46 protein-coding genes are annotated in these 42522 nt (G+C 24.7%); 24 read left to right on the top strand and 22 right to left on the bottom strand.

Annotation, left to right across the window (positions count from 1 at the left end):
- The first annotated feature begins 95 nt into the window (after window positions 1–95).
- From BT993_RS02525 to BT993_RS02450, 16 genes are all read left to right on the top strand, one after another.
- Window positions 96–470, top strand: coding sequence for a hypothetical protein (locus BT993_RS02525; protein WP_072593081.1), 375 nt, complete (start codon window positions 96–98; stop codon window positions 468–470).
- Between the two features lie 41 nt (window positions 471–511).
- Complete coding sequence (locus BT993_RS02520) at window positions 512–1204, top strand: pseudouridine synthase (RefSeq protein ID WP_072593080.1); 693 nt, start codon at window positions 512–514, stop codon at window positions 1202–1204.
- Window positions 1201–2028 (top strand): Rossmann-fold NAD(P)-binding domain-containing protein, encoded by an 828-nt coding sequence (locus tag BT993_RS02515; RefSeq protein WP_072593079.1) that lies wholly within the window; start codon window positions 1201–1203, stop codon window positions 2026–2028. The genes BT993_RS02520 and BT993_RS02515 overlap by 4 nt, the downstream gene beginning before the upstream one ends.
- On the top strand, window positions 2028–2744 hold the full coding sequence (locus tag BT993_RS02510; RefSeq protein ID WP_072593078.1) for a hypothetical protein: 717 nt from the start codon (window positions 2028–2030) through the stop codon (window positions 2742–2744). Before BT993_RS02515 ends, BT993_RS02510 begins: the two co-directional genes overlap by 1 nt.
- Before the next feature lie 43 nt (window positions 2745–2787).
- Window positions 2788–4158, top strand: a complete 1371-nt coding sequence (gene dnaX / locus BT993_RS02505; RefSeq protein ID WP_072593077.1) for a DNA polymerase III subunit gamma/tau — start codon at window positions 2788–2790, stop codon at window positions 4156–4158.
- Window positions 4159–4169: 11 nt separating this feature from the next.
- Window positions 4170–4622: a 50S ribosomal protein L9 gene (gene rplI / locus BT993_RS02500; RefSeq protein ID WP_072593076.1), complete on the top strand. Its 453-nt coding sequence runs from the start codon at window positions 4170–4172 to the stop codon at window positions 4620–4622.
- Between the two features lie 8 nt (window positions 4623–4630).
- Window positions 4631–6022 carry a replicative DNA helicase gene (gene dnaB, locus BT993_RS02495; RefSeq protein ID WP_072593075.1) on the top strand — a complete coding sequence of 464 codons (1392 nt, stop codon included), beginning with the start codon at window positions 4631–4633 and terminating at the stop codon, window positions 6020–6022.
- 9 nt (window positions 6023–6031) lie between these two features.
- Window positions 6032–7351 carry a peptidase U32 family protein gene (locus tag BT993_RS02490; protein WP_072593074.1) on the top strand — a complete coding sequence of 440 codons (1320 nt, stop codon included), beginning with the start codon at window positions 6032–6034 and terminating at the stop codon, window positions 7349–7351.
- 18 nt (window positions 7352–7369) lie between these two features.
- Complete coding sequence (locus BT993_RS02485; protein WP_072593073.1) at window positions 7370–8044, top strand: response regulator transcription factor; 675 nt, start codon at window positions 7370–7372, stop codon at window positions 8042–8044.
- Window positions 8031–9560 (top strand): sensor histidine kinase, encoded by a 1530-nt coding sequence (locus tag BT993_RS02480; protein WP_072593072.1) that lies wholly within the window; start codon window positions 8031–8033, stop codon window positions 9558–9560. Before BT993_RS02485 ends, BT993_RS02480 begins: the two co-directional genes overlap by 14 nt.
- Window positions 9561–9598: 38 nt before the next feature.
- Window positions 9599–10456, top strand: a complete 858-nt coding sequence (truB, locus tag BT993_RS02475) for a tRNA pseudouridine(55) synthase TruB (RefSeq protein WP_072593071.1) — start codon at window positions 9599–9601, stop codon at window positions 10454–10456.
- Window position 10457: 1 nt separating this feature from the next.
- Window positions 10458–11351 carry a UTP--glucose-1-phosphate uridylyltransferase GalU gene (gene galU, locus BT993_RS02470; RefSeq protein WP_072593070.1) on the top strand — a complete coding sequence of 298 codons (894 nt, stop codon included), beginning with the start codon at window positions 10458–10460 and terminating at the stop codon, window positions 11349–11351.
- Window positions 11348–12802: an NAD(P)H-hydrate dehydratase gene (locus tag BT993_RS02465; RefSeq protein ID WP_072593069.1), complete on the top strand. Its 1455-nt coding sequence runs from the start codon at window positions 11348–11350 to the stop codon at window positions 12800–12802. Before galU ends, BT993_RS02465 begins: the two co-directional genes overlap by 4 nt.
- Window positions 12803–13189: 387 nt before the next feature.
- The gene (gene coaBC, locus BT993_RS02460) at window positions 13190–14374 is read left to right on the top strand and encodes a bifunctional phosphopantothenoylcysteine decarboxylase/phosphopantothenate--cysteine ligase CoaBC (protein WP_083557362.1); all 1185 of its coding nucleotides are present in this window, start codon (window positions 13190–13192) and stop codon (window positions 14372–14374) included.
- A gap of 50 nt (window positions 14375–14424) precedes the next feature.
- Window positions 14425–15291 (top strand): tRNA 2-thiocytidine biosynthesis TtcA family protein, encoded by an 867-nt coding sequence (locus BT993_RS02455; protein WP_072593067.1) that lies wholly within the window; start codon window positions 14425–14427, stop codon window positions 15289–15291.
- A gap of 120 nt (window positions 15292–15411) precedes the next feature.
- Window positions 15412–16038: a deoxynucleoside kinase gene (locus BT993_RS02450; protein WP_143604234.1), complete on the top strand. Its 627-nt coding sequence runs from the start codon at window positions 15412–15414 to the stop codon at window positions 16036–16038.
- Window positions 16039–16110: 72 nt separating this feature from the next.
- On the opposite strand, the gene BT993_RS02445 is transcribed toward BT993_RS02450, so the two are convergent.
- The 5 genes from BT993_RS02445 to BT993_RS02425 all read right to left on the bottom strand — a co-directional run bounded on the left by BT993_RS02445 (window position 16111) and on the right by BT993_RS02425 (window position 19944).
- On the bottom strand, window positions 16111–16614 hold the full coding sequence (locus tag BT993_RS02445; RefSeq protein ID WP_072593065.1) for a peptidylprolyl isomerase: 504 nt from the start codon (window positions 16612–16614) through the stop codon (window positions 16111–16113).
- A 233-nt stretch (window positions 16615–16847) separates the two neighbouring features.
- On the bottom strand, window positions 16848–17519 hold the full coding sequence (locus tag BT993_RS02440) for a M48 family metallopeptidase (protein ID WP_158007924.1): 672 nt from the start codon (window positions 17517–17519) through the stop codon (window positions 16848–16850).
- Window positions 17512–17943: a hypothetical protein gene (locus BT993_RS02435; RefSeq protein ID WP_072593064.1), complete on the bottom strand. Its 432-nt coding sequence runs from the start codon at window positions 17941–17943 to the stop codon at window positions 17512–17514. Before BT993_RS02435 ends, BT993_RS02440 begins: the two co-directional genes overlap by 8 nt.
- Window positions 17944–17963: 20 nt before the next feature.
- Window positions 17964–19418 carry a magnesium transporter gene (gene mgtE, locus BT993_RS02430; protein WP_083557360.1) on the bottom strand — a complete coding sequence of 485 codons (1455 nt, stop codon included), beginning with the start codon at window positions 19416–19418 and terminating at the stop codon, window positions 17964–17966.
- Entirely contained in the window at window positions 19411–19944 is a 534-nt protein-coding gene (locus BT993_RS02425; protein WP_083557359.1) for an NUDIX hydrolase, read from the bottom strand. The genes mgtE and BT993_RS02425 overlap by 8 nt, the downstream gene beginning before the upstream one ends.
- Before the next feature lie 163 nt (window positions 19945–20107).
- On the opposite strand from BT993_RS02425, the gene BT993_RS02420 reads away from it, so the two are divergent.
- Window positions 20108–21727 (top strand): ABC-F family ATP-binding cassette domain-containing protein, encoded by a 1620-nt coding sequence (locus BT993_RS02420; protein ID WP_072593063.1) that lies wholly within the window; start codon window positions 20108–20110, stop codon window positions 21725–21727.
- A 10-nt stretch (window positions 21728–21737) separates the two neighbouring features.
- The gene (locus tag BT993_RS02415; protein ID WP_072593062.1) at window positions 21738–22622 is read left to right on the top strand and encodes a LysR family transcriptional regulator; all 885 of its coding nucleotides are present in this window, start codon (window positions 21738–21740) and stop codon (window positions 22620–22622) included.
- A 34-nt stretch (window positions 22623–22656) separates the two neighbouring features.
- Here the strand turns inward: BT993_RS02415 and BT993_RS02410 are convergent, their stop codons facing one another.
- The 6 genes from BT993_RS02410 to BT993_RS02385 form a co-directional block, all read right to left on the bottom strand.
- On the bottom strand, window positions 22657–22869 hold the full coding sequence (locus tag BT993_RS02410; RefSeq protein WP_072593061.1) for a sulfurtransferase TusA family protein: 213 nt from the start codon (window positions 22867–22869) through the stop codon (window positions 22657–22659).
- A 76-nt stretch (window positions 22870–22945) separates the two neighbouring features.
- Window positions 22946–24130 carry an FAD-dependent oxidoreductase gene (locus tag BT993_RS02405; RefSeq protein WP_072593060.1) on the bottom strand — a complete coding sequence of 395 codons (1185 nt, stop codon included), beginning with the start codon at window positions 24128–24130 and terminating at the stop codon, window positions 22946–22948.
- Between the two features lie 8 nt (window positions 24131–24138).
- Window positions 24139–24690 (bottom strand): YeeE/YedE thiosulfate transporter family protein, encoded by a 552-nt coding sequence (locus BT993_RS02400; RefSeq protein WP_072593083.1) that lies wholly within the window; start codon window positions 24688–24690, stop codon window positions 24139–24141.
- 8 nt (window positions 24691–24698) lie between these two features.
- Window positions 24699–24929, bottom strand: coding sequence for a sulfurtransferase TusA family protein (locus BT993_RS02395; RefSeq protein WP_067322338.1), 231 nt, complete (start codon window positions 24927–24929; stop codon window positions 24699–24701).
- Between the two features lie 26 nt (window positions 24930–24955).
- Window positions 24956–25603: a YeeE/YedE thiosulfate transporter family protein gene (locus BT993_RS02390; protein ID WP_072593059.1), complete on the bottom strand. Its 648-nt coding sequence runs from the start codon at window positions 25601–25603 to the stop codon at window positions 24956–24958.
- Window positions 25604–25760: 157 nt separating this feature from the next.
- On the bottom strand, window positions 25761–26402 hold the full coding sequence (locus BT993_RS02385; protein WP_072593082.1) for an N-glycosylase/DNA lyase: 642 nt from the start codon (window positions 26400–26402) through the stop codon (window positions 25761–25763).
- A 136-nt stretch (window positions 26403–26538) separates the two neighbouring features.
- On the opposite strand from BT993_RS02385, the gene yajC reads away from it, so the two are divergent.
- The 6 genes from yajC to smpB are packed head-to-tail and all read left to right on the top strand — an operon-like array spanning window position 26539 to window position 31210.
- A complete protein-coding gene (gene yajC / locus BT993_RS02380; RefSeq protein ID WP_072593058.1) occupies window positions 26539–26799 on the top strand; it encodes a preprotein translocase subunit YajC in 261 nt (86 codons plus the stop codon).
- Between the two features lie 9 nt (window positions 26800–26808).
- Window positions 26809–27876, top strand: coding sequence for an N-acetylmuramoyl-L-alanine amidase family protein (locus tag BT993_RS02375; RefSeq protein WP_072593057.1), 1068 nt, complete (start codon window positions 26809–26811; stop codon window positions 27874–27876).
- 3 nt (window positions 27877–27879) lie between these two features.
- Window positions 27880–28338 carry a hypothetical protein gene (locus BT993_RS02370; RefSeq protein ID WP_072593056.1) on the top strand — a complete coding sequence of 153 codons (459 nt, stop codon included), beginning with the start codon at window positions 27880–27882 and terminating at the stop codon, window positions 28336–28338.
- A 9-nt stretch (window positions 28339–28347) separates the two neighbouring features.
- A complete protein-coding gene (gene yqeK / locus BT993_RS02365; protein ID WP_072593055.1) occupies window positions 28348–28920 on the top strand; it encodes a bis(5'-nucleosyl)-tetraphosphatase (symmetrical) YqeK in 573 nt (190 codons plus the stop codon).
- Window positions 28917–30776, top strand: coding sequence for a ribonuclease R family protein (locus BT993_RS02360; RefSeq protein WP_072593054.1), 1860 nt, complete (start codon window positions 28917–28919; stop codon window positions 30774–30776). The genes yqeK and BT993_RS02360 overlap by 4 nt, the downstream gene beginning before the upstream one ends.
- The gene (smpB, locus tag BT993_RS02355; protein ID WP_072593053.1) at window positions 30776–31210 is read left to right on the top strand and encodes an SsrA-binding protein SmpB; all 435 of its coding nucleotides are present in this window, start codon (window positions 30776–30778) and stop codon (window positions 31208–31210) included. The genes BT993_RS02360 and smpB overlap by 1 nt, the downstream gene beginning before the upstream one ends.
- 16 nt (window positions 31211–31226) lie before the next feature.
- On the opposite strand, the gene BT993_RS02350 is transcribed toward smpB, so the two are convergent.
- The 11 genes from BT993_RS02350 to BT993_RS07615 all read right to left on the bottom strand — a co-directional run.
- Window positions 31227–32174, bottom strand: coding sequence for an FAD-dependent oxidoreductase (locus BT993_RS02350; RefSeq protein WP_072593052.1), 948 nt, complete (start codon window positions 32172–32174; stop codon window positions 31227–31229).
- 10 nt (window positions 32175–32184) lie between these two features.
- On the bottom strand, window positions 32185–33393 hold the full coding sequence (gene tyrS / locus BT993_RS02345) for a tyrosine--tRNA ligase (RefSeq protein ID WP_072593051.1): 1209 nt from the start codon (window positions 33391–33393) through the stop codon (window positions 32185–32187).
- Between the two features lie 8 nt (window positions 33394–33401).
- Window positions 33402–36056, bottom strand: a complete 2655-nt coding sequence (ppc, locus tag BT993_RS02340) for a phosphoenolpyruvate carboxylase (RefSeq protein ID WP_072593050.1) — start codon at window positions 36054–36056, stop codon at window positions 33402–33404.
- Between the two features lie 12 nt (window positions 36057–36068).
- Window positions 36069–37700: a DEAD/DEAH box helicase gene (locus BT993_RS02335; protein WP_072593049.1), complete on the bottom strand. Its 1632-nt coding sequence runs from the start codon at window positions 37698–37700 to the stop codon at window positions 36069–36071.
- On the bottom strand, window positions 37690–38553 hold the full coding sequence (ylqF, locus tag BT993_RS02330) for a ribosome biogenesis GTPase YlqF (protein ID WP_425274392.1): 864 nt from the start codon (window positions 38551–38553) through the stop codon (window positions 37690–37692). Before ylqF ends, BT993_RS02335 begins: the two co-directional genes overlap by 11 nt.
- A 16-nt stretch (window positions 38554–38569) precedes the next feature.
- Entirely contained in the window at window positions 38570–39250 is a 681-nt protein-coding gene (gene rsmI / locus BT993_RS02325) for a 16S rRNA (cytidine(1402)-2'-O)-methyltransferase (protein ID WP_072593047.1), read from the bottom strand.
- Between the two features lie 8 nt (window positions 39251–39258).
- On the bottom strand, window positions 39259–40650 hold the full coding sequence (locus BT993_RS02320; protein ID WP_072593046.1) for a S41 family peptidase: 1392 nt from the start codon (window positions 40648–40650) through the stop codon (window positions 39259–39261).
- Window positions 40647–41378 carry a TlyA family RNA methyltransferase gene (locus BT993_RS02315; protein ID WP_072593045.1) on the bottom strand — a complete coding sequence of 244 codons (732 nt, stop codon included), beginning with the start codon at window positions 41376–41378 and terminating at the stop codon, window positions 40647–40649. Before BT993_RS02315 ends, BT993_RS02320 begins: the two co-directional genes overlap by 4 nt.
- Before the next feature lies 1 nt (window position 41379).
- Window positions 41380–41835, bottom strand: coding sequence for a divergent PAP2 family protein (locus BT993_RS02310; protein ID WP_072593044.1), 456 nt, complete (start codon window positions 41833–41835; stop codon window positions 41380–41382).
- A complete protein-coding gene (locus BT993_RS02305; RefSeq protein ID WP_072593043.1) occupies window positions 41828–42166 on the bottom strand; it encodes a YhbY family RNA-binding protein in 339 nt (112 codons plus the stop codon). The genes BT993_RS02310 and BT993_RS02305 overlap by 8 nt, the downstream gene beginning before the upstream one ends.
- Before the next feature lie 182 nt (window positions 42167–42348).
- Window positions 42349–42522: IS3 family transposase (locus tag BT993_RS07615; protein WP_143604233.1), on the bottom strand; the 174-nt coding region annotated here is incomplete at its 5' end.

The raw sequence follows: 42522 nt of genomic DNA, 5'->3' as shown, positions 1-42522 counted from the left end.
ACTTTTGGAATTTAGGTATGCCACATTTGTGGCATTTTTATTTGAAAAAATGATAAAAATATGATAAAATATAATCGAATAGGAGGATGATATCCATGAAAAGATTTTGGTTAATGATTTTAACAATTATAGGTATAACAACTTTTTCAAATTATAATGATGGTAAGTATGAAGCGGCTTATAAAAAAGATGGTTACATATTAACAATGAGAGTAATTATAAAAAATTCAAGAATTCTTTCTGTTGATTTTGATAAAATTGATCAAAAGGGAGTAAAATTATCAACTAAAGATAGTAAGTTTAGAGAGAAAAAAGATGTAGTAAAAAAATATATAGTAGAAAATCAAAGTTTTGAGAATTTACCAGATATTTACGATGAGAATTCTAACAAGGAATTTCAAGCTTTAATAGAATATTTAACTGAAAAATGTAAGTCATCAAAGCCGGGGTATTTTGAAATTAAAAACTAGGGGATGCGTTTATTGCATCCCTTTTATATAAAGGGAAATATATGAGATTAGATAAATTTTTAGCCAATAGTGGAATAGGGACTAGAAAAGAAGTAAAAGAAATTATTAAAACTAGAAAAATATTTGTCAATGATAAAATTGTAGTATCTCCTGATGTACAAATTAATGAAATAAAAGATGTTATTAAATATGAAAATAATATAATTAGATACACTAAATTTAGATATATCATGTTAAATAAACCAAAGGGATATATAAGTGCAACTGATGATAGTAAACAAAAAACAGTTTTAGATTTAATTACAGATTTTAAAACATATAAATTATTTCCTGTTGGTAGATTGGATATTGATACAGAGGGATTATTACTATTAACAAATGATGGTGATTTAGCACATAATTTACTTTCACCTAGAAAGCATGTTGAAAAAAAGTATTATGTCGAATTAAATTCACCTATTTCTTTTGATGATATACAAAATATTGAAAGTGGAATAGATATAGGAGAAGGAATAGTTACTAAAGCTTCTAAAATAATTAAAATTGATGATTACAAATTATATATAATTATAACTGAGGGTAAATTTCATCAGGTAAAACGTATGTTTAAAGCAGTCCATAATGAAGTGAAATATCTTAAAAGAATTTCTATGGGTTCTTTAACATTAGATGAAAATTTAAATTTAGGAGAATATAGGGAATTAACAGATGAAGAATTGAGGAACTTATTATGAAAAAAATAGCTTATGTTGGTAATAAAAATAATTTTGAGATTTATAGAATATTACATAACAGAATTAAGGAAGTTAAAAATTTAAATTCTGAGTTATATCATATTGAATATAAATTAGAAAATTGGGATGAATATTTAACAGAATATGATGCTATATTTTTTGAGGATAACTTAAAAAATAAATATGATTTTATTTTTAAAAAAGATGATTTAGTTGAAAAAGTATTTTTGAAAAAAATAGCATTTAAAGAATTGCTTAAATATTCAAATTTTAAAGTTGAAAATTCAAATATATTGATACTTGAAACTAATGAATATTTTAATGCAATATATGATGCACTTAAAGAAAGTCAAATTAATAAAATACATCTGGCATCTATAAAACCAAATAATGCAATAAAACTTGAAAAAGGTGAGTATTTTAAAAGCTTTCTTGATATAGAAAGATTAAATAATATAGATTTAATAATAAATTTAACAGATATAGGAACAGTATTTAATATTGATGATAGTCCTTTGAAGAGAAATACTAATTTAAATTCTAAGTTTGTTTTAGATTTAATTAAGATACCTTTAGAAACTACATTATTAAAACAATTTAAGCAAAAAGGCTCTGTTTTAATTAATGGTATTGATTTAACTATAATTGAAATAATAATGTTACTCTTATTATTATTTGATAGAAAAGATATATATTATTTTGAATTTATAAAGCAATTACATGTTTTTATTAATAAAAAAATTAATCCGAGAATTAAAGATAATATAGAAGAAATAACAACTTCAAAAGAATTTTTAAAATTGTTGAAAGGAAATATTAAATAATGGAAGATTTAAATATAGAATATAATAAACTACATAATTTTGCTAGATTATTTAACATAGAATATGAATTATATAAAAATGCAGTTGATGCGTATAATAAAGACCTAAAAAATGCTGTCTTAGAATATATTGGATTTGAAGATACTGATGGAGAAATAGAAAATTATGAAACTTTTTTCTATTACTTAACTGCTGAACTAACTAATGGATATTTTCATAACTATAAATCTAAAAACTATACAAAAGGTATGAAAAGATTAGTTAATGATTATTTGGATAAATTAACTGATGTTGATTTTGATGATTTTGAAAAAAAAGAAGATGAATATGAAGATGTATTAATAAATATTTTAATTTCTGAAATTAACTATAACTTAAGAAAAGAAAAAAAATCAATAATTGGATTCTCAATAGGTCTTGATAATATTTTTTATTTATTAATGGACAATGATACCATAAAAGAAATGAAAGAAATAGAATCTAAATTATTAACCATAATGGATTTAGAATATTTAGAAAAACAATTAGGTATAATTTATAGATTAAAAGATAATATACCAGCTTTAGAAGAATATATACAAAAGGGCGATTATATAATGGAACCAGAAGAAAATCAAGGTAGTTATATTACTCTTTTTGATAGAGCTGTTAGAAAAAATATTGCTATTAATTATTTAACTGATGATCAGAAGAAATTACTAAAAGTTGTTCTATAATATTAATCAAATTATGTATTTTGATTATATAGGGGAGTAAAAAATGGAAAACATAACATTATATAGAAAATATAGACCTCAAAATTTTTCTCAATTATATGGACAAGAGCATATAGTAAGAGCAATAAAAAATAGTTTAGATAATGATAAATTATCTCATGCTTATCTATTTAATGGTCCACGTGGAGTTGGTAAAACTACCATTGCTAGATTAATTGCAAAAGGAGTAAATTGTAATTCTGGAATCACATCTAATCCTTGTGATACTTGTGAAAATTGTAATGAAATTACTAAAGGTATAGCTGTAGATATAATTGAGATAGATGCTGCATCAAATAGAGGTATAGATGAAATTAGAGATTTAAAAGAAAGTACGGGTTATCTACCAGTTAAATGTAGAAAAAAAGTGTATATTATAGATGAAGTACATATGTTGACTAAAGAGGCATTTAATGCTTTGTTAAAAATATTAGAAGAACCACCTAAACATATTATATTTATTTTAGCTACAACAGAAATTGAAAAAATACCTGATACAGTTATCTCTCGTTGTCAAAGATATGATTTTAAAACTATTAGTGAAAATGATATAATTAATATGTTAAAAAAAGTCGCTGAAAATGAAAATATTAATATTGATACTGAAAGTTTGGAATTAATATATTCTAAGTCTGAGGGATCTGCAAGAGATTCTTTTTCTATTTTTGAACAGGTAACTTCAAATTATTATAATGAAGATGAAATAACTATAGATAAAACAGAAAAAGCATTAGGAGTTGTACCTAAAATATTTTATAATAATTTTACTAATCTTATAACTAAAAATAATAAAAATGAGCTAATATCATTTATAGATAAATTATGGATTGAAGGGATTCAGATTGATCAATTTTTAAGAGATTTTTGTAAATATATTAAACAGCAAGATATTGATTTAGAATTGAAAATACATATTATTTCAAATATTTTAGAAATATTAGTTAAATATAAAAATGAGGAAGATAAAAGGTTATTAGCATATATAATAATAAATAAAATTTTAAAAGTGAATAATGTTGTAAATGTTACTACAACTCAAATAAAAAATAATGTGGAAGTAGATTTTAGTTTAGAAAAATGGGAGATTTTTATTAAACATTTATATGAACTTGGAAGACAGAGATACTATAACTTAATAAAGGATACTAAAATTTCTGTTCAAAATAATAACATTACAATAATAAATGATAAATCTAATTATTATTTTAGATATTTAAATTCAGAAAATACTATAGATTTTCTTGAAAAAGAACTTGAGAAAAAATTTGGTTTTAAATATAACCTATTAATTGAGGGTACAAATGAGGAAAAAGAAGAATTTGATGAAGAAATAAAAAATAAAATAATTTCTATATTTAATGCTATAGAAAAATAAGGAGATTAGAAATGAAAGTAAAAGTAATTTTAAAAGAAAATATAAAAAGTGTAGGTAAAAAAGATGAAATAATTGAAGTAAAAGATGGATATGCAAATAATTTTTTATTTGCTCAAAATAAAGCTGTTCCTGCAACACCTGAAAATATAAATAAATTAGAAAGTAAGAAAAATAAAATTTCTAAAAATATAGAAAGAGAAGTAAAACATGCAAATGAAATAAAAGAAATTTTAGAAAAAAATACTATAGTATTAAAAGTTAAACTTGGAAAAGATGGTAAAATTTTTGGTTCTTTAGGAGCTAAAGAAATAGAAGAAGCTGTTAGAGAGCAACTTAAAGTAGAAATAGATAAAAAGAAAATGGGAAATGATGCTAGATTAAAATCACTTGGATTACATAATGTTGAAATTAAGCTTTATGCAGATATAAAAACAATTTTAAAAGTTAATGTAACAGGTCTATAGGAGTTTTCATGGAAAAAGTAGAAAATACATTACATAATACACATTTTGAACAATCGATTTTAGGTTCTATTTTAATTGACCCTAATTTATTAAGTGAAATTACACCTTTATTAAAGCCTGATGATTTTTATTCAATAACTAATAAATTAGTTTATGAAGCAATGTTAAAATATGTTGATGAAAAAGATAATTTAGATTTAGATGTTTATGTTTTAAGTGAAATACTTAAAACACAAAATAAACTTGAAAAAGTTGGTGGGTTAGATTATTTACTTAGTTTAGTTGAATCTGCATATTCTTCTGCTAATGCTTTGATTTATTTAGAAACTATACTTGAATACTCTAAAAAAAGAAAATTGTCAAATTTGGCTAAAAATATTAATGAACAATTATATAAAAATCATGAATCAAAAATTATACTTGAAAATTCTCAACTTGAAATAAGTAAACTATATAATGATACAACTAATACTGGAGTTATTAGAATAGATACACTAGCTTATAAAGAATTTGATAGAATAAAAACTTTAAAAGAAAATCCATTGCTAGAAACAACAGTTAAAACAAAGTATAAAAGATATGATGAAATAACAAAAGGGTTACACCCAAGTAATTTAATTATTCTTGCAGCAAGACCATCAGTTGGTAAAACAACTTTATCTTTAAATATTGGTTTAAATGTTGCTGAAAGTGGTAAGAAAGTATTAATTTTCAGTTTAGAAATGGGTGAAGATGAACTATTAAAGAAATTAATTTCTATTGTAGGAAATATAGAATTAGAAAAAATTAAAGATGTTAATTTTATAAACAATACTGAAATTATGCAAAATTATAGTCAAGCATTGGATAAATTAGCAAAAATGAAGATATTAATTGATGCGGGTGCTACTCCAACTATTTCTAATATTAAAAATACTTGTAGAAATATACAAAGAGAAGGCGAAGATATTGGACTTATAATCATTGATTATCTTCAATTAATACAAGGAAATTCAAGAGCTGGTAGTAGGGAACAAGAAATATCTGAGATATCAAGAGGTTTAAAATTACTTGCTAAGGAATTAAACGTTCCTATACTTGCTTTATCTCAATTATCAAGAAAAGTTGATTCACGTGAAGATAAAAGACCTATTTTATCTGATTTAAGAGAATCTGGATCTATTGAACAAGATGCAGACCAAGTGTTATTTATTTTTAATCCAGAATATCATCAAGCAAGAAAAAATAATATAGCTGATATGCAGAAAAATGTATTTCCTATTGAATTATTGCTTGCAAAACATAGAAATGGACAGACTGGAAGTATGGTTTTATTATTTGAGAAAGCTAAACAAAAATTCTTAAATCCTACTGCTGAGTTTGAACATGAATACTACACAAGACAAACTGAAGAAGAATAAGGAGGAATAATGATAAAAAAAGCAGAGCTACTTGCACCTGCTGGTAACATGGAGAAATTAAAAGCTGCTTTTCATTTTGGAGCAGATGCTGTATATATAGGTGGGAGAGGATTTAATTTAAGAGGAATGAGTGCTAATTTTACTGATAAGCAATTAATAGAAGCTGTTAAATATGCTCATTCTTTAGGAAAGAAAGTTTATGTAACATTAAATATTTTTGCACATAATCAAGAAGTAAATTATATTCCTAAATTTATTAAATTTTTAGAAAAAGCAAATGTAGATGCTGTAATAGTTGGAGATTTAGGAATAATACAGCAAGTTAGAGAACATGCCCCTAATTTAGAAGTACATGTAAGTACACAAGCTAATGCAACAAACTGGATGACAGTTAAGGCTTATAGAGATATGGGAGCAACTAGAGTAATTCTAGCAAGAGAGATGTCTTTACATGAAATTAAACAAATAAAAGAAAAAGTACCAGATATTGAACTTGAAGTGTTCATTCATGGTGCTATGTGTATGGCTGTATCTGGAAGATGTTTATTAAGTAATTATTTTACATCAAGAGATGCAAATAGAGGTATTTGTGCACAAGATTGTAGATGGAATTATAAGGTAATTGCAGAGGGACATGAAGAAACAGGAGCCCATGATATAATAGAAGATGAGGGTGGTACTTTTATATTCAATGCAAAAGATTTATGTACCATAGAATTTATAGATAAAATTTTAGAAGCTGGTGTAGATTCTTTAAAAATAGAGGGAAGAATGAAGTCTATTTACTATAATTCAACAGTTACTAAACAATATAGAGAAGCAATTGATTTATATTACTCAGGAAACTATAAATACAATCCAAAATGGTTATATGAATTACAAACAATAAGTCATAGATTATATTCATCTGGATTTTTCTTTGGTTCTACAAATGAATTTGATCAAAACTATAATACTAGTTCGTCTTATTCACAGACTTATCAATTAGTTGCAAATGTATTAGAAAAGGTTGATACAAATAAATATAAAATACAAATTAGAAATAGAATTATAGCATCTGAGGTTGAACTTGAATTAATAAGACCTAATCAAGACCCTGTTAAATTTAGACTAGATGGTTTTTTAAATGTAAAAACAGAAGAATTTGAAGAAATAGTACATCCAAATACTATTGCAATTATTGAAACTGACATTGAAATGGGAGAACTTGATTTAATTAGAGTTAAATTACCAGAGGGTATATCAGACTCAGATATGGATATTTCACATACTGAACAGACAAATGATGGATTTGTTCCTAAACAATGTTCTTGTGGTAAGAATAAATAATAGAAAGGACGTTCTAATATGAAGGAAAAGATTTTAATTATAGAAGATGATGTTAAAATTGCTAGGATTATAGAAGTAGAATTGAAATTTGAGGGATTTGATGTACAAATTGAAAATGATGGTAAAGAGGGATTATTAGCTGCTAAATATAATCATTTTGATTTAATATTATTAGATGTAATGTTACCTAAAATGAATGGTTTTGAGATTTGTAAAAGAATTAGAGAAGATTCTGATATACCGATAATATTTTTAACAGCTAAAGATCAAATAACAGATAAAGTTATATCATTTGATTATGGAGCAGATGATTATATAACAAAACCTTTTTCAAATGAAGAATTAATAGCTAGAGTAAAAGCTTTATTAAGACGTTCAAGTATGAAAAATAAAAAGAAAGAAGATTTCATATTTGAAGACTTAAAGATATCATATACAGCTCATGAAGTATATAGAGGTGGAGAATTAATACAATTATCTAAAAAGGAATTTGACCTATTAGACTACCTAGTCTTAAACAAAGGAATAGTTTTAGATAGAGATAATATATTAGAAGAAGTATGGGGATTTGATCAAATTGGAAATAATAATATCTTAGATTTATATATTAAATATCTAAGAGATAAAATTGATAAACCTTATTCAAGAAAATTCATTCAAACAAAAAGAGGTATAGGATTTGTATTCAAATAATGATTTAAAAAAACTATTTGGAATAAAGAATAGAATTACAGTTACCTTTAGTTTTGTATTTGTTTTTATTACAATATTTTCAACCGTAATCCTATTTTTTATATTAAACAGACAACATAATAATGTTTTAATTTCTCAATACACTGCTAAGGTAAATGAAATAAATTCATATTTTTCAAGAATTGAGGATTATACTAATAAATATAATGAAAAAAAATTAAAATTAAGGTTTGAGCCTATTATTAAAGATCAAAGTATAGTATATCCAAAACCTTTTAATCCGGGTGATGAAGATTTTAAATATATTGTACATATTGTAGCTAAAAATAATTTAGATATGATAGCATTAAATACTTTTGATTTTACTATTAATAGTAATAATGTAAAAAAAGTGTTTAATAATATTAATTCTAATATGCTTATTCCAAAAACTATTGCATTAAATGGTGATTCTAAAATAGCATCAAAATTTTCTGTTGTTAAACTAACTAAGAATATTAAAGGAGCTATATTTGAAGTATATATATTAAAGAATGTTGACCAACACATTAAAACGATCAATACTTTAAAAATATTATTTTTATTAAGTTCTTTATTAGGTTTAATTTTAATATTTTTAACTTCAAGGGAAATTAGTAATAGAATTTTAAGACCAATAATAAATATTATTAATACTTCTAAAGAAATTTCACGTGGAGATTTATCACGTAGAATACCATTTCCTGAAGTTAGAGATGAATTATTTGATTTAACTAATATAATAAATGAAATGTTGGATAAAATAAATCTTACATTTGATAAACAATCGAGATTTATTTCTGATGTCTCACATGAACTTAGGACACCTATTTCAATAATAAAAGGTTATGCTGAGCTTATTAATAGAAGATACATTAAATCATTCACAGATGAGGAAAAAGAAAGTCCTAAAAATGAATTATTGATTGAATCTACAGATTCTATAGTAAAAGAAAGTGAAAACATGACTAAATTAATTACATCTTTACTATTTTTATCACGTGGTGATGAAAAGAATATTAAGATGTTAAATAAAGTGTCTATTAATTCAAGTAAGATTTTAAATCAAATAGAAACAGATTATAGACTAGTTAGTCAAAATAAAAAAGTTGTTATTGATAAAAGTGAAACATTTAAATTTATTTCTGATGAAAATCTATTATTACAATCACTTAGAATAATAATAGAAAATGGATTAAAATATTCTCCGGAAAATTCTAATGTATATATTTCAAGTATATATGATAAAAAAAATAATTGTGGAATGTTTGTAGTTAGAGATGAAGGATATGGAATTAAAGAAGATGAAGTTGAGAAAATATTTGATAGATTTTATAGAGTAGATGAATCACGTAATAAAGAAACTGGAGGTTATGGATTAGGATTATCTATTTTTAAAAGAATATTAGAAATTCAAAATCATCATTATAGAATTGAATCAAAAGTTAATGTTGGTACAAAAATTACAATAATTATAAATAATGTTTCAAATAATTAGGCAATGTATATATTGCCTATTTTTTGAAAGGAGGAAAAATGGACGACTTTATATTAATTTTAAATAAACCTAGAAATATAACATCTTTTTCATATATACAAAAAATTAGAAGAGAAATGAATATAAAAAAGATTGGACATGCTGGTACACTTGATCCTATGGCAGAGGGATTAATGATAGTTATGGCAAATGATGCTACAAAATTTTCAAATTATTTAATGAAACATTCTAAAACTTATTATGTAGAAATGGAACTTGGTTATGAAACTAATACATTTGATTTAGAGGGAGAGATAACTAATAAGATTAATCATGTAATTGATATTAAATTAAATGATATTCAAGATGTTATGAAAAAATATATTTGTAAATTTAGTCAAATTCCACCTATGTTTTCTGCAATTAAAAAAAATGGAGTAAAATTATATGATTTAGCTAGGAAAGGTATTGAAATTAAATTAGAGGGAAGAGAAGTAGAAATAACCAATATTTACGATATTTCCTTTTTTGATAATGTAATTTCCTTTAGAGCTGATGTAAGTAGTGGTACATATATTAGATCGCTTGTTAGAGATATAGGAAGAGATTTAAATACATATGCAACTATGACTAAATTAGTTAGAGAAAAAATAAATAATTTTTCTTTTGATGATGTGAATAAAAAAATTACAATAGATGAAATATTTGACTATAAGAAACTTGAAGTAGATAAAGCTTTATATAAAGAGTTATATAATGGTATGACTAAGATTATTGAATTAAAAAATATAAATGAAAATGATAAATATTTAAAGATATATTTTAATGATGTTTTTGTAGGGATAGTAGAAATTAGACAAAAAATGGGATATACTTATTATATAAAAAGAAGTAAATATTTTAAGGAGTTGAAATAATATGAAAATTCGTAAAGCAATCATACCTGCAGCAGGTCTTGGTACTAGAGTTTTACCTGCTACTAAAGCACAACCTAAAGAAATGTTAAGCATAGTAGATAAGCCAGCACTACAATATCTAGTAGAAGAACTTATAGAAAGTGGAATACAAGAAATTTTAATAATTACTGGAAGAAATAAGCAGTCTATAGAAAATCATTTTGATTATTCTTATGAGTTAGAAGCTATATTAAAAGAAAAAGGAAAAGAAAAATTATTTAATGAAGTACAAAATATTTCTAAAATGATTAATATGTATTATGTTAGACAAAAATTACCACTAGGTCTTGGACATGCAATATCATGTGCAGAATCTTTTGTTGCCAATGAACCTTTTTTAATTTTATTAGGTGATGATATAATTTACACTGATAAAGAAAAAGGAGAAATCCCAGTTTCTAAACAATTAATAGAAGCATATGAAAAAAATGGTGGTGGAAGTTTCATAGGAGTACAAAAAGTACCTAAAAAAGATTTGAATAAATATGGAATAATTAAACAAGGTAAAAAAATAGATAATAATATATATGAAATTGAAAATTTTGTTGAAAAACCAAATGTTGAAGATGCACCTAGTGATTTTGCAGCTTTAGGTAGATACATTTTAGAACCACAAATATTTAAATATTTAAAGGAAGAAACACCAATTGATTTTGAAATACAATTAACACCGGCTATATTAAAAATGGCTCAAAAAGGTGAATCTAAACTTTATTCTTATGAATTTGATGGGTTAAGATATGATACAGGAGATAAATTTGGTATGTTTAAAGCTAATGTAGAATTTGGATTAAGACATCCTGAATTAAAAGAAAAAATAAAAGAGTATCTAAAAGAATTAAAGGTAGAATTATGAAAATAGTTGGAGATTATTTAACTACTCAAAAAATAGATGATTATATAGAAAATCAATGTGAAGTTAATAAAGATTTATTAATGGAAAATGTAGTATATAAGTTATATGATAGCTTAGATAAAAATTATGAAACATATTTGATTATTGCAGGTTTTGGTAATAATGGTGGAGATGGTTATGCGTTAGCAAGAATGTTACATGCTAATAATAAAGAAGTAATAATTTTTAAATTAAAAAGTGATTATTATAGTCAAGAATGTAAAAAGAATATAAGAAGATGTGAGTTATTAGGGCTAAGAATAATTGAAAATATTGATAAACTAGATTTTTATTTACAAAAAACAGATGTAGTTATTGATGCTATTTTTGGTACGGGATTAAATAAAGAGCTTCCTAGGTATATAAAGGAAATAATATATAAAGTGAATAAATATAAAATATTATCTCAATTTAAAGTTTATAGTATAGATATACCATCTGGACTAGATTCAAAATATGGTAATACTTACGGAGCTTGTATAGAAGCAGATAAAACATTAAGTATTATGACTTATAAACAAGGATTTTTGAACTATAATAGCAAAATTAATACTGGTGAAATAGAAGTTATAACCAACATTATTATACCTAATAATGAATTAAAGAAATTTTCAAATGTATATTTAATAGAGAAATCTGATATAAAAAATATAGAAATAAAAAGAAAAGAAGAAGATAATAAAACAACATATGGTAAAACATATATAGTTGCAGGTTCAAAAGATTATTATGGTGCTGCAGAATTGGCTGTTAAATCATGTGTGAAATGTGGAAGTGGATACACTTATTTATTATCGGACTATAATAAAATAGAAGATGTAACTAGAAATGTTCCTGAAGTAATATTTGAAAGAGATATTAATAAATTAGATAAAGCAACTACAATAGCTATAGGTCCAGGAATGACTTTTAATGAATATATATACAATATAATTGAAGAGTATAAAGATGATAAAGATATGGTTATAGATGCAGGAGGATTAAATAATAATATAAGTTTTAATAATGCAGAAAAAACTCTTTTAACACCTCATACTGGCGAATTTTCAAGAATTAGCAATATAGAACTAGATTATATATTAAAAAGTCCTATTGAAGCTGTATTAGATTATACAAGAAGAAATAAGGCAACATTATTACTTAAAGGAAAAAATACATATATTTGTGATGGTAAAGAAGTATATATTATTGATACAGGAAATCCATATATGGCTAATGCAGGTATGGGAGATGTATTAACAGGAATGATTGCTTCAATAAATTCACAAGGCTATAGTTTAAAAAAATCAGCTATAATTGCAACATATCTACATGGGTATATAGCTGATGAGTTAAGAAAAAAACAATATATAATTAATCCAAATGATATTGTAGAAAATATTGGTAAATATATGAAAGAAATATTTGAATAACACCTCAATAGTAGGTGTTTTTTTATTTAGAATAAAATAAAAATGTCTTGTTTCAAAATTAAAACACACTCAAAACGCCATAAATCCACGACAAATGATACAGTGTAACAAAAACGCAACAACAAATAAGTTGAGTTGCAAAATTATAACAATACATAATTAAACAGAAATGTGTAATGTGAATAACTTTACATTGAGTGAATATTTTAATGTTTGTGTTTTATTTGAAAACATGATTATTACTTGTTTATTTTGAAGAGAAAGCATCTTAATTCATAATTATAATGTGAATTGTGAATTTATTTTAAAAATAAAATATTTAAAAAGTAAACTTATGTTGAATTTAAAAAATTAATATTGTATAATTATGTGATGAGAGGTGATAATATGAAAAATATTGTAATAGGAGTTACATCAGGAATAGCGTGTTATAAAGCATTAGATGTTTGTTCTAAATTAAAGAAAAATAATTATAATGTAAGTGTTATAATGTCAGATAATGCTTCAAAGTTTATTTCACCATTATTATTTCAAACATTAACAGGAAATAAGGTTTATATAAATACATTTGATAAAGATGAAACTTCTGTTTCTCATATTGAAATAGCTAAGAGTGCTGATTTAGTATGTATTATTCCAGCTACATATAATATTATTGGAAAAATTGCAAATGGTATAGCTGATGATTTTTTATCTACATTTTTAGCAGTATGTGATTCTAAAAAAGTTATGATTTTTCCAGCTATGAATACAAATATGTATTTAAATCCAATTTTGCAAACAAATTTAAATAGTCTTTTAAAGCATGGATATAATATAATTCAACCAACAACTGGATTACTTGCATGTGGAGATTTTGGAATAGGTAAATTACCTGATGTTGATGTTATTGTTGATAATATAATATTCAATGTTGAAAAAACAGATGTTTTTAAGGGTAAAAAAATCCTTATTACTGCTGGTGGAACTATAGAAAATATAGATCCCGTTAGACATATTACAAATAAGTCAAGTGGAAAAATGGGATATTCATTAGCTAGACAAGCTACATTACAAGGTGCAGATGTTACATTAATAAGTACAAAATTAGATTTAAAAGTTCCAAATGGTATTTCAAAACTAATTTATGTGGAAAATGCAGATCAAATGCACAAATCTGTATTAGATAATATTGATGATATTGATTACATTTTCATGGTTGCAGCCGTATCTGATTTCAAAGTCAAAAATTATTCAAATAATAAAATTAAAAAGAATCAATTAAAAGATTTGAAATTGGAATTAGAATTAAATGTGGATATTCTAAAGGAATTATCAGAAATTAAACCAAGAAAATTTAAATTAATTGGTTTTTCAGCTGAAAGTGAAAATATAAAAGAAAATGCAAAAATAAAATTGATAAATAAAAATTTAGATTATATTATTTTAAATGACATATCAGATAATTCAATAGGATTTAATTCTGATGACAATAAAGTTTTCATTTATGATAGAAATAATAATGAAATTGAAATTAATAAAAATACAAAAGATTTTGTAGCTAAACAAATTTTATTTAATATTATAAGTTAAGTCCGATAATATATCTTATGTATAATTAGAAAATTAAGAAAGGAGATAATATGTCTTTAGGTCAAACTGACTGCCCTTTAATACTTACAGATGTTCCACTACAACCTCTTGAAGTTATTGAAAAAAGTATACAAAAAAAATATAGAGACTTATTATGGTCTCCTTTTATAAAGGCTTTAAAAGATTTTGACTTAGTTAAAGAAAATGATAAGATTGCTGTTGCAATATCTGGTGGTAAAGATTCATTATTACTTGCTAAACTATTTCAAGAATTAAAAAGAGCTTCTAAAACAAAATTTGAACTGGTATTTATTGCAATGAATCCTGGATTTAATCAACATAATCTTGATAATTTAAAATTAAATCTAAATCATTTGAATATACCCTGTTATATATATAATGATAATATTTTTGATATTGCAGGTAAAATAGCCAAAGATTATCCCTGCTATATGTGTGCTAAAATGCGTCGTGGTTCGCTTTATTCAAAAGCTACAGAGCTTGGTTGTAATAAGTTAGCGTTAGGTCATCATTTAGATGATGTTATTGAAACTACTCTAATGTCAATGTTTTATATGGGTAAATTTGAAACTATGTTGCCAAAATTAAAGTCCGATAATTTTGATATTGAACTTATACGACCTCTATTCTATGTTGAAGAAAAAAATATTATTAAATTTGTAAAAAATAACGGTATTCAAGCAATGAATTGTGGATGTACTGTTGCAGCTGAAAAAACTTCAAGTAAAAGACGTGAAACTAAAGAATTTATTAAACAATTATCTATTTTAAATCCAAATATTAAGAAAAAGATACTCTCTTCTACATTCAATGTAAATATTGAAAAAATAATTGGCTTTAAATTTAAAAAAAACTATTTTTCTTATTTAGATGAATATAATTTAAATAAAAAATAAGTTTGTTTTATGATACATTATTGTGGTATAATTTATTTAAATATATGTGTAGGAGTAAAAATAATGCATAGAAATTATTATAAAAATTATTTTAAAAAATTAAAAATTAAGGAGTGTACAATGAAAGGAATAATTTGTGTCGATGGTGTTGTAGGTGTAGGTAAATCATCTCTAGGAAAGATTTTAGCTGAGAAATATGATTCTGTATTATATGAAGAGCCTGTTATTGATAATCCTATTCTTGATAAATATTACTATGATAGAAAAAGATGGTCTTTCCCTTTACAGATTTTTTTCTTAAATAAAAGATTTCAAGCAATAAAGAATGCTTCAAGACTTGGAAAATGTGTTATGGATAGATCTATTTATGGAGATGTAATATTCTCTAAAATGTTAGTTGAAGATGGAGATATGACTCAAGAAGAATTTGATTTATATGAAGAATTACTTTTTAATATGTTAGAACATGTTGAAAAACCAGCTTTAATGATATATTTAGAAACTTCTGTTGATTCTGCCCTTGCAAAAATTAAAAAAAGAGGTAGAGATTATGAACAAATAGTGCCTAGATACTACTGGGAAAGTTTAGATAGACATTATAGAGAATATTTTAAAAATTATAACATATCTGAAATAATTACTATTAATGTAGATGAAATTGATTTTGTTAATAATGAAAAAGATAAAGAATATATATTAAATTTAATTGATGAAAAATTATCACAACTTGAAAATAATGTAAAATAAAAAAGCTATTCAAATGAATAGCTTTTTCTATACATATCAGAATTTAGACCAAACAGTTTATTTATAATATTTTTATTTTGTTTTATCTAATTTCTTATTAAATTCTGCAATTATATCTACAACTTTTTCTAAATAATCTTCATTAGTTTCTATAACTTCTACTTTTTCCATTATATCTCCAGTAACTAATGACTTAACAATATTTAAATCCTCTTCTGTATTAACTTCTCCAAATATTGTATGATTATTATTTAACCATTCTGTAACTACAGTAGTTATAAAAAACTGTGATCCATTGGTATTAGGACCTGCATTTGCCATTGCTAAATATCCAGGTTTATCAAAGACATATCCATTATATACTTCATCGCCAAACATATATCCTGGACCACCCATACCTGTTCCAGTAGGATCTCCACCTTGTGCCATAAAGTCCTCTATTACTCTATGAAACTTTAAACCATTATAAAAACCTCTATTAACTAGGTTTATAAAATTTGCAACTGTAATTGGAGCTGATTCCTCAAACAAATTCAATATTATATCCCCTTTATTTGTTGTCATTCTTATTTTCATATATTCTCCTTTATTTTAAAATATCATTAATTAATATTAGTCATTTTTTGTAATAATTACTTACTTAATGAATTACTTTCAACCTGATATATTCTGCTAATTTAACTCTATTTTCTGTTTCTACAGATAAATTTTTCTTGTTCAGATTTTGCTTTTTCGACTGCTTGTTCTGCACTTTTCTGTTCTATAGCTTTTTCATACTCGTTTGAAACATTTAATCCATAAATATCTCCTTACTTATATTTTAATTTTTTCTCAGCTTCTTTGTAATTTTTCATATATTTTTCTACATGTCTATAGAAATTAATACTATGATTCGGGTGTTTTAAATGAGATAATTCATGTATTATTACATAATCAATTTCAAATAAAGAACGCTTTATTAATTTAGTATTTAATGCCACTATTTTTTCATTAGGCTTACAATATCCCCACTTACCTTTAATTTTCTTTATTATTAATCTTTCTATATTTTCATTCATTATTGACAAATACATAGAAATTCTTTCTTTAAATACTTTTTCAGCTTCTTTATAGTAAAATTGTTCTATTAATTTCATTTTATAATTAAAATCATCATTTTTAGTATTTATTATAACTTTATCATTTAAAATAGTTACATTATCATATGTATTTTTAATTATTTCAACTTCAAAATAATTACCTAAAAATTTAATTTTTGTTCCATTTTCTAAAGTTTCATCTTGAATATTTTTACTATATTCTTTGATTTTTGCTATATTTTTATCTATCCAATCTTTTTTAGACAAAATAAATTGTTCTATATAATATTTATCAATATTAATAGGTGCAGAAATGAATATAGTTAAATCACTTCTTATTCTTAAATTGATATTTTTTACTCTTTTTCTTTCAACTTCATAACCTAAAATCTTTTCAACCAATATTAATTTCCTCCATCTCTTTTTCAAGAGTTAATCTAATAGGGTCAAAAGCAAAAACAGTTTTATCAAGAACCTTATAATATAGACTTTCATCTAAAAATTTTATAGCCTTAATTAGCTTTAAAACATTGTTTTTCTTATTAATAAATATCATTTTATTTTCAACGCTTAATATTATTTTAAACTTATTAATTTTAGGTCCTTCAATAGTAGAATTAAAAGAAAGAGAATTAACTAAAATATCATTGACTTGAAATAAATCAACATATATATTTTTTATTGTAAAAAAATCTTTTTTAGTTATTATTAATTCATTATTAATACCCACTAATTTCTCAAATCTATCGTTATAATTTTGAACTATTTTTTTAGTAAAATTAATAACTAAACTTGTTAAAAAAAATATTATTATAAATCTAATCATTTACTCACCTACATATTCATTTATACTAATTTATCTAAAAATAATGTTGCAAGTCCTAAAAATAAAAAGAACCCACATATATCTGTAATTGTTGTTAAAACTACTGCTGAAGCCATCGCAGGGTCAATCTTAGCTAGTTTTAGACCAACCGGTATAAGGTATCCTACCAAACATGCTATAACACAATTACCTATCATAGCTAAAAATATTACAAAACTTAAATAAAAGTTTCTATAAAAGAAAAAGATTGCTATTCCACATACAATACCTAAAATAATACCATTTATAAATCCAAGTAAAATATATTTAAGTGAAATTCTCCAACTTTCTTCACTATCACTTTCATCTAAAGCTATAGATCTTATTGTAACTGCCAAACTTTGAGTTCCTGCATTTCCTCCCATACCAGAAACTATAGGCATTGAAACAGCAAGTGCTACTACAGCATCTATTGTTTCAGAAAATAATCCAACAGTAAATGATGCTAAAAATGCCGTTATTAGATTTATAGAAAGCCATGGTAATCTTTTTAAAACACTATCCTTTAAAGTTGTTTCAAGTGTTTCATCATCTCCTGCTCCGTGCATTTTTAAGATATCTTCAGTATTTTCTTCGTTAATTACATCAATAACGTCATCTATAGTAATTATTCCAAGCATATTACCTTTTCTATTTACAACTGGAACTACTTTAAGACCATATCTTGAAACTATTTGTGCAACTTTTTCTTGGTCATAATACGGATCAACATAAATAATATTTTCATTTGTTATTTCTTCAAGCATTGTATCATCAGATGATATTAATATATCTCTTAAATCGGCTTCTCCAAATAATCTTGATTCTTCATCTAATACAAAAATAGTTTCTATATATTCTGTTTTAGGTCCGATAACTTTTATCTTCTCCATAATATCTTTAATTTTTAAATTCTTTTTAAAAGCTATATATTGTGTGGTCATTATACCACCGGCTGTATCATCTGCATACCCTAAAAGTAATCTTATCTTGTTTGCATCAGAACGTTTCATATTATCTAAAATTTCTTTACTTTTTCTTAATTCTAATACCCCTAATATATCTGCAACATCATCCGGAGGTAAATATGTTAAAATATCTATCGCTTTATCTAATTCAAGTAAGTTTAAAATACGAACTTGTAATTCCTCATCAGATTGCTCAAATATTTCTATTTTTACATCATCACTAAATAAGTTAAATACTCTTAATAATTCTGTATCATCATCAATTTCATAGAATGAATCTGCTATATCTACAGTATGATGTTCTTCAACAAATTCTTCTATTTCTTCTTCAGATTCTAAATTTTGTAAATCCTCTGCTATTTCTTCTGTATCTATATCTTCTTCAAAATATTCTTTTTCATCTTCATGATCTAATCTACTCTTTATTTCTTGTTTTAGTAAATCTATTTCTTCCTGTGTTAATTTTTCTATATCTAAATTATTATTCATTTTTCACACTCATTTTCTTTAAAATTGGTAAAAAATATTTTATTGATAATAATGTTTTCATATCAATTAAATAATTCTCTATTTCATCAATTTTTATCCAATGTGATTTAATATCCTCTGCTTCATCAAAATCTGTTTCACCTGGAATAATATCATTAGATTTTAATCTACCTGCATAAAAATGTATATATTGTGTCATATATGGATCAACTAACATAGGATTTTTCATTGATATTACATCTACTATATCTTTTAGATTATATCCTGTTTCTTCTTTTAACTCTCTATTTATCGCAAAATAAGGCGATTCTCCTGGATCAATAATACCTGCAACATTTTCAAATGTGGTTTTATCAACACCGGGACGATATTGTTCAACGAATAATACTTTTTCTAAATTTTCATCAAATATCGTTATACAAACCGCATCATCTTTAATAATATATTCAAGTGGCACTTTGGTTGTAGGATGATACTTTATCGCTCCCTTTAAAAATTTAAAACCATCTTTTATTGGTATTTCCATTTTAATCACCTCTTTTTTTTCTATATTTTTTCTTTAATGTTCATTAACATTATACTATAATTAAATAAATAAAAGCAACCTTTTTAGAGATATTTAAGATTTGAAAAAAAGCCTTTTTTTTGATATAATATATTGAGAAAAAATATATTTGAAAGGATATAATATGATAACTACAAGTAATTTAACAGTCCAATTTGGAGGAAGAAAATTATTCGAAGATGTAAATATAAAATTTACTGAGGGTAATTGTTATGGAATAATTGGAGCTAATGGTGCAGGAAAATCAACATTTTTAAAAGTTTTAACTGGTGAAGTTGACTCTACAAATGGAGAAATAATTATAGATAAAAATAAAAGAATTTCATTTTTAAAACAAGATCACTTTGCTTTTGAAGAAAGTATGGTATTAGATGTTGTTATTATGGGACATGAAAAACTTTATAAAATAATGCAAGAAAGAAATGAAATATATTCAAAAACAGAATTTACTGATGAAGATGGAATTAAAATTTCTGAACTTGAAGGTGAATTCGCAGATTTAGATGGTTGGGATGCTGAAACTAATGCTGAAAAACTTTTAAATGGATTAGGAGTTACTCCTGATTTACATTATAAGCTTATGAAAGAACTTACAGAACCAGAAAAAGTTAAAGTTTTACTTGCTCAAAGTTTATTTGGTAATCCAGATATATTATTACTTGATGAGCCTACAAACGGACTTGACTTAAAAGCTGTAAATTGGCTTGAAAATTTTATTATGGATCTTGAAACTACTACTGTATTAATAGTTTCGCATGATAGACACTTTTTAAATAAAGTATGTACTCATATTGCTGATATAGATTATGGTAAAATTAAATTATTTGTTGGAAACTATAACTTCTGGTATGAATCTTCTCAATTAATGCAAGAACTATTAAGAAATCAGAATAAAAAGATAGAACAAAAAAGAAAAGAATTACAAGAATTTATAGCAAGATTCTCTGCAAATGCCTCTAAATCAAAACAAGCAACAAGTAGAAAAAAACAATTAGATAAACTACAGTTAGAAGATATGCAAGTTTCAAATAGAAAATATCCATATGTAGACTTTAAACCTGAAAGAGAAGCTGGTAATAATATGTTGAAAGTTGAAAACTTATCTAAAACTATTGATGGTGAATTAGTTTTAGATAACATTAGTTTTACTATTAATACTAATGATAAAGTTGCTATTCTTTCAAGAAATGATATTGCAAAGACTACTCTATTTCAAATATTATCTGGCGAATTAGAAGCTGATAGTGGTAGTTTTGAATGGGGAATGACTACAACACAAAGCTATTTCCCTAAAGATAATTCAGAATATTTTGAAAATGTAAATCTTTCACTTATTGATTGGTTAAGACAATATTCTAAAGATCAACACGAAGAATATGTTAGAGGATTTTTAGGACGTATGCTATTTTCTGGTGATGATGCTAGAAAAGAAGCTAAAGTATTATCTGGTGGTGAAAAGGTTAGATGTATGTTAGCAAAAATGATGTTATCTGGTGCAAATGTTTTATTATTAGATAATCCTACCGATCACTTAGATCTTGAATCTATAACATCATTAAATAAAGGGCTAACAAGATTCAATGGAACTATTTTATTTACAACACATGATCATGAATTTATTCAAACAGTTGCAAATAAAATAATAGAAATTACTCCTAAAGGTTTAATTTACAAAGAAATGAGTTTTGATGAATATATTGAAGATGAAGAATTACAGGAACAAATCAATAATTTATACAGATAGGATATAAAATATGGATATAAACAATATAAAGGCATTTACTAAATTAATTGAATATGGGACTATTTCTAAAACAGCTACCAAGCTTTTTATTACTCAATCAGCTCTTTCAAAAATAATAAATAAATTAGAATTAGATCTTGGTGCAACATTATTAAATAGAACAAATAAAGGTGTAAGTTTAACAAAAGAGGGACAAATTGCTTATAATTATTTTAAGAAATTAATTGATATTGATAATGAAATTAGAAAAGAAATTAAAGACTTTAAAGATAATGTAAAAAAATTAAAAATAGTTGCCGTACCGTCTGTAGCTAACTACTCTCTTCCGTGTGTTCTCTATAATTTGAGTGATAAATTTAAAAATATGAAGTTTCCACTATTATTAAAAAATAGTTCTTCCAAAATTGTTTCTGATATTGCAGATGGTATTGTAGATATAGGTTTTGTTTCAAATTGTCAAAATTGTGAATTTTGGAAAATTAAATATACTAAGGCTTATGATGAGAATATCATATTAGTAGCTTCTAATAAAAATAAGCTATCTAAAGTTGAATTATCAGATTTATTCAAATTTAAATACATTGAATATATAGGTGATGATACTATTAATGAAGCTATAGAGGAAGTAATATCAAATTATTCAAGTTTTAATATTATAACCCAACTTGAGTCTATAGAAGCTATAAAAAAATCTGTTAGTCAATCAAATTTTTTAGCTTTTCTACCTTATTCTTCTGTTAAAACAGAAATTTATAGAAAAGAATTAAAAGCTATTGAAATAAAAGGAATAAATATAACAAAAGAGATATTTATTGCACGTAGATTTGAAAATAGTAAGAAACATAAAGAAGTCATAGATTATATAGAGAAATTTATTCTTGATACAATATGCTAAAAAAGATAGTCATTTTTATAATGTGACTATCTTTTTATTTCCATACTGTTATTTCCCATATACCATTTATTGGTTCAATAGTTTTAAATCTAATATTTTTATACTTACAATGATTTTCAATTTTAACCTTAGCACAACTTTGATCAACAATTATAGTGAAATTTTCACCAATTTCTATTTCATTAAAAATTCTTTCAAATTTTAAAAATGGAATAGGACAAATTTCTCCAAAACATTCTTCTATCATTTTAGCCTCCTAGATATATTATATCAAAAATTTCTTTATATTCAAATAAAAAACTGAGGTTTCCCTCAGTTTCAAACTATATTTCATGTTTTATATCTGTAATTTTTTTATCTTTTAAATATACTAATGCAGGAAATTCTTTTATTTCTAATTTATTAGCTATGAATTTACTTTTATATATATCTACTTTAACTAATTCATAATTTATAGAATTTGAATGTTCTTCTGCTTTTGGTAAAAATTCTAACATCTTACTATCACTTGAATCATATAAATATACAAGAGTTTCTTTTCCATCATTTAAAATTTGATTATTAAATGTATGACTTTCACTAATAAATTTTTCAGCATTATATCCAGCTATTGCTCCATCTCCTACAGCAGTTGATACTTGCTTTAAAAACTTCTCTCTTATATCTCCAGCTGCAAATACACCCTCAATATTAGTTTCCATTTTTTCATTAGTAATTACATATCCTTTAGCAGATAAATCTATTACATCTTTATATAAAGAAGTATTTGGTAAATATCCGATAAATAAGAAACATGTATCAACATCTACTGGAATATCTTCGCCAGTTTTTGTGTTTTTTAAAACAACAGTTTCTAATTTTTCATTACCTTTGTATTCTTTAACCATACTGTTCCATATAAATTCCATTTTTGGATTAGCTAAAGCTTCAGCTTTTGCAATTTCATTACAATCCATTATTCCCTCATCATGAACTACTGAAACTATTACTTTTTTAGCAAATTTAGTTAAAAATATACCCTCTTCTATAGCAGAATCTCCTGAACCAACTACCATTACAGTTTTATCTGTATTTGCTGCTGCATCACATGTTGCACAAAATGAAATTCCTTTATCATATAAGAATAAATCTTCATTAACTGCTCCTGTTAATCTAGGATAACCTCCACCAGCAATAACAACTACAGGTGCTTCATAAATAACTCTAAATGTTTCAACTTCTTTAATTTCACTATCTAATTTAACTGACTTAACATCAGTTAATTTAAACTTAACATCGAAGTTTTTAGCTTGTTTATGAAATAAATTCATTAATTCAGTTCCACCTATTCCCTCAGGAAATCCAGGATAATTAGCAATATCACTTGTATATGTTGCTAATCCTCCAACTAATGTTTTTTCAAATACTAATGTTTTTAATTTAGCTCTTCCACAATAAATAGCTGCTGTTAAACCAGCACTTCCCCCACCTATTATTAACACATCATATCTTTCTCTTTTTTTATCCATAACTATACCTACATAAATACTTTCACTAATAATTTACTTCCTATAATAGCACCAACTAATAAGAATATTGCAAATACCCATCCTGAAAGTGATAATGCAGCTGTAGCTGAAAATAATGCCCCTATATTACATCCTAATGCTAATCTTGAACCAAATCCCATTAAGAATCCACCTAATATTCCTGCTACAATTTGTTTTTTATTTTTGATTTTTTTAATTCTAAATTCTGAAGCAAATAAAGTTGCAAGAGTTGCTCCAAGTATTATTCCTATATTACGTATTGATCCACCATCTTGTAATAATGGAGTTAAAATTGATTTACCTTGTGAAGCATGTGTTTGAAAATATCCCCAGTTTTCTGGAGTTGCTCCAATTAATTTAACTATTTTTGCTCCCCATACTGCAAATGTTGATGTAACTCCCCATGTACTATTAAAAAATATAAAATGAGCTATAGCAAATACTGCAAGTAAAGTTGCCCCTGTATTATATGATAAAGGATCTTTCATTATTCTTTTATATATAGGATTTTTTTGTAATTTTTTAAAGTATGTCTGCATATTTCCTCCTATACTAATTTTTCTATAATTAATTCCCATTCTCCATCATCAATTTCTTCTATTTCAACATTGTGTCCTACTTTTCTTGCCCATTCTGGAATATTTTTCATTGCACAAGAATGATCTATGCTAACTATTAAAGTATCTCCAATTTCTAATTCTTCCATTTTACCTTGAGTTCTAATTAAAGGTACAGGACAAGCCTCACCTAAACAATCTAATGTAAATTCTTTTGCCATATTAAATTCCTTCTTTCTTTTATTTTTTATTCATAACTTCCAATTTTTTTAAGTTGCCATTTTAAAGCAATTACATAAATACTTAATATTATTATAAACTGAATTACTAAAGCTCCTACCCAACCAAATAAATCTGGCAAGAATAATTTAATTGATGTAGATGCAGCTGCTGGTTCTAAATAATTCATAGCCCATGCTCCTACTACTGAACCAATTATAAAAAACACTAAAGATAGCCATTGCATTTGGAATCCTTCTCCACATCTCATTAATGTTCCTGAAGCACACCCACCTGCTATTACCATTCCAATTCCAAATAAAATTGCACCAACAATAGTTAAAATGGAAACTGAATTAACATTTGCCATTAATATTTTAGCATTTTCTTGATTTACATATTTAAATGCAGTAAATCCAACTGTAGCTAATGAAATTGCCCATAATACTGATCTAGTTATAGATGTTCCACCAGTTAATACAGGATCTCTAAATGCTGCTGTAAAGCAAAATCTTGATCTTTGAAGTATTATTCCAAAAGATATACCAAATATCCAATATGCAACTAATTTAGGCTCTTTTAAATAGAAACCAAATCCTACTATACATGCAACTAAAATTAATGCAAATGGAATTTGTGATGGTTTTTCTTTTCTTCTTGCTTTTCTATCTTCCATCTTATCCTCCTCTCACTTTCTTATGTTTATGTTACAAAAATAATATACTATCAAAATAAATATTTAACAAGCATAATTTTAGAATAGCTATTCCTAAATGGACTAAGCATATAATATAAAAAGAGGTCAAAATAAACTTTAACCTCTTTCAAATCTATTATTTAAATACATCACCAGCTTGTTGATACCAAAATACTAAATCTAAAGCATCCATAGGAATACTAACTTCTTTTGAATACTGTTCCATAAGTTCTTCAATTTCAAAATATTTCTTTTTTGTTAAACTTTTAGGTACTTCTTCTATTACACCAAGCTCTTTTAAATTTTTTAAAACATGTCTATCTAATATTGCAAGATATCTACCGTATCCTAAATTTCTTAAAACATGTGCAGCCTCTTTTAATCCCATACCTTTTACATTGTTTAAAATCCAATCTCTTTTTTCTTTTACTCCATTAATTTCAGCTAATATATTTTTACTGTCTAATTTTCCATTTCTTGTCATAAGATTTCTAAGTTCGATTAAATATCTAGCCTTGTTATTTTTAAATCTTACTACATTTAAATACTCTACTATATCATTTTCAGAACCAACATACAATAGATTGTTTTCTTTTAATTTTTCTATTGCAGACCAAGCATTTTTTGCTTTACTTTGTGGAGTTAAAATACAAAATGCAATTTCTGCAAAATAATCTTTTTCATCATAATTTATAGTATTTGCATATCCTCTAATAGCATTTTCTATTTTATTTGATATAGAACTGTAAATTGATTCTATTTCTTTTTGTTTTTCCATATTTATTTTCATAAAACACCATCCTTTATCCTTTAATATATAATAAAGGAAATTCAAATATTTGTCTAGTCATTTATTATAGATTTTTAAATTTTTATGTGATATAATTAAACTATGAATTTGAAGGGAGAAAATAATGTATTCTATAACTACAATGTTACTAATTTATGCTGTAGTATTTATACCTTTATTTGGAATAATATATTACAATAATAATAAAAAAAGAAAAAAAATAGATGAAATGATGAATAGTTTAAGTATAGGTCAAAAAATTATGACAATTGGAGGTATTATTGGTAATATAACTAAAATTGATGATGAAACTGTTGAAATAAAAGTAGATCAAAATGCTAAACTTAACATTACAAAAAGAGCAATTTCACGTATAATAAAATAAGGAGTTTTTATGTTTAGGAAATTTAAAAAAACGTTACTTCTTTTAGGTATATGTGTTTCTGTTTTAACATTTTCTGCAATATTAGAAGATGTAAAATATCAAAATGGTGAATTTGTTCTTAGATTTGATTCTAAAATTACTAAACCAATTATTAATAAAACTAAAATTACGTCTAATAATATTCATTATAATGTTTCAGAAATTAATTTAAAAAATACAAAAATATCAGAAGAAGTTTTAAATCAAATTAATATTAACGATGAATTTTATAAGTACATTATAATAGATGAAATTACTAAAGATTTAGCAGGTATTTATACATATTCACAATATGGTTATAATTCAAATATTACATATTCTGATAATGAAATAAGAATAAAAAAAATTAAAGTAGATGTTCCTAAAAAAATTAGTCCTCTAACAAAAAAGCAATTGGTTATAGTTTTAGATGCTGGACATGGTGGGCATGATTCTGGAGCTAGGGGTCATGGTAAATTAGAAAAAGAAATTGCTTTAGAAATTACACATAAACTTGCTCAAAACTTAAAAAGAGATCACAAAGTTATTCTTACAAGAAGCGATGATACTTTTGTAAGTCTTAGTGAAAGACCTAGAATAGGAAATATCAACTCTGCTGACTTGTTTGTAAGTATACATTTAAATGCTGCTTCTAATGAAAATGCTAATGGTGCTGAAATTTTTTATTTTTCAAAAGAAACTAATCCATATACTTCAAAGTTAATTGAATTAGAAGAAAAATATGATGAAGTTCAAGCTAAAAAAGTAAGCATAATAAATCAAATTTTGGGAGATTTTTTTATTAATAGAACCAAAGAAAAAAGTGCTAATCTAGCTAGAGTTATACTTGATAACTATTCTGAGCAAATGAATTTTAGGAAAAGAGGAATATTTGGAGCTAACTTTGCAGTTTTACGTGGAAGTGAATCAGCATCTATCTTAATAGAATTAGGATTTATTTCTAATGAATCAGATAATGCAAAATTAGCTAGTGAAACTGGACAAATGATAGCTGTTAATGCTATAGCAGATGCTATAAGAGAAAATTTTGAGGAGTAATATATGAAAAAAAATAAATTATTAATTATATTATCATGTCTATCAATATTTAGCATTATTTCATATTTATATGTAAATCATAAAATTAATAATCCTATTATTTCAAGTGAAAATAATATAAATGGTGAAATAAAATATTTAGATATCTACATATATGATAAAAACACTAAGGAATATAACCATTTAGAAGTTGAAACTGATTCAAATATTATTGATGAGGGTGATTATGTTAATGCTTTAATTAAGAGCTCTAGTTTCTATAAATTAAATGATAACTATAAATTTTTAGCTGCATATTCACTTAAATATGAAGGTAAAAGCATATTAATAATAAAATTAAATAACTATTTTAGTAAGCTAAATAATGAATCAATAAAGAATTTCGTTAATTCAGTTAAATATACTCTAAAAGAAAATTTTAAAGAATATCATGAAATTAATGTTGAAATAGATGCAAATTAAGGAGAACTTATGTATAACCTAAATGAGATTCATGAAGAATTAAAAAGATTGGTAACTGAAAAAAGATACAATCACATTATTAGAGTTAGAAATAAGGCTATAGAACTTGCAAAGATATATAATGCACCAACTGATATTGTAGAAGTTGGTGCTTTATTGCATGATATAGCTAAATATTTTGATGATGAAAAAGCCTACTCTATTATTGAAGATAAGTATAAAAATATTTTTGAAAATGGATTTAAAATTAATCAAATATTACATGGTTTCGCTGCTGCCTCATATGCAAAAAAAAGATTTAATATTACAAATGAACTTATACTCGATTCTTTGAGATACCATACTATAGGTCGTGAAAATATGACAATAATAGATAAAATAGTATATCTTGCGGATGCAATTGAGGATGGTAGAGATTATCCTAATGTTGACCTTATTAGAAAAGAAGCACTTAAAGATTTAGATTCTGCTATACTAATGGAAATTAATATCAAATTACATTATTTAATTAATAAAAATTTAATTATACATCCTAATACTATTTTATTAAGAAATAAATTAATAAAAAAGGTGAATAAATGAATAAAATTTTTGAAAGTAAATTTATATGTAAAAATAAAAGAATTGCTTTTGCCTACACTGAAAACAATGAAAAAGTATTAATTAGAGATATAAACTTTAATAATGCTTTTGACGGGGATACTGTAATAGTTGAAATAATCGATGATGAAAAACTTATAGGTAAAGTTAAAGAAATAGTTAAAAGACAAGAAAATCCATATTTTGGTACTGTTATATTATGTAAAAGAAATAAATATATAATTAGATTAAATCGAAGTGATTTAATAGTTACGACTACTACCAAAAAAATAAATATTAAACATGGAGATATATTAAGCTTTAATATTGATTATACAACTTTAAATAAGGAAGATATTAAAGTTAATGTTATTAATAATTTTGGTAATATTAATAATTCAAATAATATATTAAACTCTTTATTATACTCTTCTAATATTTCTATTGGTTTTTCTCGTGATATAAAAAAGGAAATTGTAGAAATTAAAAGACCTAATATAAATGAAGAATTAAAATATAGGGTTGATTTAAGACATCAAAAAACAATTACAATAGATGATATAAGTGCAAAAGATTTAGATGATGCTATTTACCTTGAAAAAGAAGAAAATCACTACACATTATATGTAAGTATAGCCGATGTTTCATATTTTGTTAAAGAATATTCAAAATTAGATTTAGAAGCTGCAAAAAGAGGTAATAGTATATATTTAGTAGAACAAGTTATACCAATGTTACCTAAAAAATTATCAAATAATCTATGCTCATTAAATCCAGATGAAGATAAATTAACTTTTACTGTAAAACTTAAATATGATTTAAGTGGTAAATTAATTGAAAGTGATTTCTTTAAATCTGTTATTAAATCTCATCATAGATTAAATTATAATGATGTAAATAATATGTTTGAAAATAATGATAAAAGCTTCCTGATGCTATGGGATATGTTAGAACTTTCTAAAATATTAAGAAAACAAAAAAATAAAAAAGGAATGATTAATTTTAATATTCCTGAAATAAAATTAATACTTGATGAAAATGGAGAAATAAAAGAAATAAAAAAAAGAACAACTGGTCTATCTCAAGAATTAATAGAGGATTTTATGGTCGCAGCAAATGAAGCTGTTGCCGAATATCTACACTGGCAAAATATTCCGGCTATTTATAGGATACATGAAGCACCTGAAATTGATGTATTAAGAAATTTAAATCAAAAACTTAATATATTAGGATATAATATTAATAATATAATGGATATACATCCTGGTAAAATAGCTAAAATAATAGATAAAAGTTCCAATGATGAAAATTCATACCTAATTCATAAAACTATACTTCAATCTATGAAAAGAGCTAAATATATGAGTGAAAATAAAGGTCATTTTGGTTTAGCATTAGATAATTATTTACATTTTACATCACCAATAAGAAGATATTCTGATTTAATAGTTCATAGAATGCTACAATTTACATTAACTAATAAAAAATTATCTACTAAATATATTGATATGAAAAAAGATGAATATAAAATGGTAGCTGAACACATATCTAAAACAGAAAGAATTGCTGAAAGATTAGAAAAAGATTCTATAAAATTAAAATTATTAGATTATATGAAAAAACATTTAAATGAAATATTTGATGCAAGAATATCAGGTATAATTAGAGGTAAATTATTTCTTCAATTAGATAATTTAATAGAAACTGTATTTTATGATAATTATAGTGATAGATACACTATCGATAATACTCTATTAATTGATAATAAGGGTAATAAGTTTAATATTGGTGATAAAGTAAAAATTAAAATTATTAAATTAGATTACGAAAGAATAGAAATTATTTCGGAGGTACTGTAATGAAGATTTTAGCTAATAATAAAAAAGCATATTTTGACTACTTTATTGAAGATGAATATGTTGCAGGAATTGAATTAAAAGGAACTGAAGTTAAATCAATTAAACTTGGTAAAGTTAGTATAAAAGAAAGTTTTGTTAGAATAATAAAAAATGAAGTATGGATATTAGGAATGTTTGTTTCACAGTATACTTTTGGTAATATATATAATGTAAATGAAACTAGAGTAAGAAAATTATTATTAAATAAAAGAGAAATAAAAAAATTATCAGAAAAAGTTAAAGAACAAGGATATACTATAGTTCCATTAGTTGTATTTAATCAAGATGGACTAATTAAAGTTAGAATATCTACTGCTCGTGGTAAGAAAAATTATGATAAGCGTGAATCTATCAAACAACGTGATATCTCAAGAGATATAAGAAAAAATTATTAATAAAAAGNNCTTTTTATTAATAATTTTTAATTACATATTCAAATGCACTTAAAGCTGCTTTTGCTCCTTCTCCCATAGCAATTATAATTTGTTTATGTTTTGTGTTAGTACAATCTCCAGCAGCAAAAATACCTGAAATTGAAGTCATATTCATTTCATCAATTAATATTTCACTAGCTTTATTAGTTTCAACAATCCCCTTTACTAAATCTGAATTAGCACTTAATCCTATTTCTACAAATAAACCATCCATTTTTAATTCAAATTCTTCTGAATTATGTCTATTTTTTAATTTAGCAATTTCAGCATATTCATTACCAATAATTTCTGTTACTGCTGTTGATAAATATATTTTTACATTTTCTAAAGTAGATAATCTATCTTGTAATACTTTATCTGCTTTTAATTCATCCATATACTCTACTAATACAACACTTTTAGCTATATTAGAAATTTCTATAGCAGCTTCTACTCCAGAATTTCCTCCACCAACAATAATTACATCTTTATTTCTATAAAATGGTCCATCACAAGTTGAACAGTAATGTACACCTTTACCTGTATATTCCTTTTCTCCAGGAATACCAAGTTGTCTCCATTTAGCTCCTGTTGCAATTATAATAGTCTTAGTTAATACTTCCTTATTATCATCTGTAATTATTTTTTTTAAGTTACCATCATTAATAATTTCTTTTACTCTATGACCTTTATAGAAATAAATTTCATATTCAGACATGTGCTTTTCTAATTCTGTTGCATAATCAAAACCATTTGTTAAAGGAACACCAATAATATTTTCTATTTCATTTGTATCTAAAATTTGTCCTCCTATATCTTCACCTATCATAGCAGTTTTTAATCCTTTTCTAACTGCATATATAGCTGATGAAACCGCAGCTGGACCTGCACCAACTATAATAGTATCGTAAATAATTGTTTCGTCAAATTTTAAAATTTTACTCATTTTTCCTCCATTATTTTATAATTTTAACTATTTTTTTCTTACCACAACGAACTATAGTTTCTTCTGTTAAATTAACCATTTCATTAATATTTTTAATTGTAACATCATTAACTTTCATTGCACCTTGTTCTATAAGTCTTCTACCCTCACTATTTGATGATATAAAACTTATTTTAGATAATAATTGTAATGCAGTTAATTCATTTTCTATTAATTTAATTTCAGGTAATTCAACATCTAAGTTTTTATTACTAAATACATTTTCAAACCAAGATTTAGATTCACTTGCTATTTTTTCACCATAGTATTCTTTTACTAATTCATATCCTAATCTTTTTTTACATTCCATAGGATGTTGTGTTTTAAGCATTTCTTTTACATAATCTAATGGTAAATCTGTAATCATTTCATAATAATTTAACATTAATTCATCAGAAATCGACATGATTTTACCAAACATATCATTAGGACTGTCTTGTATAGATATATAGTTACCTAATGATTTAGACATTTTTTCTACACCATCAAGTCCTACAAGTATTGGCATAATCATACATATTTGTTGTTCTTGATTGAAATTTTTCTGTAAATCTCTACCTCTTAATAAATTAAATTTTTGTTCTGTAGCTCCCAATTCAACATCTGCTTCTAAGGCAACTGAATCATACCCTTGTAATATTGGATAAGTAAATTCAATTAAAGATACTGGTTGGTTATTTGATAATCTTTTAGAAAAATCTTCTCTTTGTATCATTTGAGAAACTGTAAACATTGATAAAAGTTTTAATACTTCTTCTAATGTCAATTTCTCTAGCCAATCATGATTATACACCACTTTTATTTTATCAAGATCTAATATTATCTTTACTTGTTCTAAATATGTTCTAATATTTTCTTGTATAGTTTCAAAATTTAACATTTTTCTAGTTTCAGATTTACCTGTTGGATCTCCAATTCTAGCTGTAAATGTACCAATTAAAAAATTTACTTCATGTCCTAAATCTTGAAATTGTCTTAACTTTCTAATAGGTATAGCATGTCCTATATGTAATTCTGAACCAGTTGGATCTATTCCAAGTTTAACTTTTAAAGGTCTATTATTTCTAATTGAATTTTCTAATTTTTTTTTAAATTCTTCTTCGCTTATTATTTCTTCACAACCTCTTTTAAGTATTTCAAATTGTCTTTCTACTTCTTTTTTTATTTCTAATTCCGACATAAATCCTCCTATCCACTATTTCTAAGTCCAGTTGCAATTCCATTAATACTAGTATGTATTGCTTTATTTATCTCTTCTGTATTATTTCCAGATCTTCCTTGTTTTATTAATTCAATTTGTAAATAATTTAAAGCATTAAAATAAGGTAATCTATTTTTTAAACTTAAAGTAAGCATTTCATTATCTTCTAATAAATAATTGATTCCTGTAATTTCTTTTAATAAATTGAAAGTTAAAATCCATTCATCATTAATCATATTAAATATTTTATTCGATACTTCCTTATCTTTAACAAGATTTGCATACTCTTTTGCTATATTCATATCTGCTTTAGAAAGTACCATTTCTAAATTAGAAAGTAAGGCTTTAAAAAATGGCCAATTCTTATACATCAATCTTAAAGTTTCTAATCCATTATTTTCTTTAATCCATTTATTAAACGATGTACCTACACCGTACCAACCAGGAAGCATAACTCTTGTTTGCGACCAAGAAAATACCCATGGAATAGCTCTTAATCCCTCTATATCTAAGATTTTTTTTCTTGATGAGGGTCTTGACCCTATATTTAATGAAGAAACTTCATTTATTGGTGTAGATTCAAAGAAATATTCAGAAAAACCTTTAGTTTCATAAACTAAATTTCTATATTTTTTATAGCTAATATCTGATATCTCTTCCATTATATTTTCATATTCTCTAATATCTTTTGACTCATCTTTTAATGATTTTTCTAAAGTTGCAGATAATAAGGCTTCCAGATTAAATTTACCTAAGTCAAGATTACCATATTTTGCCCCTATTACCTCACCTTGTTCAGTAAGTCTGATTTTTCCAAGAATAGATCCACTCGGTTGAGAAAGTATAGCTTCATAGCTAGGTCCTCCTCCACGACCGACCGTTCCACCACGACCATGAAAGAAATTAAGCTTAATATTATATTCCTTAGCTAAACTCACTAATTCTTTTTGAGCTTTATATAAATACCAACTAGATGTAATATATCCACCGTCTTTATTACTGTCTGAATAACCCAACATTATTTCTTGAATGCCACCATTATTTGATAACCATTTTTTTAATATATCAAGTTCAAACCAAGTTCTCATAATTTTTTCAGAATTTTTTAAATCTTCTATACTTTCAAATAAAGGAGATATATTAACCTTGCCATCTAAATCAAACTCTTTTAATAATAAGGCAAGTTCTAACATATCTGAAATTTCAACAGTATGAGATATAATATTTTGTTCAATTATATTTTTTCCAAAAATATTTATTAATTTTTTCATAGTGTTGAATATACTTAATTCTTTTTCTAAAATTTCAGATTTTTTACAATTTACAGAACTTAATTTTCTAGGTTCATTCTCTATTTGATTTATCAATATATTGCATTTTTCTTTTTCTGTTAAAGATGAATAATTATCTGTAATTTTTGCAATATTTAATAATTCATTAACACAAAATTCATATACACTTGAGTCCTGTCTTAAATCTATTGCTGATAAATGATATCCAAATATCTTTACTGATTCAATTAATTCATCAAGTCTACCATATGCAATTATTTTATCACTATACAATTCTATAGATTTTCTGATAATCAATAAATCATTTAATAATTTTTTTGAATTATAATATGAATCATATGGTATTCCAAGTTTTTCTTTTAATAATTTAATCTTTACTTCTTGTAAATTATCCATAATATATGAAATTGCTAATCTATACGGCTCATATGTTCTATGTTCTGAATTATCTTTTGAAAGCTTTTCAAGTTGTTTTAATTCATCACTATATTCATTTTTTAAGCTTGAAATTGAAAATTCTCTATATAACTTTTTTAATTCAGAAATATAGTAGTCTATTGCAGTTTCAACCTGTGAATAAGCTGCATTTAATAAAGTCCCTTCAGTAACAAATGGATTTCCATCTCTATCTCCACCTATCCATGTTCCCATTAATATAGGGGTATATGAATTAGAAAATATTCCCAATTTTTTAGCTAACTCTTTAAATTTAATATTAATTTTAGGAATAGCTTTTAAAAATGTTGAGTTATAATAACTTAATGAATTTGTAATTTCATTACCTACTCTTAATTTAGAAGTTCTTAATATATCTGTTCTCCATAATAAATTAATATTTTTTCTTAATTCATTCATCCATTCATTTTCATCTAATAAATTATGTTCAACTAATTCTCTTTTTTCTAATATTTCATATATATTTTGAGTTAAATCTAAAATAGATTTTCTCTGAACTTGAGTCGGATGTGCCGTTAAAACAGGCACAACTCTAATATTTGAAAACACTTCTATTAAATTTTCTTTATCCATATTATCCAAATCAAGTTTATCAAATAAATTATCTAACATACCCTCAGTATAATTTTTAGTTATTGTATTGTATTTTAATATTCTTGATTGATATACATCCTCAACTATATTTATTAAAAGAGGTAATATTGTTAAAAGTCTAACAATATTTGAATCTATTTTTTCAATATCTTTAAAATGTTTTTCGTTATCTAAAATAGAATCAATATCTATATCTGGTACTATTTCTGATAAAATATTTTTAATAATTCTAATTTCTTTACTAAGTAATTCCTTATTTAGTTTTATTTCATCATCTGGTTTTAATATAACTGAATCCATTTTAACCTCACATTATCTTCTTTTTTTCTTGCTATCTCCCATTTTAGATCTACTTTTCTTACTTGATCCATTCCCAGATTTACTAGAATTAGCAACTTCAACCATAGGTTTATTATTTTTTGTAGTATTTTTATTAAATATTTTTATTATTACCTCAGCCTCGTTTAATGGTACAGTAATAAATGAGAAATTAGGCATTACTTTTACATCTTTAATCTTTCTACCAGGTACTTTTGTTTTTTCATGTATAAGTTTTAATAATTTATTTACATTTAGTCCATCTTTTTCTCCTAAAGCTATAAATAGTCTTGTATTATCTTTAATTTCAACTTGTACATTTTTTATTTTACTATAACTTTCAGGAATAAATTCATCATCATATATATGTCTTAATAAAGATGCAACTGTTGCTTCAATATTTTTACCTTTTAATAATTTATTAGCTAAATCTAAATATAGTTTATAGTCATTTTCTAACATTATTTCTTCTACAGATGCAATTAACAATTCTTCTTTTGCATTAATAATATCTTCAACATTTGGAATATTTTCTTTCTTTATATCAGATTTAGTTTCTCTTTTTATTTGTGCCAATTTTCTTGATTCTTGAGGTGTTACAAATGTAATAGCAACCCCTTTATTTCCAGCTCTACCCGTTCTACCTATTCTATGAACATATGAGTCAGATTCTTGTGGTATAGAATAATTAATAACATGTGTTAAATTACTTACATCTATTCCACGTGCAGCAACATCTGTTGCAACTAAAATATTTAATACCTTATTTTTAAATAAATCTAAAGCTTTTTCTCTTAAACCTTGAGTTATATCTCCGTGTATTGCTTCAGCATCATAGTTTCTAGCTTTTAGCTTATTAGTAACCTCATCTACTTCCGATTTTGTTCTACAGAATACAATTCCATAAAAATCCGGCTTATAATCTAAAACTCTACATAAAGCTTCAAATTTATCTTCTCTTCTTACCTCAAAGTATATTTGTTCAGTTAAATGTGTTGTTAATTCTTTTTTTTGAACTTTTAATATCTTGTGTTCAGGCATAAATCTTTTTGCAATAGCAAGTATAGGTTTTGGTATAGTTGCAGAGAAAAATAACATTTTTTTATCTTCATTTGTTTTTTCTAATATTAATTCTATATCCTCAATAAATCCCATATTTAACATTTCATCTGCTTCATCTAATACAAAATATTCTAATTCATTTAGTTTTAAAGCCCCTTTATTAATCATGTCAATAACACGCCCTGGTGTTCCTACAACAATATCAACACCTTTTTTTAAATTTTTAATTTGGTTTTCAATTGAAGCTCCACCATATACTGCTAAAACCTTAACTTCTTTTTTACCCTTTAAAGAATATATTTCATCACTAACTTGATTTGCTAGTTCTCTTGTAGGTGCAAGTATTAATGCTTTTACCTTTTTTGTTGGTATTATTCTTTCTAATATAGGTATAGAAAATGCTGCTGTCTTACCTGTACCTGTTTGAGCTTGACCTATTAAATGAGTTTCCTCTTTTAATAATTCTGGAATAACTAATGCTTGTATTTCACTAGGTGAAACAAACCCCTTTTTTTCTAATGCTTCTAACATTTCATTACTTAAATTGTAATCTTTAAAATTCATTCGTACCTTCTTTCTTAAAATCAATAGGATATTCTAGTAAAAATTTACCTAGTTTACCTATTCTAAAATCTTTGAGTAATCTTCTTGAAATTAACTCATAACTAAATTTTTCACTTTTATGTATACCTAATCTTTTTTCTAATAATTCAAATATTTCAATATTCGTCTTATCAATTAAAGTATTTTCATCTAAATTATATGAATATATTAAATTATCTATTATATCTTGTTTTTTCATAATATCTAATAGTTTATTTGAAACTTCTTCTAATGGAAGAATATCATCTCTAATAGATCCTGTAATAGCTAAATTGAATGATATAATATTATCTTCAAATTTTGGCCACAAAACTCCAGGTGTATCTAATAATTCAAATTTATCATCAACTGTTATCCATTGTTTTCCTCTTGTAAATCCTGGTTTATTTCCAACTTTAGCCTTATTTTTATTTGAAAATTTATTAATAAATTTAGACTTACCTACATTAGGAATACCTACTATCATAGCTCTAACAACCGTTTTTCTTAACCCTTTTTTCTTCATTTTTTCAAGTTTTTCATCATATATCTTATTAACTATTTTTCTAAGTTCACTGAAGTTTTTATTTTTTTCAACACTTATCGCTAAAAAATGATGAGATATTTTATTAAAAATAAAATATTTTTCCCATTCTTTTAATTTAGTTTCATCAATTAAGTCAGTTTTATTCAAAACTACAACTCTTAACTTATTTTTAGCTAAATACTCTATATCTGGATTTTTACTCGAAATTGGTATTCTCGCATCTAATATTTCAATTACTAAATCAACGATTTTTAAATTTTCAATTATCATTTCTTTAGTTTTTTTCATATGACCCGGATACCAGTTAATCATCACACTCATTTTTTTCTCCACTTGCTATAAAAAGTACTATTTCACCTTTTATATTTCTTTTTTCTAATTTTTCTATTAACTCACTAGTTTTACCTCTTAGAATTTCTTCGTAAATTTTAGTTAATTCACGAGTTATTACAACATATCTATCACCTAGATATGTTTGTATATCCTTTAAAGTTTTAACAATTCTATTTGGTGATTCAAGAATAATAATAGTTCTTTCTTCTTTTTGAAGTTTTAAAAATAAAGTTTGTCTTCCTTTTTTCTTAGGTAAGAACCCCTCATATGCCATACGTCTTGTATCTATCCCTGCTATTGAAGCTCCTGTAGTAATAGATGATGGACCTGGTATTGAAGTAACTTTAAGATTTTCTTTTAATGCAGTATCTACCAATTCATATCCTGGGTCAGATATACATGGCATTCCAGCATCAGTAACTATTGCTACATTTTTACCATCTTTTAAAAGTTTTACTATATTTTCAATTTGAAATTGCTTATTATGTTCATGATATTGATAAACTTTAGTATCAATTTCATAATGATTTAATAATCTCTTTGTTACCCTTGTATCTTCAGCAAAAATATATTCTACTTCTTTTAAAGTTCTAACTGCTCTAAAGGTCATATCTTCTAAATTACCTATAGGTGTCCCTACTATATATAACATAAAATCCTCTATTTCTTTTTATTATTTTCTTCTAATATTTTTTCTTTTTTAGTTTTTTTATCTGATTTATTATCCTCTTTTTTATCAGATTCAACTTTTTCTCCTAGTAAATATTTTACTGCTGCATTAAATTGTATATCTCCATTTTTAATTATTTCTTCAGCTTTTTCTTTACCCTCTATTTCTTCTAAAAGTTTGAAAATTTCTTTTTTTCTATTTTCTTTAGCCTCTTTTGTTTCTGTTGAATAACCTTTATCTAATAATAATGAATTCATTTTAATATGTATATTTGGTTCTATTCCATTTTTATTAATATTATTATTTTTAGGTGTAGAATACTCAGCTATAGTTAATTTTAACGCATCTTTTCCGTTTGTAAATGGATATATTCCTTGTGCTACACCTTTTCCATATGTAGTTTCTCCTATTATTGTAGCTCTTTCATAATCTTTTAATACACCTGTAACAATTTCAGATGCTGATGCAGAACCTTTATTAACTAGTATTACCATTTCTCCCTTAAATATTTGTTCTCCAACCCTATTATGTATTTCATTTATACCAGATCTAGTTTTTAAAGAAACTATTAAATCATCTGGAACAAACATCGAAGCTATTTCTACTGCTTCTGAAAGAGAACCTCCTGGATTTCCTCTTAAGTCAAAAATTAATTTTTTCATTCCTTGTTTTTCTAAGTCTAATATAGCTTTTTTTATTTCTTCAGCAACAGTGCTTCCAAATTGTAATAATGATATATATCCTATTTTATTCTTATCGTCATACATCTTATATTCTACATTATCAAGTTTAATTTTTTCTCTTTTTAATGTGATAGTAAGAGGATTTTTAAGACCACGTCTATAAATCTCAAGTTTAACCTTAGTATTTTCATTTCCTCTTAATTTATTAGAAGATTCTGTTGCTGTAAGATCTATTATATCTATATCATCTATTTTAGTAACTATATCCCCTATTTGTATTCCTGATTTAAATGCTGGTCCACCAATAAAAGTAGATGTTACTTCTAAATAATCTCCTTTTTCTTTTCTAATTGACATACCAACACCAATATATACTCCGTCTAAACCTTGATTAAGTTCTTTAATTTCTTTCTCACTTAAATATTCAGAATATGGATCGTTTAAACTTTTTACTATTCCACGAAGTGCAGCTTGATATAGTTTTTCTTTATCAACTTCTTCAGAACCAACCCATATTTCATTAATACGATTTATTGTACTAATAATTTTATTTATGTTTATTATATCAACTGTGGCATTTGCTCTTTGTTCTGCTGATACCTCTCTTTTTCTTATAATTTTATTTTCTTCAGAATATGTTACATATCCAAATAAGCCTATTAAAAACACTGTTAATAAATGTTTTTTATTTATTCTCATAAATTGCTCCTTTTTGTATAAATTAAAAATTCTTTATTTCCTTTTCCTCCAAGTATTGGAGATTCAATTATATCTACTATTTCATAATTAAATTCTTTAAAAGAATATATTACTTTTTTAATTGCTTCATCATGATATTCTTCATTAACAACTATTCCATTTTTTGATATTTTTTCTCTACCAACTTCAAATTGAGGTTTAATCAATGCAATTATTTTAGTGTTTTCTTTTGAAAATTTATTAAAAAAAGGAATAACTTTAGTTAAAGAAATAAAAGAAACATCTATTACGATATAATCAACTTTTTCTTGAATTTCAAGATCTTTAATATGTATTTGCTCAAGAGATATAACTCTCTCATCGCTTCTTAATTTATAGTCCAATTGATTAGTTCCAACATCATTTGCAAATACTCTGATAGCACCATTTTGCAATGCACAATCTGTAAAACCACCTGTAGATGCTCCTATGTCTAAAACAATTTTATCTTTAAAATTTAAATCCCAATATGTTATAGCCTTTTCAAGTTTTAATCCACCACGACTAACATACTTTAATTTATTTTTTATTCTAATTTCTTTAATATTTTCTTCTTTAAATTGTGTACCTGCTTTAGTTTCTATTTTATCGTTTATAATAACATTTCCTATCATAATTTCTCTTTTTGCTTTTTCTCTAGTATCAAAATATCCAAGTTCTACTAAAAGTACATCTAATCTTTTTTTCATATTATGATAATAAATATCCTTTCATTAAAAATGTTATTACTATACCAAGTATAGCACCAGCAAATACCTCTAAAGGTGTATGACCTAAGAATTCTTTTAATTCTTTAATTTCTTCTTCATGTAAAAATCTTTTTTCTTCAATAATTGAATTTAATATTTTAGCATGTTTACCAGCTTCTTGTCTTATTCCTGTGGCATCATACATTGTTACTAACGAAAAAATAAAGGCAATTGCAAATTCTAATGTTGAAAATCCTCTTAATATTCCAACTGAAAAACATAACGATACTGTAGAAGATGAATGTGAGCTTGGCATTCCTCCAGTAGAAAATAGTCTAGTGAAATCTACTTTCTTTTTAAAAAGGAGTGGTGAAAGACATTTATAAATTTGTGCAGAAAAAGCAGAAATAAATACAACGTCAAGTATTTTATTACCTAAAATGAAACCATTACCCATTAATTTCACGCCTCTTCTTTTTAAATTCAATAAATTCTCTTGTTATTTCTCCAATTTTATTTTTTTCTCTTTTTTCCTTAAAAAATATCATCACTTTTCCAACTGAACCAACAAAAATACATTTTGCCTTTGCTTCAATCTCATTTATTATCTCGATATTAACATCTTCTAAACTGTTTTGTAATAATTTAACTTTCATTAATTCATTTTTTTCAATATATATTCTAATACTATCAATTACTGCATCAGTTAGACCCTCTTTTCCGACTCTAACAACAGGCTCTAACCCATGTGCTTTTTTTCTCAAAAAATTTCTTTCTTTACTATTCATTTCTTATCTCCCAATATATTTCTTTTTCTACTTATTATACCATATTTTATAGTATTTACCAAACAGTATATATATTTTTTTTAAATAAAAATGTTTAGTTGTCAAACATATGTAACAAAATATTTAAAAAGTTTCTGTATAAGTGTGTAATTAACCACTTAGTCACCTTTTTTACATTTTTATTAATTTGTTAAACTATTTTGATACTCTCTTACTACCTCATTCGGACTCTTAAAGTTTAGTACTTTTCTCCTTATATTATTATATCTACTACAATACTTCTTTACTCCTCTTTTTAACTCCTCTATACTCCTAAATACTCTCCCTAAATAATACTTACTATCCTCCCTATAACT

It is taken from the genome of Streptobacillus ratti (assembly GCF_001891165.1).
GTDB classification, from domain to species: domain Bacteria; phylum Fusobacteriota; class Fusobacteriia; order Fusobacteriales; family Leptotrichiaceae; genus Streptobacillus; species Streptobacillus ratti.
This window is presented reverse-complemented; position numbering and strand designations above follow the sequence as displayed.

Bases quoted from the DNA above. Each gene is read 5' to 3' on its own strand.
- BT993_RS02525 (WP_072593081.1), top strand. From the start codon at position 96: ATGAAAAGATTTTGGTTAATGATTTTAACAATTATAGGTATAACAACT.
- BT993_RS02520 (WP_072593080.1), top strand. From the start codon at position 512: ATGAGATTAGATAAATTTTTAGCCAATAGTGGAATAGGGACTAGAAAA.
- BT993_RS02515 (WP_072593079.1), top strand. From the start codon at position 1,201: ATGAAAAAAATAGCTTATGTTGGTAATAAAAATAATTTTGAGATTTAT.
- BT993_RS02510 (WP_072593078.1), top strand. From the start codon at position 2,028: ATGGAAGATTTAAATATAGAATATAATAAACTACATAATTTTGCTAGA.
- dnaX (WP_072593077.1), top strand. From the start codon at position 2,788: ATGGAAAACATAACATTATATAGAAAATATAGACCTCAAAATTTTTCT.
- rplI (WP_072593076.1), top strand. From the start codon at position 4,170: ATGAAAGTAAAAGTAATTTTAAAAGAAAATATAAAAAGTGTAGGTAAA.
- dnaB (WP_072593075.1), top strand. From the start codon at position 4,631: ATGGAAAAAGTAGAAAATACATTACATAATACACATTTTGAACAATCG.
- BT993_RS02490 (WP_072593074.1), top strand. From the start codon at position 6,032: ATGATAAAAAAAGCAGAGCTACTTGCACCTGCTGGTAACATGGAGAAA.
- BT993_RS02485 (WP_072593073.1), top strand. From the start codon at position 7,370: ATGAAGGAAAAGATTTTAATTATAGAAGATGATGTTAAAATTGCTAGG.
- truB (WP_072593071.1), top strand. From the start codon at position 9,599: ATGGACGACTTTATATTAATTTTAAATAAACCTAGAAATATAACATCT.
- galU (WP_072593070.1), top strand. From the start codon at position 10,458: ATGAAAATTCGTAAAGCAATCATACCTGCAGCAGGTCTTGGTACTAGA.
- BT993_RS02465 (WP_072593069.1), top strand. From the start codon at position 11,348: ATGAAAATAGTTGGAGATTATTTAACTACTCAAAAAATAGATGATTAT.
- coaBC (WP_083557362.1), top strand. From the start codon at position 13,190: ATGAAAAATATTGTAATAGGAGTTACATCAGGAATAGCGTGTTATAAA.
- BT993_RS02455 (WP_072593067.1), top strand. From the start codon at position 14,425: ATGTCTTTAGGTCAAACTGACTGCCCTTTAATACTTACAGATGTTCCA.
- BT993_RS02450 (WP_143604234.1), top strand. From the start codon at position 15,412: ATGAAAGGAATAATTTGTGTCGATGGTGTTGTAGGTGTAGGTAAATCA.
- BT993_RS02445 (WP_072593065.1), bottom strand. From the start codon at position 16,614: ATGAAAATAAGAATGACAACAAATAAAGGGGATATAATATTGAATTTG.
- BT993_RS02435 (WP_072593064.1), bottom strand. From the start codon at position 17,943: ATGATTAGATTTATAATAATATTTTTTTTAACAAGTTTAGTTATTAAT.
- mgtE (WP_083557360.1), bottom strand. From the start codon at position 19,418: ATGAATAATAATTTAGATATAGAAAAATTAACACAGGAAGAAATAGAT.
- BT993_RS02425 (WP_083557359.1), bottom strand. From the start codon at position 19,944: ATGGAAATACCAATAAAAGATGGTTTTAAATTTTTAAAGGGAGCGATA.
- BT993_RS02420 (WP_072593063.1), top strand. From the start codon at position 20,108: ATGATAACTACAAGTAATTTAACAGTCCAATTTGGAGGAAGAAAATTA.
- BT993_RS02415 (WP_072593062.1), top strand. From the start codon at position 21,738: ATGGATATAAACAATATAAAGGCATTTACTAAATTAATTGAATATGGG.
- BT993_RS02410 (WP_072593061.1), bottom strand. From the start codon at position 22,869: ATGATAGAAGAATGTTTTGGAGAAATTTGTCCTATTCCATTTTTAAAA.
- BT993_RS02405 (WP_072593060.1), bottom strand. From the start codon at position 24,130: ATGGATAAAAAAAGAGAAAGATATGATGTGTTAATAATAGGTGGGGGA.
- BT993_RS02400 (WP_072593083.1), bottom strand. From the start codon at position 24,690: ATGCAGACATACTTTAAAAAATTACAAAAAAATCCTATATATAAAAGA.
- BT993_RS02395 (WP_067322338.1), bottom strand. From the start codon at position 24,929: ATGGCAAAAGAATTTACATTAGATTGTTTAGGTGAGGCTTGTCCTGTA.
- BT993_RS02390 (WP_072593059.1), bottom strand. From the start codon at position 25,603: ATGGAAGATAGAAAAGCAAGAAGAAAAGAAAAACCATCACAAATTCCA.
- BT993_RS02385 (WP_072593082.1), bottom strand. From the start codon at position 26,402: ATGGAAAAACAAAAAGAAATAGAATCAATTTACAGTTCTATATCAAAT.
- yajC (WP_072593058.1), top strand. From the start codon at position 26,539: ATGTATTCTATAACTACAATGTTACTAATTTATGCTGTAGTATTTATA.
- BT993_RS02375 (WP_072593057.1), top strand. From the start codon at position 26,809: ATGTTTAGGAAATTTAAAAAAACGTTACTTCTTTTAGGTATATGTGTT.
- BT993_RS02370 (WP_072593056.1), top strand. From the start codon at position 27,880: ATGAAAAAAAATAAATTATTAATTATATTATCATGTCTATCAATATTT.
- yqeK (WP_072593055.1), top strand. From the start codon at position 28,348: ATGTATAACCTAAATGAGATTCATGAAGAATTAAAAAGATTGGTAACT.
- BT993_RS02360 (WP_072593054.1), top strand. From the start codon at position 28,917: ATGAATAAAATTTTTGAAAGTAAATTTATATGTAAAAATAAAAGAATT.
- smpB (WP_072593053.1), top strand. From the start codon at position 30,776: ATGAAGATTTTAGCTAATAATAAAAAAGCATATTTTGACTACTTTATT.
- BT993_RS02350 (WP_072593052.1), bottom strand. From the start codon at position 32,174: ATGAGTAAAATTTTAAAATTTGACGAAACAATTATTTACGATACTATT.
- tyrS (WP_072593051.1), bottom strand. From the start codon at position 33,393: ATGTCGGAATTAGAAATAAAAAAAGAAGTAGAAAGACAATTTGAAATA.
- ppc (WP_072593050.1), bottom strand. From the start codon at position 36,056: ATGGATTCAGTTATATTAAAACCAGATGATGAAATAAAACTAAATAAG.
- BT993_RS02335 (WP_072593049.1), bottom strand. From the start codon at position 37,700: ATGAATTTTAAAGATTACAATTTAAGTAATGAAATGTTAGAAGCATTA.
- ylqF (WP_425274392.1), bottom strand. From the start codon at position 38,553: ATGAAAAAAACTAAAGAAATGATAATTGAAAATTTAAAAATCGTTGAT.
- rsmI (WP_072593047.1), bottom strand. From the start codon at position 39,250: ATGTTATATATAGTAGGGACACCTATAGGTAATTTAGAAGATATGACC.
- BT993_RS02320 (WP_072593046.1), bottom strand. From the start codon at position 40,650: ATGAGAATAAATAAAAAACATTTATTAACAGTGTTTTTAATAGGCTTA.
- BT993_RS02315 (WP_072593045.1), bottom strand. From the start codon at position 41,378: ATGAAAAAAAGATTAGATGTACTTTTAGTAGAACTTGGATATTTTGAT.
- BT993_RS02310 (WP_072593044.1), bottom strand. From the start codon at position 41,835: ATGGGTAATGGTTTCATTTTAGGTAATAAAATACTTGACGTTGTATTT.
- BT993_RS02305 (WP_072593043.1), bottom strand. From the start codon at position 42,166: ATGAATAGTAAAGAAAGAAATTTTTTGAGAAAAAAAGCACATGGGTTA.